This is a genomic window from Bradyrhizobium sp. GW821-FHT12B03 (assembly GCF_058807535.1).
On the sequence record NZ_JBXAQU010000006.1, the window covers coordinates 110,151 to 166,233 of the forward strand.

The 56,083-nt window shown below is 65.0% G+C and carries 55 protein-coding genes (2 of these 55 only partly in view); 9 read left to right on the forward strand and 46 right to left on the reverse strand.

Annotated features, from left to right (window positions below; translation table 11 throughout):
• The 4 genes from AC1RUR_RS13940 to AC1RUR_RS13955 form a co-directional block, all read right to left on the reverse strand.
• Positions 1-985, reverse strand: the 5' portion of a protein-coding gene (locus tag AC1RUR_RS13940; RefSeq protein ID WP_492844814.1) for a methyl-accepting chemotaxis protein. 674 nt of this gene lie to the left of the window's left edge; the window shows 985 of its 1,659 coding nt (coding positions 1-985); it begins with the start codon at positions 983-985; its stop codon lies beyond the left edge, outside the window.
• 15 nt (positions 986-1,000) lie between these two features.
• Complete coding sequence (locus tag AC1RUR_RS13945; protein ID WP_492844816.1) at positions 1,001-1,324, reverse strand: plastocyanin/azurin family copper-binding protein; 324 nt, start codon at positions 1,322-1,324, stop codon at positions 1,001-1,003.
• Between the two features lie 28 nt (positions 1,325-1,352).
• On the reverse strand, positions 1,353-2,312 hold the full coding sequence (locus AC1RUR_RS13950) for a cytochrome-c peroxidase (protein WP_492844818.1): 960 nt from the start codon (positions 2,310-2,312) through the stop codon (positions 1,353-1,355).
• A 427-nt stretch (positions 2,313-2,739) separates the two neighbouring features.
• Positions 2,740-3,420: a TetR/AcrR family transcriptional regulator gene (locus tag AC1RUR_RS13955; RefSeq protein WP_492844820.1), complete on the reverse strand. Its 681-nt coding sequence runs from the start codon at positions 3,418-3,420 to the stop codon at positions 2,740-2,742.
• 106 nt (positions 3,421-3,526) lie between these two features.
• Here AC1RUR_RS13955 and AC1RUR_RS13960 point away from each other — a divergent pair, with 106 nt between their 5' ends.
• Complete coding sequence (locus AC1RUR_RS13960; RefSeq protein WP_492844822.1) at positions 3,527-4,171, forward strand: glutathione binding-like protein; 645 nt, start codon at positions 3,527-3,529, stop codon at positions 4,169-4,171.
• 57 nt (positions 4,172-4,228) lie between these two features.
• Here AC1RUR_RS13960 and AC1RUR_RS13965 read toward each other — a convergent pair whose 3' ends face one another.
• The 13 genes from AC1RUR_RS13965 to AC1RUR_RS14025 form a co-directional block, all read right to left on the reverse strand.
• Positions 4,229-4,996, reverse strand: a complete 768-nt coding sequence (locus AC1RUR_RS13965; RefSeq protein ID WP_492844824.1) for a substrate-binding periplasmic protein — start codon at positions 4,994-4,996, stop codon at positions 4,229-4,231.
• Between the two features lie 38 nt (positions 4,997-5,034).
• A complete protein-coding gene (locus AC1RUR_RS13970) occupies positions 5,035-5,376 on the reverse strand; it encodes a c-type cytochrome (RefSeq protein ID WP_492844826.1) in 342 nt (113 codons plus the stop codon).
• 89 nt (positions 5,377-5,465) lie between these two features.
• Entirely contained in the window at positions 5,466-7,184 is a 1,719-nt protein-coding gene (locus AC1RUR_RS13975; RefSeq protein ID WP_492844828.1) for a pyrroloquinoline quinone-dependent dehydrogenase, read from the reverse strand.
• A 432-nt stretch (positions 7,185-7,616) separates the two neighbouring features.
• The gene (locus tag AC1RUR_RS13980) at positions 7,617-9,767 is read right to left on the reverse strand and encodes a methyl-accepting chemotaxis protein (RefSeq protein ID WP_492844830.1); all 2,151 of its coding nucleotides are present in this window, start codon (positions 9,765-9,767) and stop codon (positions 7,617-7,619) included.
• 326 nt (positions 9,768-10,093) lie between these two features.
• Positions 10,094-11,398, reverse strand: coding sequence for a TRAP transporter large permease (locus AC1RUR_RS13985; protein WP_492844832.1), 1,305 nt, complete (start codon positions 11,396-11,398; stop codon positions 10,094-10,096).
• A 31-nt stretch (positions 11,399-11,429) separates the two neighbouring features.
• On the reverse strand, positions 11,430-12,023 hold the full coding sequence (locus AC1RUR_RS13990) for a TRAP transporter small permease subunit (protein WP_492845280.1): 594 nt from the start codon (positions 12,021-12,023) through the stop codon (positions 11,430-11,432).
• 10 nt (positions 12,024-12,033) lie between these two features.
• Positions 12,034-13,035: a TRAP transporter substrate-binding protein gene (locus AC1RUR_RS13995; RefSeq protein ID WP_492844834.1), complete on the reverse strand. Its 1,002-nt coding sequence runs from the start codon at positions 13,033-13,035 to the stop codon at positions 12,034-12,036.
• 39 nt (positions 13,036-13,074) lie between these two features.
• Positions 13,075-14,733 (reverse strand): hydantoinase B/oxoprolinase family protein, encoded by a 1,659-nt coding sequence (locus AC1RUR_RS14000; RefSeq protein WP_492844836.1) that lies wholly within the window; start codon positions 14,731-14,733, stop codon positions 13,075-13,077.
• 2 nt (positions 14,734-14,735) lie between these two features.
• Complete coding sequence (locus AC1RUR_RS14005; RefSeq protein WP_492844838.1) at positions 14,736-16,820, reverse strand: hydantoinase/oxoprolinase family protein; 2,085 nt, start codon at positions 16,818-16,820, stop codon at positions 14,736-14,738.
• A 141-nt stretch (positions 16,821-16,961) separates the two neighbouring features.
• On the reverse strand, positions 16,962-17,783 hold the full coding sequence (locus AC1RUR_RS14010) for an NAD-dependent protein deacetylase (protein WP_492844840.1): 822 nt from the start codon (positions 17,781-17,783) through the stop codon (positions 16,962-16,964).
• A gap of 146 nt (positions 17,784-17,929) precedes the next feature.
• On the reverse strand, positions 17,930-18,334 hold the full coding sequence (locus AC1RUR_RS14015) for a hypothetical protein (protein ID WP_492844842.1): 405 nt from the start codon (positions 18,332-18,334) through the stop codon (positions 17,930-17,932).
• Between the two features lie 51 nt (positions 18,335-18,385).
• The gene (locus AC1RUR_RS14020; RefSeq protein WP_492844844.1) at positions 18,386-19,180 is read right to left on the reverse strand and encodes a sensor histidine kinase; all 795 of its coding nucleotides are present in this window, start codon (positions 19,178-19,180) and stop codon (positions 18,386-18,388) included.
• Positions 19,181-19,252: 72 nt separating this feature from the next.
• A complete protein-coding gene (locus tag AC1RUR_RS14025) occupies positions 19,253-19,552 on the reverse strand; it encodes a hypothetical protein (RefSeq protein WP_492844846.1) in 300 nt (99 codons plus the stop codon).
• Between the two features lie 365 nt (positions 19,553-19,917).
• Between AC1RUR_RS14025 and AC1RUR_RS14030 the strand changes: the two genes are divergently transcribed.
• On the forward strand, positions 19,918-20,178 hold the full coding sequence (locus AC1RUR_RS14030; protein WP_492844848.1) for a DUF1488 family protein: 261 nt from the start codon (positions 19,918-19,920) through the stop codon (positions 20,176-20,178).
• Positions 20,179-20,213: 35 nt separating this feature from the next.
• On the opposite strand, the gene AC1RUR_RS14035 is transcribed toward AC1RUR_RS14030, so the two are convergent.
• Positions 20,214-21,044: an SDR family oxidoreductase gene (locus AC1RUR_RS14035; RefSeq protein ID WP_492844850.1), complete on the reverse strand. Its 831-nt coding sequence runs from the start codon at positions 21,042-21,044 to the stop codon at positions 20,214-20,216.
• A 105-nt stretch (positions 21,045-21,149) separates the two neighbouring features.
• Positions 21,150-21,515 carry a solute carrier family 23 protein gene (locus AC1RUR_RS14040; RefSeq protein WP_492844852.1) on the reverse strand — a complete coding sequence of 122 codons (366 nt, stop codon included), beginning with the start codon at positions 21,513-21,515 and terminating at the stop codon, positions 21,150-21,152.
• 17 nt (positions 21,516-21,532) lie between these two features.
• Here AC1RUR_RS14040 and AC1RUR_RS14045 point away from each other — a divergent pair, with 17 nt between their 5' ends.
• Complete coding sequence (locus tag AC1RUR_RS14045) at positions 21,533-22,861, forward strand: dicarboxylate/amino acid:cation symporter (protein WP_492844854.1); 1,329 nt, start codon at positions 21,533-21,535, stop codon at positions 22,859-22,861.
• A 151-nt stretch (positions 22,862-23,012) separates the two neighbouring features.
• On the opposite strand, the gene AC1RUR_RS14050 is transcribed toward AC1RUR_RS14045, so the two are convergent.
• The 10 genes from AC1RUR_RS14050 to AC1RUR_RS14095 all read right to left on the reverse strand — a co-directional run bounded on the left by AC1RUR_RS14050 (position 23,013) and on the right by AC1RUR_RS14095 (position 33,068).
• Positions 23,013-24,626 (reverse strand): ABC-F family ATP-binding cassette domain-containing protein, encoded by a 1,614-nt coding sequence (locus AC1RUR_RS14050; RefSeq protein ID WP_492844856.1) that lies wholly within the window; start codon positions 24,624-24,626, stop codon positions 23,013-23,015.
• Between the two features lie 166 nt (positions 24,627-24,792).
• On the reverse strand, positions 24,793-25,140 hold the full coding sequence (locus tag AC1RUR_RS14055) for a RidA family protein (RefSeq protein ID WP_492844858.1): 348 nt from the start codon (positions 25,138-25,140) through the stop codon (positions 24,793-24,795).
• Between the two features lie 15 nt (positions 25,141-25,155).
• Positions 25,156-26,277, reverse strand: a complete 1,122-nt coding sequence (locus tag AC1RUR_RS14060) for an NAD(P)/FAD-dependent oxidoreductase (RefSeq protein WP_492844860.1) — start codon at positions 26,275-26,277, stop codon at positions 25,156-25,158.
• The gene (locus AC1RUR_RS14065) at positions 26,274-27,692 is read right to left on the reverse strand and encodes an FAD/NAD(P)-dependent oxidoreductase (RefSeq protein WP_492844862.1); all 1,419 of its coding nucleotides are present in this window, start codon (positions 27,690-27,692) and stop codon (positions 26,274-26,276) included. Before AC1RUR_RS14065 ends, AC1RUR_RS14060 begins: the two co-directional genes overlap by 4 nt.
• Positions 27,689-27,985, reverse strand: coding sequence for a (2Fe-2S)-binding protein (locus tag AC1RUR_RS14070; RefSeq protein ID WP_456620666.1), 297 nt, complete (start codon positions 27,983-27,985; stop codon positions 27,689-27,691). Before AC1RUR_RS14070 ends, AC1RUR_RS14065 begins: the two co-directional genes overlap by 4 nt.
• Positions 27,986-28,125: 140 nt before the next feature.
• Positions 28,126-29,262 (reverse strand): NAD(P)/FAD-dependent oxidoreductase, encoded by a 1,137-nt coding sequence (locus tag AC1RUR_RS14075; protein ID WP_492844864.1) that lies wholly within the window; start codon positions 29,260-29,262, stop codon positions 28,126-28,128.
• Positions 29,263-29,270: 8 nt separating this feature from the next.
• Positions 29,271-30,077: an ABC transporter permease gene (locus tag AC1RUR_RS14080; protein ID WP_492844866.1), complete on the reverse strand. Its 807-nt coding sequence runs from the start codon at positions 30,075-30,077 to the stop codon at positions 29,271-29,273.
• Positions 30,074-30,973, reverse strand: coding sequence for an ABC transporter permease (locus AC1RUR_RS14085; RefSeq protein ID WP_492844868.1), 900 nt, complete (start codon positions 30,971-30,973; stop codon positions 30,074-30,076). The genes AC1RUR_RS14080 and AC1RUR_RS14085 overlap by 4 nt, the downstream gene beginning before the upstream one ends.
• On the reverse strand, positions 30,970-32,010 hold the full coding sequence (locus AC1RUR_RS14090; protein ID WP_492844870.1) for an ABC transporter ATP-binding protein: 1,041 nt from the start codon (positions 32,008-32,010) through the stop codon (positions 30,970-30,972). The genes AC1RUR_RS14085 and AC1RUR_RS14090 overlap by 4 nt, the downstream gene beginning before the upstream one ends.
• Positions 32,011-32,033: 23 nt before the next feature.
• Positions 32,034-33,068 (reverse strand): ABC transporter substrate-binding protein, encoded by a 1,035-nt coding sequence (locus AC1RUR_RS14095; RefSeq protein ID WP_492844872.1) that lies wholly within the window; start codon positions 33,066-33,068, stop codon positions 32,034-32,036.
• Between the two features lie 274 nt (positions 33,069-33,342).
• Here AC1RUR_RS14095 and AC1RUR_RS14100 point away from each other — a divergent pair, with 274 nt between their 5' ends.
• The gene (locus AC1RUR_RS14100; RefSeq protein ID WP_492844874.1) at positions 33,343-34,263 is read left to right on the forward strand and encodes a LysR substrate-binding domain-containing protein; all 921 of its coding nucleotides are present in this window, start codon (positions 33,343-33,345) and stop codon (positions 34,261-34,263) included.
• Between the two features lie 199 nt (positions 34,264-34,462).
• Here the strand turns inward: AC1RUR_RS14100 and AC1RUR_RS14105 are convergent, their stop codons facing one another.
• The 9 genes from AC1RUR_RS14105 to AC1RUR_RS14145 all read right to left on the reverse strand — a co-directional run bounded on the left by AC1RUR_RS14105 (position 34,463) and on the right by AC1RUR_RS14145 (position 43,309).
• A complete protein-coding gene (locus AC1RUR_RS14105) occupies positions 34,463-35,836 on the reverse strand; it encodes an amidohydrolase family protein (protein ID WP_492844876.1) in 1,374 nt (457 codons plus the stop codon).
• Positions 35,833-37,416: an ABC transporter substrate-binding protein gene (locus AC1RUR_RS14110; protein ID WP_492844878.1), complete on the reverse strand. Its 1,584-nt coding sequence runs from the start codon at positions 37,414-37,416 to the stop codon at positions 35,833-35,835. Before AC1RUR_RS14110 ends, AC1RUR_RS14105 begins: the two co-directional genes overlap by 4 nt.
• A 41-nt stretch (positions 37,417-37,457) precedes the next feature.
• Positions 37,458-38,114, reverse strand: coding sequence for an aspartate/glutamate racemase family protein (locus AC1RUR_RS14115; protein ID WP_492844880.1), 657 nt, complete (start codon positions 38,112-38,114; stop codon positions 37,458-37,460).
• Positions 38,115-38,121: 7 nt separating this feature from the next.
• Positions 38,122-39,006 (reverse strand): polysaccharide deacetylase family protein, encoded by an 885-nt coding sequence (locus tag AC1RUR_RS14120; protein WP_492844882.1) that lies wholly within the window; start codon positions 39,004-39,006, stop codon positions 38,122-38,124.
• Positions 38,993-39,823 (reverse strand): ABC transporter substrate-binding protein, encoded by an 831-nt coding sequence (locus tag AC1RUR_RS14125; RefSeq protein ID WP_492844884.1) that lies wholly within the window; start codon positions 39,821-39,823, stop codon positions 38,993-38,995. The genes AC1RUR_RS14120 and AC1RUR_RS14125 overlap by 14 nt, the downstream gene beginning before the upstream one ends.
• Positions 39,824-39,839: 16 nt before the next feature.
• Complete coding sequence (locus AC1RUR_RS14130) at positions 39,840-40,604, reverse strand: amino acid ABC transporter ATP-binding protein (protein ID WP_492844886.1); 765 nt, start codon at positions 40,602-40,604, stop codon at positions 39,840-39,842.
• Positions 40,601-41,458, reverse strand: a complete 858-nt coding sequence (locus tag AC1RUR_RS14135; RefSeq protein ID WP_492844888.1) for an amino acid ABC transporter permease — start codon at positions 41,456-41,458, stop codon at positions 40,601-40,603. Before AC1RUR_RS14135 ends, AC1RUR_RS14130 begins: the two co-directional genes overlap by 4 nt.
• Positions 41,455-42,282, reverse strand: coding sequence for an ABC transporter substrate-binding protein (locus AC1RUR_RS14140; protein WP_492844890.1), 828 nt, complete (start codon positions 42,280-42,282; stop codon positions 41,455-41,457). The genes AC1RUR_RS14135 and AC1RUR_RS14140 overlap by 4 nt, the downstream gene beginning before the upstream one ends.
• A gap of 70 nt (positions 42,283-42,352) precedes the next feature.
• Positions 42,353-43,309: an N-carbamoyl-D-amino-acid hydrolase gene (locus tag AC1RUR_RS14145; protein WP_492844892.1), complete on the reverse strand. Its 957-nt coding sequence runs from the start codon at positions 43,307-43,309 to the stop codon at positions 42,353-42,355.
• Between the two features lie 151 nt (positions 43,310-43,460).
• Between AC1RUR_RS14145 and AC1RUR_RS14150 the strand changes: the two genes are divergently transcribed.
• Positions 43,461-44,387: a LysR family transcriptional regulator gene (locus tag AC1RUR_RS14150; RefSeq protein WP_492844894.1), complete on the forward strand. Its 927-nt coding sequence runs from the start codon at positions 43,461-43,463 to the stop codon at positions 44,385-44,387.
• A gap of 27 nt (positions 44,388-44,414) precedes the next feature.
• On the forward strand, positions 44,415-45,128 hold the full coding sequence (locus AC1RUR_RS14155) for a type 1 glutamine amidotransferase (protein WP_492844896.1): 714 nt from the start codon (positions 44,415-44,417) through the stop codon (positions 45,126-45,128).
• Between the two features lie 211 nt (positions 45,129-45,339).
• Here the strand turns inward: AC1RUR_RS14155 and AC1RUR_RS14160 are convergent, their stop codons facing one another.
• From AC1RUR_RS14160 to AC1RUR_RS14195, 8 genes are all read right to left on the reverse strand, one after another.
• Positions 45,340-45,807 (reverse strand): nuclear transport factor 2 family protein, encoded by a 468-nt coding sequence (locus tag AC1RUR_RS14160; protein ID WP_492844898.1) that lies wholly within the window; start codon positions 45,805-45,807, stop codon positions 45,340-45,342.
• Positions 45,808-45,886: 79 nt separating this feature from the next.
• A complete protein-coding gene (ybgC, locus tag AC1RUR_RS14165) occupies positions 45,887-46,336 on the reverse strand; it encodes a tol-pal system-associated acyl-CoA thioesterase (RefSeq protein ID WP_082813630.1) in 450 nt (149 codons plus the stop codon).
• Positions 46,337-46,538: 202 nt separating this feature from the next.
• On the reverse strand, positions 46,539-47,459 hold the full coding sequence (locus AC1RUR_RS14170; RefSeq protein WP_492844900.1) for a metallophosphoesterase: 921 nt from the start codon (positions 47,457-47,459) through the stop codon (positions 46,539-46,541).
• An 85-nt stretch (positions 47,460-47,544) separates the two neighbouring features.
• The gene (locus tag AC1RUR_RS14175; protein WP_492844902.1) at positions 47,545-48,414 is read right to left on the reverse strand and encodes a DUF6869 domain-containing protein; all 870 of its coding nucleotides are present in this window, start codon (positions 48,412-48,414) and stop codon (positions 47,545-47,547) included.
• Between the two features lie 93 nt (positions 48,415-48,507).
• The gene (ruvB, locus tag AC1RUR_RS14180) at positions 48,508-49,539 is read right to left on the reverse strand and encodes a Holliday junction branch migration DNA helicase RuvB (RefSeq protein WP_492845282.1); all 1,032 of its coding nucleotides are present in this window, start codon (positions 49,537-49,539) and stop codon (positions 48,508-48,510) included.
• Between the two features lie 188 nt (positions 49,540-49,727).
• Positions 49,728-50,345: a Holliday junction branch migration protein RuvA gene (gene ruvA / locus AC1RUR_RS14185; RefSeq protein ID WP_492844904.1), complete on the reverse strand. Its 618-nt coding sequence runs from the start codon at positions 50,343-50,345 to the stop codon at positions 49,728-49,730.
• Positions 50,346-50,487: 142 nt separating this feature from the next.
• Positions 50,488-51,015, reverse strand: a complete 528-nt coding sequence (gene ruvC / locus AC1RUR_RS14190; protein WP_492844906.1) for a crossover junction endodeoxyribonuclease RuvC — start codon at positions 51,013-51,015, stop codon at positions 50,488-50,490.
• Between the two features lie 205 nt (positions 51,016-51,220).
• Entirely contained in the window at positions 51,221-51,967 is a 747-nt protein-coding gene (locus tag AC1RUR_RS14195) for a YebC/PmpR family DNA-binding transcriptional regulator (protein WP_492844907.1), read from the reverse strand.
• Positions 51,968-52,186: 219 nt separating this feature from the next.
• Between AC1RUR_RS14195 and AC1RUR_RS14200 the strand changes: the two genes are divergently transcribed.
• The 3 genes from AC1RUR_RS14200 to AC1RUR_RS14210 all read left to right on the forward strand — a co-directional run.
• Positions 52,187-53,935 carry a methyl-accepting chemotaxis protein gene (locus AC1RUR_RS14200; RefSeq protein WP_492844909.1) on the forward strand — a complete coding sequence of 583 codons (1,749 nt, stop codon included), beginning with the start codon at positions 52,187-52,189 and terminating at the stop codon, positions 53,933-53,935.
• A 107-nt stretch (positions 53,936-54,042) separates the two neighbouring features.
• Positions 54,043-55,467 carry a methyl-accepting chemotaxis protein gene (locus tag AC1RUR_RS14205; RefSeq protein ID WP_492844911.1) on the forward strand — a complete coding sequence of 475 codons (1,425 nt, stop codon included), beginning with the start codon at positions 54,043-54,045 and terminating at the stop codon, positions 55,465-55,467.
• A 419-nt stretch (positions 55,468-55,886) separates the two neighbouring features.
• A protein-coding gene (locus AC1RUR_RS14210; protein WP_492844913.1) for a DSD1 family PLP-dependent enzyme crosses the window boundary here: on the forward strand, positions 55,887-56,083 show its beginning. The gene runs 940 nt beyond the window's last position; the window shows 197 of its 1,137 coding nt (coding positions 1-197); the start codon lies at positions 55,887-55,889; the stop codon falls past the right edge of the window.

A 56,083-nucleotide genomic window follows, 5' to 3' on the forward strand; every position in this document is an offset into this window, starting at 1 on the left:
AAGCTTCGTCCGACGCCCCGGCCACCACCTCGGCAAGCTCGCGGCCGCGCTCGGCGTTTCCGGTCAGGACGCTGGCCGATGATTCCAGTTCGTCCGACGTCGCAGAGACCGTCCTGACGACGTCGCCGACCACCGTCTCGAACGTGTCCGCGATACGCTGCATGTCGGCGCGCCGCTGCTTCGCGATCTCTTGATCCTGTTGCCGCTTCGACTCGGCTTCGCGCTGGGCACGCTCCTGCGCCAGAACCTTGAACCGCTCGACAGCCCGCGCGACGCGGCCAATCTCGTCCCGGCGCCTGACCCCAGGCAGAACCACTTCGAAATTGCCGTCCGCCAGATCGTTCATCGACCTTTCGAGCGCGATGATCGGCCGACTCAACGAATATGCCGATCCGATCGCCAGAACGAATCCGAGCAGAAGCCCCGCACAGGTCGCCACGATCAGGATCGTGCGCGCGCCCGTCACTTGCGCTTCGGCGTCGTTTCTGTACTCGTATCCGTAGGCAGCGACCACCTCCACCAGGTCATCGATGGCGGCAAGCGTTTCGCGGCCGAGCTTCTCCAGCTGGAACGTGGTCGGCAATTCGGCAAGTCCACCCGGCGTCGGCTTCAGCACCTTGAGGGCTGCGTCCGACCAATCGCGCAATTTCCTGGTCGCCTGCTCGCGCGCCGCGACGACGTTTGCGGCCTGCACACGTTCGCGGACCACCTCGAGATCCTCGGAGATCGACTTGATCTGCCTCTCGAACTTCGCCACGGCCTCCTTTGATGCCCCGCCGCTGAGGCCCTGCTGAAGTATGAGACGCGCCTCGTTCAGCTCCGCATGGGCGGAGCGCGCATGGTTGATCCCCATGAGCGGCCCATCGAACAGACGAACAACCCGATCGCCCGCCGTGCTGACCCCCCAGATGCCGTAGACGGCGAGGCCGCAGGCCAGCGCGAGCATGAGGCTCAGGACGGCAAAGATTCTCAGGCGGATCGACATGTCGGATATCCCGGTCTACTCGACGACTTTGACCGCCATCTTCATGCGAGGATGGATCGCACAGATGACTGCCACATCGCCCGCTTCCTTGAAGGTCACGTCGGTCGAACTTCCCGGCGCCTGGGAGCCGAGATTGAACTCGTTGCCCTTGCTCGCGGACATGATGTTGTGAGGCACCGTGTCGTCGTTCAGGAAGGTGACGGCCTCACCCTTCTTCACGGTGATGCTCTCAGCAGAGAACAGCCGACCCTGCTGATGGATCACCTGGGTCGCAGCGAATGCGCCGGTCGACAGGCCCGCGATCATCGCGAGGGAAAGCACGATCTTTGGCTGCGTCACGTTTGGTGTCCTTTTCGGCATGGAGGAATTAGCGCGGCAGCACGGGCGCTGCCGTAGGGGTGAGGTCGCTGCTCAGGGTCTTCAGGAAGGCAACGAGATCAGTCTTGTCCTGCGCGGTGAGACCGAGAGGGCGCATCAGGTCCGATCGGCTCGGCCGGTCCATGCCGCCGGAGTCGTAATGATCGACGACCTGCTCGAGAGTCGCCAGAGAACCGTCATGCATGAAGGGGGAGCGGCGGGCGATTTCGCGCAATCCCGGCGTCTTGAAGGCGTGCTGCATCTTGATCACGTTCGGCAAGAACTGACCTCGGCCGACATCCTTGCCGGGCAGGCCGATGTCCTGGAAACCGTCATTGGTGAAATTCCAGCCTTCGTGACAGGCCATGCATTGCGCCTTGCCGTTGAACAGCGCAAAGCCACGCTTGGCCTCCTCGGAGATGGCCTTCTCGTTGCCTTCGATCCAGTCGTCGAACGGCGCGCGTTCGGATACGATCGTGCGTTCGTAGGTCGCGAGCGCATCCGCCAGCGTCTTCGACGTCATGCCCTCCCGCGGAAAGACATTGTCGAAAATCGGCTTGTACTCCGCGATCGACGCAAGGCGGTTCATCAGTTCGCCGAGCGGCAGGTTCATCTCGCCGGCCGCCTGGATCGGCCCCAGTGCCTGCTCTTCGAGGCTGCCGAGCCGCCCGTCCCACATGAAGATGCCGCCCCACGCCGCATTCACGACGGTCGGAGAACGTCGATCCAGCGTCTTCATGCCGTGGCCGACACCCAGGGGCAGACCGTCGCCCCAACCGAAGCTGGGGCTGTGGCAGCTCGCGCAGGATTGCGCATTGGACACCGACAGCCGGGTGTCGAAATACAGCTTCTTTCCAAGCGCCGCCTTCTCCGGCGTGTAGAGATTGTCCTTCGGAAACGGAATGGACACGGGTCGCCGATAGAGCGCCTTGAGCGCATCCGTGCCCGGCGCGGCCCGTTGCGTCAGCACGACCTGTTTCGTCTCACTGACCTGCGCCGCACCGAAAACCGGACGCACGCAATCGTATGCAACGAGAGCAGTGACAGTAGCGGTGACGAGTGCAAGCTGGGCAACAGGAGAAATGCTGCACGAGCGCATGGCCGATCCTTCAATGACAAAGTCAACGCAATGAAAATGAAAGAGATGATTCGAATGGAATTGCGCCTCAGTAGACGCGTTCGCACTTAAGGAATGCTTGTCGCGGGCAGACGTAAATCTACGGATATACCAATGCTATACGTTCCGCACCGTTTCGCGCGTGCGACCGCTCTCGTCGGACCAACCAGGTGTTGTGCTCGCGGGTCGACGATCCGCTCGAGCGCGCAAGGTTCGGACTTGCGTCCGTTGCTGCCGTATCTGCATCGCAGCAAGCCGCCGCTCGTCCATGGCGCGCAACTCAGCGCCGATCGGCACACATCACGTCAATAGCCCCCTTGACGATCGCCTCCAGCTCCTTCCGCGAGACGCGCGCGCGAGAGCGGATGGCGATCGAGTGCACCGTCGCTGATGCGAGCTGGGCCAGCGCGGCCGTATCCGCGCTCTCCGGCAGTTCGCCCTTCTCCTTCGCGCGGCGGAAGCAATTCGCGAAGGCCTTGTCGAGCTCGGTGAGGCCGTCGAGCACCATGGCGCGGATGTCGGGATCACCAACCGCCTCGGACGCAGCGGTCACCACGGTGAAGCAGCCGCGCGGACCCGTCTCGCCGGAGAGATAGATGTTCAGCGCGCAGGCGTAGATGCGCTCCAGCCGCTGGCGCAGCGGCATCTCCTGGCGGAATATCTCCACCATCGATGCGCGCGCGTCCTCGCGATAACGCTGGTAGCTCTTGATGTAGAGCTCGCGCTTGTCGCCGAAGGCGCCGTAGAGGCTCGGCCGGTTCATGCCGGTGGCTTCGCTGAGATCGTCGAGCGAGGTCGCCGCAAAGCCCTGCCGGCGGAACAGGTCCAGCGCCTTGCCGAGCGCAACGTCAGGCTCATAGGCGCGCGGACGGCCGCGGCGCTTGGGTTCGGCGCGGCGCTCGGGTTCGCTGCGGCGCTCCGGTTCATTGGCAGCAGCTGGCGGCTTCGATTTTTGTACCATTTCGCAATTTAATCCTTGACCGTCCCCATATTATGCAAGATGGTACAAAAATCAATCTGGCCAGGTTGAGCGACTGCCAAAGAGGAATTGCCCAAGGAGGCCCAAGATGGATCTTTATTTCTCACCACTCGCCTGCTCGATGGCGACGCGCGTTGCGCTCTATGAAGCCGGCGCCGAGGCGAATTATCTCGAAGTCGATCCGCCGACCAAGAAGGTGCTGAACGACGGCACCGATTTCCGCACCGTGAACCCGATCGGCCTCGTGCCGACGCTGCGCACCGACGAAGGCGTGGTGCTGACCGAGAACGCGGCGATCCTGCAATATGTCGCGGACCGGTTTCCGCAATCCGGCCTCGGCGCCTCGGCGGGCATCGAGCGTACGCGACTGCACCAATGGCTGTGCTTCATCGGCACCGAGCTCCACAAGGGGCTGTTCATCCCCGTGCTCGACCGCAAGGCCCCGCAGGAGATGAAGGCCTACGCGCTGGAAAAGAACCTGTCGCGGCTCGACTATCTCGAAAATTACCTGAAGGGTCGCGACTTCCTGCTCGATCATTTCAGCGTCGCGGATGCCTATCTCGTCACGGTCATCAACTGGACCATGGCGACGCCGCCGATCGAGCTCGCCAAATGGCCGAACGTGAAGGCCTATTACGAGCGTCTGCGCCAGCGGCCCTCGGTCGCCAAGGCGATCGCCGAGGAGTTCGAGCTGTACAAGGCCGAACTCGCCAGGAAGAAGGCGGCGGCCTGAGGCAAGGCTGCGGCGTCGTCCCGGCGGGGACGACGCCGTTCTTTCGTTGCAATTCGACTATCTCGGCGCCTGCAGCACGATCCCGTAGCGACCGTATATCCGGTCGATCGTGCCGTCGCTTCGCAGCCGTTCCACCGCCCCGTCGATGGCTTCGCGCAACGCATCATCGGGGCGGATCATGCCGACGGCGACATTCCAGTTGAGATCGGCCACGCTCTCGTCGCGATCCAGGATCCGGAGCGCCTTGTCCGGATGCGTCAGGTTGAAATAGCTCGCCGCAGTGGGGGTGACCGCGGCGGCATCGATCTCATGATTCGACACCGCGTCGAGGCTGTCACTCTCGAAGCCGAAGGTCGATGTAGGGACGCGCCGCTGACCGATGATCATGGCCGCGACCGATCCGACCTGCACGCCCACTTTGGTGGCCTCGTTGAGGCTTTTGAACGAGGTGAGCGAGCTGGATGACGACACCGCGAGCGCGACGCCCGTGCGATAGTACGGTTTCGATATCCTCAGACGGGTTTCACCCTGCGCTTCGCGATCAGCGATGACGTCCAGAAGAATGTCGCAGCCGGCACTGCGCATCTGGTACTGCGTGATGATCCAGTCGACCCGCAGCGAGACACCGAGCTCGCGCGCCAGCGCCTGACCGAGCTCGACCTGAAAGCCGGGCGGATCACCCGCCTTGCGCGCAAAGGGAAGCGAGTTGGGATGCGCGCACAGCCCGATCGCCCCGCTCGAGCGGATCGCGTCCAGGGTTCGCGCCTGCGCGGGTCCCGACAGAACGATGACGGCAGCGACGATGAGCGGGACAAATGCCTTCATTCGGCGTTCCCATCCGGACGGATCGCGCCTTGCACGATTCAACCCTCGCGCGGCTTCAGGGCGCGGATGTATTTGACGATCTGGTCGATCTGCGCGTCGGTGAAAGCGCCGTCGAAGGCCGGCATCGCCCCCTGCTTGCCGTGCTTGATGCGACTGCGAATGAAGTCGTCATCGCGCGGCGAGTTCATCAGCTGCGGTCCCTTGCCCGGCGCCCGACCGCCGTCGGAGTGACAGAAGCCGCACGTCCCCGCGAACACCTGTTCGACCTCGAGCGTTCCGTTCTCGGGCGCGGACGTGGCGGACTGTGCTCGAGCCGCTACGGCACACAGCAACACGGCGCCCAGCCCCGCCGCAATCGCCCTCAGATGCAATCTCGACACGTCCGCTCCATTCCCGAATCACACGCGGCCGCTTCGATCGATCGGGGCGCGGGCCTGCGCTCGCGCCCCGATCGAAGGTTTGCGGCAGACTATTTCAGGCTGAAGACGATGAGCGCGCCGTCGTCACGCGGCATGCTCTTGTAGACGCCGCCGAAGTTTGGCGCATATTCATCCGCCAGCATCCCGCCAAAGCCTGCGGCCACCGCGATATATTGCTTGCCCCCGACGGAGTAGCTGACGATGCCGCCTTGATGGCCGGTGCCATTGTTGTGTTTCCACAGCTCGGCGCCGGTTTCGGCATCGTAGGCGTGAAGGACGCCGCGGGAGTCGGGCACGAACACGAGATTGCCCGCGGTCGACAGGACGCTGCCGAGCGGCGGCTCGGGATAGCGGACCTCCCATTTCTTCGCTCCCGTTATGGGATCGCGTGCATCGAGATGTCCGTAGATCTCGCCGCCCGGAGGAGGCGCCATCTTGAAGTCGGCGCCGATGTTGAGCTGGACCTGCGGCGTGGTGACCGGCGTCGTCTTCTGGACATCCAGCGTCATGCACCATTCCTGGCCGATCTTGTAGTAGAGACCGGTCTTCGGGCTGTACGAGCCGGCATTCCAGCTGATGCCGCCGCCGATGAACGGACACAGCGGCGGTTCAGTGACTTTCCCGGCCTGGAAATCGCGTCGACCGATCAGCGCGCCGGTCTTGGGATCGATATCCTTGACGAAGTTGATGTTCTCGACCAGCCGCCAGACGTTCTTCACGCCGAGATTGCGGTCGTAGACGAAGACGAAGCCGCCCTTGTTCGGATGAACCACGTATTTCTGGCCGTCGCGTTCGAGCATCACGAACTCGCCGACGGCGCTGTCGAAGTCCCAGGCGTCGTGCGGCAGTTCCTGATGGTAGAATTTCAGCTTGCCGGTATCGATGTCGAGACCGATCACCGAACTCGTATAGAGATTGTCGCCGGGACGCGCGCCTTGCGTCTTGTAGTCGGCGCCCGACCAATCATAGAGCGGCGCCGGGTTCGCGGTGCCCCACAGGATGGTGTTGGTCTCCGAATCGTAGGTGCCCGGCATCCAGCCGCCACCGCCGCCGGTGCGCCAGGAATCGTTGCCCCAGGTCTTCATGGCATCGTCGGTGCCCGCAACCGTCAGGAACTCCCACTTCTTCTTTCCGGTGGTGGCATCGAGCGCGAAGATCGGGCCGCGGCCCGGCCATTCGCCGCCTTGCGAGCCGATGATCACGCTGCCCTTGGCGTAAAGCGGGGCGCCGGTGAAGCCGACCGTCAGCTTCTGTGAGTCGATCAGCCTGGTCTCCCAGAGGACCTTCCCCGTCTTCGCATCCAGGCCGAAGACACGACCGTCCATCGTGCCGACGAAGACCTTGCCTTCGCCCAGAGCTACGCCACGATTGTAAGGAGAGTGGGTCTGTCGGCTGATGAGCGCCTCATCCAGCTCCGGAAAGAACGACCAGTTGACTTCGCCCGTCGCGCCGTTCAGCGCAAAGACCCGGCTGTAAGAACCCGAGTAATAGAGCACGCCATCGGCTGCGAGCGGCATCGACTGGAGGCCGCGCGTCGATCGTCCGGGAATGTGCATCCAGGCTACGCCCAGATTGCCGATATTGTTCGCATTGATCTGCGCGAGCGGGCTGTAGTGATGCGACTTGTAGGAGCCGTGATAGGTGAGCCAATCGTTCTGACCCGCGGCCTCGATCCGCGCCGTATCGACGGCTTGAGCCAACGCCGCCGACGCTGCAAGCGTCGCAACGACAAGGACAGGCAAGCCGGAGCTGAGCCACTGCTTCCTCATATGCACTTCCTCCCGCTTTTGTATTTGTTGATTGCGTCTCGTAAGCGCTGCTGCGAGGGAGATTTCAGTTCAGTGTCGGCTGTCCTCCATCGGACCTGAGCTGCCAACAGATCTCCTCTCTCGGCGCGTATTGCCAAAGGAGCTGGTTCACCGGAATGATTGCTGTTGCACTTCCGCTCGCCGTCGCAGCGTACGACGGATCACGGGGAGCGCAAGATCGGAATGCGCGCGGAGGGCGAATTTGACGCGGGAGACGAATGGAAACGGCAGCGGCGCTGACCGTTTCCACCTTTCGCGACACCGGGAAGAAGACGGCCTCAAGGCCGCAAAGCCATGTCGATCAAGTCGCGTCCCGGAGCAGTCCGGGACAGCGACGTGTTGCAGGTCGTCGTCTTCCGCAACCGAATTCCGAAGACATATTCTCCGGATTCGTCAGGCAGCCCTGACGCTGTCAAGAAAGCGACCGACCTCCGTTCTCAGCCGATCGCTGTCGCTTGAAAGCGCTTGTGCTGCATTGAGGACCTGTGTGGAGGCCGAGCCGGTTTCAGTCGCACCGCGCTGGACGTCGGTGATGTTCGACGAGACCTGGTGCGTGCCTTGGGCAGCCTGCTGGACGTTGCGCGCAATCTCCTGGGTCGCTGCGCCCTGCTCCTCGACCGCCGCGGCGATGGTCGACGAAATCTCCGACAGGGACTTGATCGTGCTGCCGATCGTCTTGATGGCGTTGACTGAATCCTGGGTGGCGTCCTGAATGCCGGCGATCTGCTGGGAAATCTCGCCGGTGGCCTTGGCTGTCTGCTCGGCAAGAGCCTTCACTTCCGAGGCGACGACGGCAAAGCCGCGGCCGGCTTCTCCCGCGCGCGCCGCCTCGATCGTCGCATTCAATGCCAGCAGATTGGTCTGGCCCGCGATCGTGTTGATGAGCTCCACGACGTCGCCGATCCGCGCCGCCGCCCTGGACAGCTCACCGATCTTCTGATCGGTGAGGCGGGCCTGCTCGACCGCTTCATTGGCCATCCGCGCCGACTGCTGGACCTGTCGGCCGATTTCGTTGACGGAAGACGACAGCTCTTCCGTGGCGCTCGCGACGGATTGCACGTTGGCGGATGCCTCTTCGGAAGCCGCAGCAACCATCGTCGCAAGCTCCTCGCCTCGCTCGGCGGTCGAGGTCAGGGTGTTGGCGGACGCCTCCAGTTCGGTCGAGGCCGAAGAAACCGTTTCGATGATCGCGCCGACCGCACTCTCGAAACCTCCCGCGAGATTGATCATCTCCCTTTTGCGCTGCGCGGCGGACCGTTTCTCCGTCGCCTTGAGCTCATCGCGATCGAACCGCACGATGGCCTGCAACGTCTGCAGGTTTCTGAGAACGACGCCGAGCTCATCGTCGCGTTCGACGACGATACGGTTGTCGAGCTTGCCGCCGTTGACGCTGAGCATGGTGTCGTTCAGGCGCTGGAGCGGGCGAACGATGGCACGGATGGTCTGCCGGCTGAGGAGTCCCGCGAGAGCCACACTCAGCGCCAGGAGGACGAGGGCAGTTCCGACCAGCCAGCCGTATTGGCGTTCGGCCGCGTCATACTCAGCCTTGGCCTCCCTGACCTGAATCGCCACCAGCCTGTCGAGATCGGCCTTGGCCGCATCGTATAGTTCGCGTGCCGGCCCCGCGAGCAAGACGGCCAGCTCCCCGTATTTCTGCTCGGCAAGAAGCGACAGCGCCGGCTTCAATCCTTTCTCGACATAGCTCACGCGCTTGGGCGTGAAGATTTCGGCGACGCCTTTTTCTTCCGGCGTGAGGTAGGTCGCCAGGTACTCGGTCCAGATCTTGCCGACCGTTTCGAGATTGGCGTTGACTTTGCTCGTGACCTCTCCGACAGGCTTGCCGCCCCGTCCATTGGAAGCGGCTTCGAACAGCAATGCCGTGTTGTCCCTCATCCGGTCATTGATCTCGAAAAGTTGCGCGAGCGGCACCGCCCGGTCCTCGTAGATCGACTTCATCCGGACGTTGCTCTCGCGCGTGCCCAGCAGGCCCACGCCTCCGACCGTTAGGAGAAACAGCGACAGTGCTGCGACCAGCGTGACCAGGCGCGCATTCAGCGTCCGGGTGAAGATGGCAAACCGTTCAAGGACCGCGTGTCGCCGGATCAGTCCGGCGTCCAGCCTGTAGGCATGCGGCTTGTTCTCGCGCATCAACGCGTACACATGCTCCGCTTCCGCGCGCTGATCGGCAGGCAGCAAGGTGCGGATCGAGCTGTATCCGACGATCTGTCCGTTCTCGCGAACGGGAGAGACGGTTGCCAGCACCCAGTAGAAGTCGCCGTTCTTGCACCGGTTCTTCACGGCGCCCGACCAGGGCTTGCCCTGCTCGAGGGTCTCCCAGAGATTTTTGAAAGCCTCCGACGGCATGTCCGGGTGACGGACGATGTTGTGCGGCTGTCCCATTAGCTCTGCCTCGGAGAATCCCGAGGCCGCGACGAACTGGTCGTTGAAGTAGATCAGCCGTCCCTTCGTATCGGTGCGCGAGACGATCAGCGTCTCACCGGTAATCGGATATTCGACGGTGGTGACCGGAAGATTAGTCCGCATGGGGGCGCTTCCCGAATTTATGTTCATTGGCAATGGCATTCGCAAAAATCGAATGCGTAAACATCAAGTAACCGGCGAAAGATTTAATTAGCCTGAATTTTGAGCATCCGATCCGCTCAGTGAAACTACCCAAGCGATAGCGCTTTTCGGCAAGAACCGCAGCCAGCGCGCGAGCATACGGCAGCCGGTCAACTGCCGGACGTTAAACGCACTCGTCGGAGACACGCAGCGTGCAACCGGCTCGTCTGGGAGAGCGCGCGAAGTTTTGAGCGCGCCTGTCCTTTCAGAGCGCACTGCCGAGTTCGCAACGCGCAAGGCGCGGGCAGCTAGCCGTACAGCACCCGCGGTAAGATGGTGACGATGCCGGGCCAGAGCGTCAGCAGCAGCACGAAGCCGACCATGATCATCAGATACGGCATCGTGACGCGCGCGATGTAGCCGAGGCCGTCTTCGGTCAGGCCCTGGATCACGAACAGGTTGAAGCCGACCGGCGGGGTGATCTGCGCCATCTCGACGGCGAGCACGAGGAAGATGCCGAACCAGATCTCGTCGAAGCCCGCGCCCTTCACGATCGGCAGCACGATCGGCAGCGTCATCACGATCATCGAGAAGCCGTCGAGGAAGCAGCCGAGGATCAGGTAGAAGGCGATCAGCACGACGATCAGCATGAAGGGCGACAGGCCAAGCCCCTTGACGAAGGCGGCCACGGCCTGCGGAATGCCGAGGAAGGCGGCCGCGTTGCCGAGGATCGAGGCGCCGAGCACGATCAGCGCGATCATCGAGCAGGTCACGACCGAGCCGATCAGCACGTCGCGCATCACCTGCTGCGACATCGAGCCTTGCGCCCAGGCCACCAGCCCTGCCCCGAGCACGCCGACGGCTGCGGCTTCCGACGGCGTTGCGAGCCCGCCATACATCGAGCCGAGCACGCAGGCGATCAGGAACAGCGCCGGTGCGAGGTCCTTCAAGGCGGCAAAACGCTCGCCCCACGGCACCTGCGAGAGCTTGGCTTCCGTCTCCGGCACCATCGCGGGCTTGAGCGTCGTGTGCAGCATCACCCAGCCCATGAAGGTCGCCGCCAGCAGCAAGCCGGGCAGCACGCCGGCCGTGAAGAGCTTGAGAATGGAGACGTCGCCGAGCACGCCATAGATGATCATGATGTTGGACGGCGGAATCAGAAAGCCGAGCGTGCCGGCGCCGGCGAGCGAGCCGATCGCGATGTCGCGCGAATAGCCGCGGCGCAACAGCTCGTTGAGCGACATGCGGCCGATCACCTGCGTGGTCGCGGCCGAGGAACCCGAGATCGCCGCGAAGATGGTACAGCCGATCACGTTCACATGCAGCAGCCGGCCCGGCAGCAGCCCGGCCCAGGGCGCGAGTCCCTGGAACAGCGAGCGCGACAGGCGGGTGCGGAACAGCAGCTCGCCCATCAGGATGAACAACGGCAGCGCCAGCAGCTCCTGCGTCGTGAGGATGTTCCAGGCATATTGCGGCAGCAGCTTGTCGAGCGGGATCGAGCGGAACATCGCCAGCAGCAGCGTGGCGGTGAGCGCGAGCGTGAGGCCGATCCACACGCCGCATGCCAGCAGCGCAAACAGGATCGCGAACAGGGCGAAGACTTCGACGGTCATGCGATCTTGAATCCGATGGCGGGCAAGGCGGTCATTCGACGGGAGAGGCCTTCATGCGGTGATCCTCCAGCGGCAGACCAAGCGTGGCCTGGATCGCGCGCGCCAGGAACTGGAGCGTGAGCAGCAGCATGCCGAAGGTGACGACGGCTTCCGGAAACCACAGCGGCGTGTCGCTCGACGTCGAGACCTGGCCGCGCACATAGGCACCGAAGGCGAACTTCGCCATCGCCGAGGTCAGGAACGCCATGAAGGCGAAACCGGCCGCTGCCGAGAGGATCTCGAGCGCGCGCTGCAGCGGTGCCGGCACGTTCTTCAGCAGCAGCACGACGCGGATGTGACCGCCGACGCGCAGGGTCATGGCGGCACCAAAGGTGAAGGACGCCGCCATCAGGTAGGAGGAATATTCCCACGCGATCGAGATGGTCGGCGGGAAGAACGGCAGGAAGTTCGAGAGGAAGCGGGTTGCGACCTCGCACAGCATCAACAGCGTCAGCATGAGCAGGCAACCGCCGCCGATCCAGCCGTCGAGCCGGCCGAGACGGTCGATGCCGTCGAGCAGGATGCGCAGCGGCGCGGGCGCCGCTGCGTTGAGGCTCTGCGGCGCTTCGGGCGAGATGCTCACCACGGATTCACCCTCAGCCACGCTTCATTTCGGCGAGATAGGCCCGCACCGGCTTGTCGGCCGCCGGCACGCGCTTGAGGAAGGCGTCGAGCTGCGGCGCGGTCTTGCCGCGGATGTCCGTCATCATCGCCTCCGAGACCGGGATCACCTCCATGCCGCCTTCCTTGAGACGGTTGAGGCTGTCGACGTCGGCCTTGAGCGAGTTCGCCCAGAATCCAGGCTCCATCTTGGCCGCGATATCCGCGACGAGCTTCTGCTGATCGGCGGAGAGCGCCTTCCAGGAGTCGAGATTGACCGTGAGCATCTGCGACGACCAGACGTGGTTGGTCGGGTAGATGTACTTCAAGAACTCCCAGAACTTGCCGTCGACGCCCGACACCGCCGAGGTGGAGACACCCGAGACAGCCCCCGACGCCAGCGCCGGGATCGTCTCGCCCCAGGGAATCATCACCGGCGCCATGCCGACCACGGCCAGCATGTCGACGGCGTTCTTGTCGGGCACGCGGATCTTGATGTTCTTGAGGCCCTCGACGTCGGCGACCTTCACCTTGAGATGCAGGTACTGCGTCGGCCATGGCACGATGTAGAGGATCTTCTGGTTGTTGCGCGCGGCGACCTTCTCGTATTCGGGCCGCACATATTTGTGCAGCACCTTGAGCTCGTCCATCGAACTGCACAGGAACGGGATGCTCTCGACGCCCATGAAGGGCTCGTCGCCGACCTGCTGGATGTTGAGAACGTCGGCGAGTGGCACGAGGCCGTCGCGTACGGCGCGCAAGTGCTCCGGGCCCTTGAAGCCGAGCTGGCCGCCGGCCTTCACGGTGATCGCGACCGAGCCGCCGGTCTGCTTCTTCACCTCTTCGGCGAACGCCATCGCGTTCTGGGTGTGAAAATTGCCGTCGGGCCAGACCGTCGACATGTCCCAGCTTGTCGTCGCGGCCCGCGCGCGGGTCGAGATGTGGCCGGCGGCGAGCAGCGTCGCTGCGCCCGCGGTGAAATTCCTTCGTGTGATCATTGAGCCCCTCCGTTCACTCCGCGCGCGACGCCTGACGCGTCACCGCGTGTACCCATAAACTGCAACAGCGTTGTCCGCAGACACGAGACCGCTTTCGATGTCGTCGTTGACGGCCGTGCGTGCTCGCTCGGCCGGATGGCCGATGCCGGCGCCACCGGGCGTCATCACCACCAGCCGGTCGTCCGGCGGCACCTGCTGAAAGCCTTTTCCGCGCAGCTTCTTGCCGGATTTGAGGCCGACATAGCCGGCCTCGCCGTCCCGGCCGCCGTCACGCCCGCGCGGCGGATGATCGATGCGGTCGAATGCGGCCAGAATGTCGAACGGCGCATCGACGCCGCTGCCGACCTCGATGATCTGGCCGAGGCCGCCGCGGGTGCGCCCGGCTCCGCCGGAGTCCGGCCGCAGCTCCTTGCGCCAGAAGATCAAAGGCGTCTGCGTCTCCGCGATCTCGACCGGCGTGCCGCGCACGCCGCTGGGATAGGCGGTGGCCGACAGGCCGTCCTTGCCGAAACGGGCGCCGGTGCCGCCATTGCTGGTGACCGCCATCGAGAATCCGTAATTGCCGCCGACGCCGCTTCGCGTCTGCCCGCGCACGTTGAGATTCCACAAGCAGGAGGTGCCCTCCGCCGGCACCCGCTCGGGGATGATCTGGCGCAGGCAGCCGAACACCACGTCGGGCAGCATCTGACCGATGATGTGGCGCGAGGCGACCGGCGCCGGCTTCGGCGCATTGAGGATCGCGCCCGCAGGCGCCGACACCGTCAGCGGCGAGAGCGAGCCGGCATTGTTGGGGATCTGCGAGGCGACGACGCAGCCGAGGCCGAACACGGTGTAGGCCGTGGTGTAGGACAAGGGTACGTTGATGCCAAACTTCGAGGCGGCCGAGGTGCCGTCGAAATCGACGTGAATGCCCGCCTCCGAGATCGTCAGCGTCGCGGCCAGCGTCACCGGCGCGTCGTAGCCGTCGACGACCATGCTGTTGCGCCAACTGCCCTTCGGCAGCTTGGCGATTTCGGCCAGCACCGCCTCGCGCGAGCGGTCGCAGATGTAGTCGCCGAGCTCATCGAGCGTATCGATGCCGAACTCGGTCATCATCTCGACCAGGCGCTCGCAGCCGACGTCGTTGCAGCCGGCGAGCGAATAGGTGTCGCCTTCGGTGTCGATCGGCAGCCGCGTGTTGGTGCGGATCATCGCCATCAGCGTCTCGTTGACGACGCCCTGGTCGATCAGCTTCAGCATGGGGATGTAGAGCCCCTCCATGAACACGTCGGTGGCGTCGGGTCCGAAGCCGATGCCGCCGATGTCCATGAGATGGCTGGTGCAGGAGAACAGCGCCACCGGCTTGCCGTCCTTGAAGCACGGCGTGGTGACGACGAAGTCGTTGAGATGGCCGGTGCCCATCCAGGGATCGTTGGTGATGTAGGCATCGCCCTCCTTCATCGTCTCGATCGGGAAGCGAGCGATGAAGTGCTTGACCGATTCCGCCATCGAGTTGACGTGACCTGGCGTGCCGGTCACCGCCTGCGCCAGCATTCGTCCCTTGAGGTCGAACACGCCGGCCGAAAGATCGCCGCATTCACGCACGATCGGGCTGAAGGCGGTACGCAAAAGCACCTGCGCCTGCTCCTCGACCACGGCGATCAGCCGGTGCCACATGATCTGGAGGTCGATCAGGCTCGCGCCGCTTGCCTTGCTCATGATCAGGCCGCCTTCCGTTCCATGACGATGCTGCCGGCACCGTCGATATGAGCGTCAAAACTGGTGGAGACGAAAGTCGAGGTCTCGTCCTCGGCGATCACCGCGGGACCCGCGATGGTCGCACCAGGCGCCATGTCCTCGCGGCGATAGAGCGGGATCTCGATCACTTCCCCCGCCCGTCCGTCGAAGAACTTGCGGCTGCCGGAGGCCTTGCCTGCGGGTGTGCGCGCGACCGACGCGACGATGGCGGGATTGCGCGCATCGGTGGTCGCGAGCACCGACCAGCTCAAGACCTCGATCGCGGCGCCCGGAATCGACCGCTCGAACATCGCCGAATAATCCGCCTCGAACTTCTGGCGCAGACCGGCGAGATCGGCCGATGTCAACGGCCGGTTCGGCAGCTCGACGCTGATCTCGTGGCCCTGGCCGACGTAACGCATGAAGGCCGCGCGGCGTTCGCGCACCGGCGCGCCGGCGGCACCGGGCTCGACCAGCGCGCGCGCCTCGGTCGCCATCTCCTGCAAGAGGTCGGAGACCGCCTTGGTGTCGAAATCGTCGAGCCGGACGTGACGGCTGCGCACCAGCTCATAGGCGATGGGAGCGGCAAGAAATCCGACCGCCGAGCCGACGCCGGCATTCGACGGCACGATCACCCGGGAGACGCCGATCTTCTCGGCGACGCGCGCCGCATGCAGGGGCGCAGCACCACCGAATGCGATCAGCGTATGCTGGCCGACCACCGCACCGCGTTCGACCGCATGCACGCGTGCCGCACTCGCCATGTTCTCGCAGACGACCTCGTGCACGGCATAGGCCGCGGTTTCCGCCGACAGGCCCAGCGGCTCGCCGACGCTGCGCAGCAGCGCCTGCTTCGAGAGTTCGGGATCGAGCTTGATCGTGCCCCCCGCGAAGGCGTCGGGATCGATCATGCCGAGCGCTACGTCCGCATCGGTCACGGCCGGACGCTGGCCGCCGCGGCCGTAGCAGGCCGGCCCGGGCTCCGACGACGCACTCTCGGGCCCGACGGTGACGCGCTTCATGGCGTCGACATGCGCGATCGAGCCGCCACCGGCGCCAATCTCGACCATCTCGATCACGGGAATGCGCACCGGCAGGCCGGAGCCCTTGAGGAAGCGCGCGGCGCGATCGACCTCGAACACGCGCGACGTCTCGGGCTGGTATCTTTCGATCAGGCAGATCTTTGCCGTGGTGCCACCCATGTCGAACGAGAGCACCTTGCTCTCGCCGAGACGCGCCGCGATCTGCGCCGCGAAGATCGCGCCGCCGGCAGGACCGGATTCGACCAGACGCACCGGAAAGCGCCGCGCCGTCTCGATCGAGGTGACGCCGCCGCCCGAGGTCACGAGATAGATCGCGCCGCGGTACTGCTCGACCTGCAAGGCATCGGCCATGCGGGCGAGATAGCCGTCGATCAGGGGTTGCACATAGGCGTTCGCAACCGCGGTGGACGTGCGCTCATATTCGCGGATTTCCGGACACACGGCCGATGATACCGTCACGGAAATACCGGGCATCTCTTCACTGATGATCGCTGCCGCGCGCCGCTCGTGCTCGGGATTGGCATAGGAGTGCAGGAAGGCGATCGCGATGCTCTCGACGTTCAGCTCGCGCAATTTCGGCGCGAGTGCGCGCACCGACGCCTCGTCCAGCGGGAGGCGAACGGCACCGTGCGCGTCGATGCGCTCGGGCACGGTGAAGCGCAGGCTGCGCGGCGCCAGCGGCTTCGGCTTGTCGATGGCGAGGTCGTACTGGTCGTAGCGGCTCTCGGTGCCGATATCGAGCACGTCGCGAAAGCCGTCTGTCGCGATCAGCGCAGTCTTGGCGCCGCGGCGCTCGATGATCGCATTGGTCGCGAGCGTCGTGCCGTGAATGAAGACGTCGATGTCGCTGATATGAGCGCGCGCATCGGCAAGAATGAGACGCATCCCGTCCAGCACAGCCTGTTCGGGTCGCTGCGGCGTCGTCAGCACCTTGCGCGTTTTGCGGTCCTGCCCCACGTCCAGCACGATGTCGGTGAACGTACCACCGATATCGACGGCAAGCCGTACCTCGGCTCCCTCAAGCATTCCAAATTCTCCGTGCTGATCGTCAAGACTGCGGACAAAAACGCAGCAATTTCCGTGCCATCGGGCCTGTCGGCGACGCTGCGCCCGGCCATTCTGCTTGGCACCCATGCAATAGGCAAGGCATGTTCGTCGCGCGCGCGCTCAGAGCAGGAATGCAAGCGCCGCTTCGCAGCGCTCCTCGACCTTGAGCGTCAGGAGATCGTCAGCGCGGGTGCGCCCGAGATTGACCGCGGCGATCGGAATCTGCCGCTGCGCGGCAGCCTGCACGAAGCGAAAACCGGAATAGACCATCAATGACGAACCGACGATCAGCATCGCGTCAGCCTGCGACAGATGGTCCTGTGCGGTGACGACGATTTCGCGCGGCACGTTCTCGCCGAAGAACACGACGTCGGGCTTGAGGATGCCGCCGCAGGCTTCGCAAGGAGGCACCTTGAACGAGGAAAAATCCGCGCGCTCCAGATCGGCGTCGCCGTCCGGCGCATCCGCGGCATCGAGCGCGAGCCATTCTGCATTCGCGCGGCCGAGCGTATCCTGGAATTCGCTCCGCGGCGTCTTCGCCCCGCAGCCCATGCAGCGGACCAGATCCAGCCGGCCATGCAGGTCGATCACCTGCCGGTGGCCGGCGGACTGATGCAGCCGGTCGACATTCTGGGTCAGCAGCATCCCGCACCGCCCGTTCGCCTCGAGCCGGGCCAGCGCATGATGCGCATCGTTCGGCCTGGCCTGGCCGAACCGCCGCCAGCCGACCAGGCTGCGCGCCCAATAGCGCTGCCGCGTGTGCGCCTCCGACATGAAGGCCTGGAAATTGACCGGCTGGGTCCGCTTCCAGTTGCCGTGGCTGTCGCGGTAATCGGGAATGCCCGAATTGGTGCTGCAGCCGGCACCGGTCAGCACGAACAGGCGTTCGTGCCGGGCAACGAAATCCTGGAGCGGTGGGTTTGCCAGCGGAGCATTTGACATGGCGCAGATGTAGTTCGCGCCGTGGCATTTTGCCAGATCACTCCCGGACCGGCGACCCGAGGCGGGCGACGGGTTAGTCCGCGCCGGAAAAATGCCGTCGGCAAATGCTCGCGCACGAGTTGGTCTTCCCCCGAACGCATCACCCGTCAGATCTTGCCGGGATCGGTGTCATGCCTGTGCTTGTGAAGAAACCGGGCGATCTGCCCACGGAGCGCCGCCGTGTCCAACAATGTTCCGACCGATCCGGCGGTGTCGAAGATCTCCCGCTGAAGCGTCGTCGGCAGGGAATTCCATTGCATGATGACGGCCGCGCCGAGACATCGCAGGACACGCTCTTCCTCCGCCGCGAGGGCTGCGCCGCGTAATCGCTCCGTCTCCCCGGCGTTGACCGCATCCACGTATTGGCCCTCGAGGACCCGCTCGTTATCCGCGCGTGATGCAAGGCTGTCCTGCAGTTTCTCGAATTTGCGGGTCTCATCCTTGCCGGACGAATTCCTGGCCAGTTCGCCATACGCGGCCGCTTTTGCACGATACTGCAGAAATTTGAACATGCCGCCTCCTTTCGTTGAAAGTGTCCGCGCATTTCAGCCTACAACTGCCGGTCAGGCCGGCATCGGGACACCCAGAGAAACCAGTGGAGCGTCGAACGTGTAAGCGAAGCCCTTCTCCGCATAGGTCAATTGCACTTCGCCATGGAGTTGGCGGCCCAGCGTCTCGATCAATCGCGTTCCGAAGCTGCGCTTTGCGGGTGACTGGATCAACGGACCATTCTTCTCGATCCAGGTCAGGCGCAAACGTTGCGTCTGCGGATCAATCGTCCAGTGAAGATCGACGCACCCCTTCGGAGCCGAAAAGGCACCATACTTCGTGGCGTTCGTGCAGAGCTCATTGAGCGTCATCGCGACGGCGATCACGGCACCCGAATTGATCCGGATATCCGGTCCCGAAATCGAGAACCTCGATTCGGCGGGATCGTCGAAAGCTTCGATGGCACTGCGGACCACTGCCCCGAGGTCGGCGCTCGACCAGCTCGCCCGCACAAGCAGATCGTGCGCCCGGCCAAGTGCCAATAGCCGGCCCTCGATGGCCTGCTGTGCGTGCTCCGTACCCTGCGGGTTGCGCAGGCTCTGGGAGACGATGGCAGAGACGGTCGCGAGCGTGTTCTTGATGCGGTGGTGCAGCTCTTCGAGGATCAGCTTTTGCAGGGTGTCGGATGTCTCTCGCTCTCTGGCGTCGATGCCCGCTCTGGCAAGCAGGCCCCTCGTGTTGATCTCGGCCTGGGCAAGGAGAAGCCGCAGGCTGACATTCTCCGCCGCCAGAGCATCCTCATGCGATTCTCCGCCGCCGGGGGGCTGGCCCGTGCGGAGATCGATCTCGAACGTTGGCGACTGTACCACGGGGGTTGCTGCCGGACCTGATTTCAGTGGAACGTTCCGTCACGAAGGCGAGATTTCAGCGGCATCGTTATCCTACTTGGGCGCCTGCGGCGGCGAGAAATACGCGAGGATCTCAGCGGCATTTCCAAGGATTGCTGCCTTGCGCGTTGCCGCCGTGCGCTTGTCTCCCGACGGCATCTCGCGAGCCAGACGGAGGGCGTCGATCGCCCTGGCGTTCAGCTCGCCAGCCAACGACGGCTGGACTGGATCCAATGAGCTGCTGACCTGATCCGATGGCGACGGCGCGCTGAAACCGACTACCATTGAATCAGCATCGATGCGGCGACCAGCAACACGAAGAAGACCGGCAGCAAAACCGGAGGTACGAGCCACTCGCGAAGGATGAATCCAGGGGAATCCGACATATTGACCGCCTCTTGGTCGCGGCGGGAGCGCAATGCTCTCAGTCACCGATAACGGCCGAGGGGCGAGCGGTGATCAGCTTCATGTAGTGATCCCTCGCCGAATAGCGAGGCTTGCCGAGAACTATTTGTCGCGATCGTCATTAAACCTGGTTGTAACCACGTTGCCAGATCATCATTTGAAAGAGGCGCAACCGGCTCACGCCTCGACGAAGCGTCCGCATCCCTGACACATAGGCAAGCCGAGTGTCGGCCGCTCCAGTGTATCTCGGCTCAAGCTCGGCTCAAACAGCGTAAAGGCGGCGCGCAGCACCTGCAACCTGATCGGCCTCAACCATGATCGACTTTCCAAATCACAGCCGTTCCTATGACCGGACGCGGCATGCCGTGCGGTTCTGGGGACACGACAGCGCCATCGAGGCCTCATTCTTCATCGATGAAGGCGCGTTGAAGCAGCTTCAACCGGGCGCCCATTCCAGCGAATCGGGCTTCCTGAGCGCGTTCGACTCCAATCGCGACTTGATATGCGCCGCCGCGGCCAGGAAGTATGTCCGCGGCAGCAGAGGCTCCTACGACCTGCTTGCAGGAGATTTTTGAAGCGATCGGCATCGGCGTGCGGAAGATCGTGGATTCTAGCTCGCCCAGTTCTCGCGGAACTCCGGAAACAGCGTCAGGCCTCCGCAGGCGTAGATGGTCTGTCCCGTGATGTAGCTCGCTTCATCCGAAGCGAGAAAAGCAAAGACGGCGGCGATCTCCTCCGGCGTTCCGACGCGCCCCATGGGAATATGGCTGGTGACGACGCCGCGCTTTGCCGGGTCTCCGGTCCAGGCGGCGTTGATCGGCGTGTCGATCGCGCCTGGGCCTACCGCATTGACGCGAATGCCGCGACCGGCGAACTCCAGCGCCAGCGTGCGCGTCAGACTGGCCATGGCGCCCTTGCTGATCGAATAAGCGAGATAGCCGGGCTTCGGAATGATCTGGTGGACACTGGAGCAATTGATGATGCTGCCGCCTCCGCCGCGGGCGACGAAATGCGCCAGCGCCTTCTGCGCGCAGAGCACGGCGCCGTTGAGATTGACGTCGATGATGCGGCGATAGGTTTCGACATCGAGCGCATCGCTCGGCGATTCCCGCTGGAAGCCGGCATTGTTGACGAGACAGTCGAGACGCTTCCAGCGCGCCAGGATGGTCTCGAACATCGCCGCGATGTCCTGCTCGTTGCCGATGTCGGCCTTGACGACGACATGATCGAGCCTGCCGTGACCGCGATCGCCCGATGCCGTCCGCGCGAGCGCGAGCGTCTCTTCGGCCTTCCCCGGATGATCGAAATAGTTGATGGCGACGGTCGCGCCTTCCTGGGCGAGCCGGATGGCGACGGCACGGCCGATGCCTTGCGAGGCGCCGGTCACCAGCGCGTATTGGCCAACGAGGCGCGAGGGAAACGAAATCGAGGTCTGTGGCATGAGCTTTTTTCTCCGGAGTGCCTCATCATCGACGGAACCGACGTTTTGTTCCATCGCACCAGCGCAGGCCTGGGATTCGTTCCGCGCGTTGCGCGCGGCGTGAGATCAATATCTGATACAGGGTGACGACGTCGAAGAGATCTTCGTCGCCGCCGTGACGCCGACGTTCTCGGCGCAGGTCGTGACGCCAGTGCCGCCACTGGCCGACGCGATGGTCGCTACGCTGTCGCCGAACAGCGCGCGACCGAGGTCGCCATCGAGCTTCCGCCCCGGAATCACGCAGGTGGCCTTCAACGTCCAGCGCGGAAAGTCGCCTTGGACCTTTCCATCGACCTGTCTGTCGGAGCCTGTTGCAGTCGACATTTTACCCCCCGTTGCGGTGCAGCGATCGATCGTCGTGCGATCCGACAAAAATGTGATTGTTGCTTCCACAGCGGCCATCACATGATGAAAATCATGCGAGATCGACACGTTCCGGGGCCTACATTATGACACAGATCGCGATCCAGCCAGCCATCCGTCGCCGGCACCAGCCCTGGTACAAGATCCTCTACATCCAGGTGCTGATCGCGATCGCGCTCGGGGTGCTCATCGGCTATGTCTATCCCGATCTCGGCAAGGAGCTGAAGCCGCTCGGCGACGGCTTCATCGCGCTGATCAAGATGATGATCGCGCCGGTGATCTTCTGCACCGTCGTGCACGGCATCTCCTCGATGGGGGATCTCAAGCGCGTCGGCCGGGTCGGGCTGAAGTCGCTGATCTATTTCGAGACGGTCTCGACCGTCGCGCTCGCGGTCGGCCTCCTGGTCGGCGAGGTGCTCCAGCCCGGACACGGCTTCAACATCGATCCCGCCACGATCGATCCGAAATCGGTCGCGACCTACGTCACCAAGGCGAAGGAGGAAGGCATCGTCGCCCATCTGATGGCGATCATCCCGGACAGCTATCTGGGGGCGATCGCGCGCGGCGACCTCTTGCAGGTGCTCCTGATCTCGATCCTCTCGGGCTTCGCCATCGCCTTCCTCGGCAAGGCCGGCGAGCCGATCGCGGAGGCGATCGACAAGGCCGCGAAGATGTTCTTCGGCATCATCCGCATCATCGTGCGCGTCGCGCCGATCGGCGCGTTCGGCGCGATGGCCTTCACCGTCGGCGCCTATGGCCTCGGCTCGCTGCTCAATCTCGCCGCACTGATCGGCACGTTCTACCTCACCAGCATCCTGTTCGTGCTGGTCGTGCTGGGGGCGATCGCAAGGCTCGCCGGCTTCTCGATCCTGCGTTTCATCGCCTACATCAAGGACGAGCTGCTGATCGTGCTCGGCACGTCGTCGTCGGAGACCGTGCTGCCGCAGATGATCCAGAAGATGGAGCATCTCGGCGCCTCCCGCTCGGTGGTTGGCCTCGTCATCCCGACCGGCTACAGCTTCAACCTCGACGGCACCAACATCTACATGACGCTGGCGACACTGTTTCTGGCACAGGCGACCAACACGCATCTGACGATCTGGCAGGAACTCGGCATCCTCGGCATCGCCATGATCACCTCGAAGGGCGCCTCGGGCGTGACCGGTGCCGGCTTCATCACGCTGGCCGCGACGCTCTCGATCGTCCCTGATATCCCGATCCAGTCGATCGCGATCCTGGTCGGCATCGACAAGTTCATGAGCGAGTGCCGCGCGCTGACCAATCTGATCGGCAACGGCGTCGCCTGCGTCGTCATCAGCATCTCCGAGGGTGAGCTCGACCGCGACGCGCTGCACGAGACCATGGCCCATCCGCTGGAGATCGGCGAGTCGCTGGAACCGGGCGGCAGCGCGTAAGGCCACACGGCTCGGCGGCCTCCGGTTCCGACGCGGTAGTTTCCCGGAGTGGCCATTTGGTGCGGCACGCGTCACAACAGCGGCGTTGGGATCACCGATTGATAGTCAATCTTTCTGCCCGACGCGCTGGGGGCAGGGCGTCGGGCTTTTGTTACTCGAACGATGGGCCCTTGGAATCGCGGTCGCCGGCAAGATCAAGCCGACGCGTGACCCCTATCGCCTGCAGGAACGCGTCGTCATGACTGACGACGAGCAGCGCGCCGTCATAGGCCCGCAGGCCCGCCTCGACGGCCTCGATGGATGCGATGTCCAGATGGTTGGTCGGCTCGTCCAGCATCAGCAGTGAGGGCGGCCTCGCCCCGCCGAACACGCAGGCAAGGCCGGCACGAAGCAGCTGTCCGCCGCTCAAACTCCCGACGATCTGCAAGGCAGCGTCGGCGCGAAACATGAAGCGCGCAAGGGCCGCATGACACTCATTCGTGCCCGCCGTTGGATTGAGATGCCTGAAATTGTCCAGGATCGAGATTTCGGGATCCAGCAGGCTGACCTTCTGGTCGAACAGCGCGAAGTCGGGCCTGACCCTCACGGTACCCTCAAGAGGGCATATCTCGCCGGCAATGAGCTTCAGCAGCGTCGTCTTGCCTGAACCATTTGGCCCGACCACCGCAACCCGCTCCGGCCCGACGATCGTGAACGACAGATCCCTCAGGATCGCGCGCTCCGGATCGTAGCCGGCGCTGACCTGATCGAGCCAAACCACCTCCCTGCCCGCCGGCAGGTTTGTCGACGGCAATTTCACGGACAGCTGCTGGAGAATCTCGATGCGCTGGCGCGCCGTGTCGACGGCTTCGAACGCCTCCGCGCGCCGTCGCTCAGCGACCTGCGCCGTCCTTCCGCCGGTGTCCTCGCTGCGATCCTTGCGTGCGCCGGCCAGGATGCGCGGCATATCGCCCTTGGCGCGCTTCTTCCTGCCGCCGCTGTCCCTGCGCGCCTTCCTCTCCACCGCGTCCTGCGCCTTGCCGTCGATCTCGGACAGCCGCTTCTCGGCATGCGCAAGGTCATGCCTCACGGCCGCGAGCTCGACGGCCTTCTGCGCGCGAAAACTGCTCCAATTGCCGCCGTATCGCGTTGCGCCGAGCGACGTCAACTCGACGATCGCGTCCATGGTCTCGAGCAGGCCCCGGTCGTGGCTGACGACGATCGCCCCGCCGCGCCAGGCGGCGAGGAGATCGATCACGGCCTTGCGCCCGTCCTGGTCGAGATTGTTGGTGGGCTCGTCCAAAAGCAGGAAGTCGGGCTCGGCGAACACCAGCGCGGCAAGGCGAACCCGTGTCGTCTGCCCGCCGGACAGGCAGGACAGCTCCGTATCAGGGGCAAGATCGAACCCGACGCGCGCCAGCGCCGACGCAAGCCGCGCTTCGAGGATCCAGTCGATCGCAGCGATGTCGTCGGCGGAGGCATCGCCCCGCTCCGCGCGGCGAAGCAGCTCCAGCGCTTCCCGCACGCCGAACAGATCGGCCACGGTCGCACCCTTGCGCAGTTGAACGTCCTGGCGCAGCAGACCCATGGTTCCGTTGGTCAGAATGCGCCCGGACTGGGGAACATGTTCCCGGCAAATCGACGCCAGCAGCGTGGTTTTCCCGACGCCGTTGCGGCCGACGAGACCGGTCCGCTCGGCCGCGAATGTCAGATCGATATTGGAAAAAAGAGAACGGCCGTCAGGCGTGGACAGCGACAGGTTCGACAGGACGATGGTAGCAGGCATGGAATTCCCCGTGAGCAAGGCGGATCGGCATTGCGGTCGGGGTAAAATCCATGGCTGCGAAGTTCCTGATTGAGACGCCTCTAATTAGTCTCGCAGACGCGCAAGATCAAGCCAAGGCAAGGGGACGACAGTGCGTCGCGTGCTGCCGTCCCCGTCGACGGATGCATCAGCCCTTGAGCGCCGTGACCACGATTTCAATCAACGCGCTGCCGCCGAGATCGGCGACGCCGACGGTGGCGCGGGTCGGCAGATTGTCGCCGAAGAACTCGGTCCAGGCCGCATCCATCTCCTTTTTCTTGGAGAGGTCGGTGACGAAGATCGACGCGCTGACGACGCGGCTCTTGTCGGTGCCGGCCTCCTTCAGATAGCCGGCGATCTTGCCGAGGATGTTGCGGGTCTGGTCGCCCATCGAGACCGAGGTGTCGTCGGCGATGGTGCCGCCGAGGAAGACGAAGCCGTTGGCCTCGACGGCGCGGTGCATGATGGGCGTGCGGATGCTGCGGGTGATGCTCATGATGTCCTCTTGTTGCTAGAGCGTGGAAGGGTGGAAACGGTCGATGCCGAGATCACCGATGCGGGTCTGGGTGCCGCCATTGACGATCAGCTCCGCCATCACGGCGCCGGCGCCAGGACCGAGCTGAAAACCGTGCAGCGAGAAGCCGAACTGGTGGTAGAGGCCCTTGTGCCGCGAACTCGGCCCGAACACGGGGATGTCGTCCTTCATCTTGGCCTCGATACCGGCCCAGGCGCGCACGATGGTCGCGCTGCGCATGATCGGAAACAGCTCGAACACGGTGCGCGCGCTGGTCGCGAGGCTCTTCCAGTCCAGCACCGTCTCGTTACGATCCTGGTAGGGCGTCGCCAGATGGCCGCCACCGATCAGCACGGTGCCGTTCTTGAACTGCTTGAACGAGAGCTTGCGGCCGCGCAGGATCACGACGGGGTCGATGAAGTGCGGCACGCGCGAGGTGATCATCAGCATCGGCGCCACGGTCTCGACCGGCACCGGCTCGCCGAGCGCGGCCGCGAGCTTGCCGGCCCAGGCACCGGCGGCGTTGACCAGCACCGGCGCGGCGTAGGTGTCGGAGCCGACGTCGACATGCCAGAGGCCGTCGCTGTAGCGGATGTTGCTGGCCGCTACGCCCTCGCGCACGGTTGCACCGAGCTGTTCGGCCTTTCGCCGGAACGCGGTCGTCGTCTGCGCCGGATTGGCCGCGCCGTCACGACGCGATACCACGCCGCCGGGACAGGTCTCGGCAACCGCGGGCACCAGCCGCCGCAACTCGGTGGCGTCGATCAGCTCTTCATGGGTGAAGCCGAGCGCGTTGAGCTCGGCGACGCGCGCGCGGCAGGCCGCGAGCTCGTCCTGGTTCTCAGCGACCAGGACCTGGCCGTAGCTCTCGAAGCTGCAATCGTCATCGAGAAGATCGGTGATCTTCTCCCAGATTCCCATCGAGCGGATCGAGAGCGGGATTTCGGGGACGTGCCGCGCAAGCTGGCGGACGCCGCCGGCGTTGACGCCGGAGGCGTGGCGGCCGGCATAGTCCTTCTCGATCAGCACCGGCTTCAGACCGGCAAGGCACAGATGCAGCGTGGTCGAGCATCCGTGGATGCCGCCGCCGACGACGATCGCATCCACGTTTTTCGTCATCCGCGCACCACGGCCTTGACGTCGGCCTCGGTCTTTGGAACGGCAGCAAGCTCGGCGAGCGTGATCGGCTTCACCGGCGCGCGCAGCCGGTAGTAGCCGATCTCCTGCGGGGTCTTGCCCCGCGCCTGCGCCATCAGCTCGGTGACGGTGAGGCCACAGAGCCGGCCCTGGCACGGGCCCATGCCGGTGCGGCGATAGGCCTTGAGCTGGTTCGGACCGGTCGCGCCGATCGCGACGGAGTCGAGCACGTCCTTGGCGGTGACCTCCTCGCAGCGGCAGACGATGGTGTCGCCGGAGGGAATGCGGAACTGCGGCGCTGGGCGGAACAGCGTATCGAGGAAGAGCCGGCCGCGCTCGGCCTTGGCGAGATCGGCACGGAGCGTGGCCATCGGCGCAAGCTTTGCGGCAGCGGCGGGCGCCAACGCTTCCACCGCCGCGCGCGCCGCGATGCGGCCACGCACCACGGCGGCATTGGCGCCGCCGATGCCCGCGCCGTCGCCCGCGATCGCGATGCCCGCGACCGACGATGAGCCGCTCGCATCGAGCACCGGCGACCAGCACAGTTGCAGCTCGTCCCAGCGATGCTCGACACCGGCCGCCATCGCCAGATTGACGTTGGGCACGACGCCCTGATGCAGCAGTAGCAGATCGGCGGGAAGCGTCTCGCGCTTGCCGCCGGCGACATAGCTGACGTTCGCAAGCTGGCCGTCGCCCGACGCGGAAAGCTCGGTGACACCGGTGACGACCTGCACCTTCGCCTTCACCTCGCGCATCATCGACAGGCCCTTGGTGAAATAGGGCGAAGTCAGGAAGGCGAAGGCGTGTGGCAGCGCGGCGAAGTAATTGCCGCGCTCGGTGGTGTCGAGGATGCGGTCGATGCGGCCGCCGAGACGAAGGATCTGCGCAGCGAGCAGCCAGAGCAGCGGCCCCTGCCCCGCAATCACGGTGCGGCCATCGGGCACCAGTGCCGACGACTTCAACATGGTCTGCGCGGCGCCCGCGGTCATCACGCCCGGCAAGGTCCAGCCGGGAACCGGAAACGGCCGTTCCAGCGCGCCGGTCGCAAGGATCACGCGCTTCGCCTTGACGAAGGCCGAGGCGCCACCGACGGAGACGGCGATGTCGAGGTTGCGGTCGAGACTCCAGACCGTGGCACGGTGAATGACCTCGGCATCGCTCGCACGCAGCGACTGCACGAGATCGGCACCGACCCAGTAGTCGGCGCCGAGCTGGTCGCGTTCCGTGACAGGCGTCGAGGCGATCGCACGAAACACCTGGCCGCCCGGACCGATATTCTCGTCGAGCAGCAGCGTGGACAGGCCGGCTTCAGCGGATGTCGCGGCAGCGGCGAGTCCGGCAGGGCCGGCGCCAATCACGACCACATCGTAGTCTTCGCGCTTGGGAGCCACAGTCATTTTCCGATCTCCCGCTTGCCCTTCTGGATTTCGATCTGCATGCCCTCGGCGACGGGCACGAGGCAGCCCTGGCGGTTGCCGACGCCGTCGATGGTGACGAGGCAGTCGAAGCATACGCCCATCATGCAATAGGGCAGCCGCGGCGCGCCGCTCACCGCGGTGGAACGTCGGGCATCGCAGCTCGAGGCCAGCAGCGCAGCGGAAACGGTGTCGCCCTGGCGCGCCGCGACGGCAACGCCGTCGACGAAGATCTGCACTTGCGGGCGTTTATCCTGTTCGGATCGTCTAAACATGGGATGCCTCTTGGCTCCTTCTCTGAACTCGGTGGAGCGTCGTAAAATCAGGTGCGGCCGCGAAGGCTTCACCTCTCCCCAACGGGGAGAGGTGATCTGAGTTCTTGGCTGCCATCGATCCAATCCAGACGCTTCGCACCTCAGTACCCGCTGTTGTTCGCGGCGCCCGCGCCGCCAAAACGGCTGGCCGAGAACGCACCGACCAGCTCGGGCTCGAGCGCGCCCTGCGCCACCATGCGCGCGATCTCGAAGGCGTGGTTGGACGCGAGCGTCACGCCGGAATGGCAGCAGGCGACGAAGGCGCCGGGATGCGTCTGCGACTGGTCGTAGATCGGAAAGCCGTCCTGCGGCATGACGCGGATGCCGGCCCAGCTCCTGACCACGTTAAGCCGCGACAGATGCGGGAACATGCGCTGGGCCCGATCGGTCATCACCGCGCTGATCGAATGCTTCAGCGTGCGATCATCCAGCTCGTCCTCCTTGCTGTCGCCGATCATCACCGTGCCCTCGTCGGTCTGGCGCATCGTGGTGAGGGGATGCGGCAGGAACGGCATGGTGCGCTCGGTCACCACGATCTGGCCGCGGGTCGGGCCCATCGGCGCGTGGAGGCCGACCATCGGCGCCAGCGTCTGGTTGGCATTGCCGGCGGCGAGCACGATCTTGGCGGCGCGCAGCTCGCCCCTCGGCGTGGTCAGGCGGAATTCACCGCCGGTCTTGCTGATCGCCGAGACCGGGCGCTCCGGAAGATAATCGATGCCGAACGCGCTAAAGCCGGTATGGAAGGCGCGGAACGTGCGCAGCGAATTGACGTGGCCGTCGAGCGGACAATAGCTGCCGCCGGAGACTTCCGGCCCGATCAGCGGCAGCGACTTCTTCACCTCGGATGCGGAGAGCATCTCCATCTTGTAGTCGGCAGCACCAATCTGGTTGTGCATGCGCTTGACCAGTTCGGTGCGCTGACCGAACTCGTCCTCGCCGAGCGTGAGGTGGAAGCCGCCGTTTTGCTGAAGCGAGACATCGAGGCCGGTCTGCTGCTTCAGCTCGGAGGCAAGTCGGCCCCATGCCTGCGACGCCTGCACGGTCCACACCGTATAGGCGGGCATGCCGAGGCCCTTGCTCTGCACCCAGACCAGCGCAAAGTTCGCACGCGAGGCGCGCTTGGTGATGTCGCCTTCGTCGAGCACGGCAATCTTCTTGCCGAGCCGGCCGAGGCCCCAGGCAATGGCGGAGCCAAGCAGTCCGCCGCCGACGACGGCGACGTCATATTCTCCTGACATGAGTTCTCCTATCGTCCCGTATCGCCCTTGCCGGCGAGCACACGGTCGAGCCCGTAGAAGCGGTCGAGCAGAATGAGGGCGGTCATGGTGATTGCGATCACGCAGGCCGAGACCGACGTCACCAGCGGATCGATGTTGTCCTGGATATAAAGGAACATGCGCACCGGCAACGTCTCGGTGCCGGGTGCCGCAAGGAAGACGGTCATGGTGAGATCGTCGAAGGACTGGATGAAGGCGAGCGCCCAGCCGCTGATGACGCCGGGCAGGATGAGCGGCAGGGTGACGCGGCGGAACAGCGTCCAGCCGCCGGCGCCGAGCGAGACTGCCGCCATCTCGACCGAAAGATCCATGCCGGTCGCGGCCGCAAGCGTCAGCCGCAGCGCGAACGGAAACACGATGATGACATGCGCGATGATCAGCGCCGCAAAGCTGCCGCCGAGGCCGGCCGAGGTGAAGAAGCGCAGGAAGGCAATGCCGAGCACGACATGCGGGATCATCAGCGGCGACAGGAACAGCGCCGCCAGCGCATCGCGGCCGCGGAAGCGATAGCGCGCGATCGCAAGTGCTGCGGGCACGGCGAACAGCAGCGCCACGAACGAGGACAGCGCGCCGAGGCCAAGGCTGACCCAGAAGGCATGGATGAATTCGGGGTAGTTCGCGATGGTCCTGAACCAGCGCAGCGAGAAGCCATTGGTCGGCAGCGACAGATAACCTTCCGGCGTGAAGGCGACCAGGCACACCACCAGGATCGGCGCCACCATGACGATGACGAAGATAGTGTGGAAGATCAGCGCGAGCGGTCCGTTCCCTCTCATCGGAACACCTCCGCATAACGCCGCTCGATCAGCGCGTTGCTGCCGACGACGATCAGGACCAGCGCCACCAGCAAGAGCGTGGCGACCGCGGCCCCCAGCGGCCAGTCGAGCGTATTGAGAAACTCGTCATAGGCGAGCGTCGCCGCGACCTTGAGCCGGCGGCCGCCGATGATCGCGGGCGTCGCAAAGGCGCTGGCCGAAAGCGAAAACACGATAATCGCGCCCGACAGCACGCCCGGCATGATCTGCGGCATGATGATGCGGCGAATGGTGGTGATCGGGCCTGCGCCGAGCGACATCGCGGCGTTCTCGATCTGCGGATCGAGCCGTTGCAGCGCCGCCCATACCGACAGCACCATGAACGGCATCATCACATGCGCCAGCGCGATCACCATGCCTGTTTCGGTGAACATGAAGGGAATGGGGAAGCGGATCACTCCGGCCGACATCAGGAGCTTGTTGACGAGCCCGTTGTTGCCGCCGAACAGCAGCGCCCAGCCGAGCGTGCGCGCGACCACGGAGATCAGCAGCGGCCCGAGAATGACCAGCAGGAAGAAGCTCTTCCAGCGTCCACTCATGCGATTGAGGATGTAGGCTTCGGGCGCACCAAGCACTGCGGTGAGCAGCGTCGTCAGGATCGCAATGCGAAACGTCCGCCAGAACATTTCGGCGTAATAGGGATCGGTCGCAATCTCTCGCCAGTTCTTGAGGATGAAGACCGGCTCGATGCCCTTGTATTGCCCCCAGTCGTGGAACGACAGCATCACGGTCATCGCGAGCGGAATCAGCAGCACGCCGACGAACAGCATCAAGGCGGGCGCCGAGAGCACCCATGGCGCGCGTGCAATCCGCGCATCGACGGCCCCCTGCGGAGCCGTGTCCGCGACCGCGCTCATGCGGCAACTCCGCCGCGCACGCTCATGTCCTCCGGACGCCAGGCGAGCCGAACGGCCTCGCCTTCGGCCGGCTGTGACTGGCCGTCATTTTGGCGGATCACGATGGCCGGACCGCATTCGCTGTCGCACTGGAACAGCCAGTGATTGCCCTGGAAGATGCGCGTGACGATCCTGGCACTGAGGCCCGCGTCACCAAAGCCGATCCTTTCAGGGCGAATGCTGACGGTCACCGCCCCGTTGGAGCCGGCCGGCGCCGGCATGCTCCAGGAGCCCGTGACGAGCCGCGCGGGCGTCGCGGTCCGATCGATCGTCGCGGCAAAGTCGTTGGTCTTGCCGAGAAATTGCGAGACGAAGGCCGAGGCCGGCCGCTCATAGGTCTCCTGCGGCGTGCCGATCTGCTCGATCTTGCCCTGGCTCATCACCACGATGCGGTCGGACAGCGACATCGCCTCGTTCTGGTCGTGGGTGACCAGGATCGTGGTGGTGCCGATGGTGCGCTGGATCTGGCGCAGCTCGATCTGCATCTCCTCGCGCAGCTTGGCGTCGAGGTTCGACAGCGGCTCGTCGAGCAGCAGCACGCTCGGCTTGATCACCAGCGCACGCGCCAACGCGACGCGCTGCTGCTGTCCACCGGACATGCGGCGCGGATGGCGATCCTCGTAGCCGGCAAGGCCGACCATCGCGAGCGCGGCACGGACACGCTCCGCCCGCTCGCTGCGCGGCACCTTCCGCATCTCCAGGCCGAAGGCGACGTTCTCCGCCGCGGTCATGTGCGGAAACAGCGCGTAGCTCTGGAACACGATGCCGAGCCCGCGCTTGGCCGGATGGATCGCGGTCAGGTCCTTGCCCTCCAGCCGGATCGCGCCGCGCGTGGGATCGAGGAAGCCCGCGATCATCTGCAGGGTCGTGGTCTTGCCGCAGCCGGACGGGCCGAGGAAGGAGATGAACTCCCCCTTCCCCACCGACAGACTGAAGTCGTCGACGACAGTCTGCGTCCCGAACTGCTTGGCAACCCGATCGAGCGCGAGATAGGCCATGACGCTGTCTCCGCCGCGAACGATCAGCGTTCGACTTCGCGGTTCCAGCGCTTGGTCCACTCCTCGCGCTTCTCGTTGATGACAGTCCAGTCCGGATTATAGAGCTTTGCCGCGCGCTCGCCGATCGGCGCCATCTTGCCGAGCTCCGGCGGGATCACCAGCGATTTCAGCACCGGGCCATAGCCGTAATCCTTGAGCATCACGAGCTGGATCTTGGGTTCGAGCAGCATCTTGACGAAGCTGGACGCCAGCGGCGAAGCGTTCGGCTTGGTGACCGGGCAGGCGGTCGTCAGCAGCGTCGCCGCGCCCTCTTTCGGATAGACGAAGTCGACGGGAAAACCGGTATTGGCAAAGCTCTGCACGCGGCCGGTGCCCCACACCGCGATCACGGCCTGGCCGGACTGGAACAGCTCGGTCATCTTGCCGGGCGACGGCTCATAGGCGAGCACGTTCGGATTGATCTGCTCCTTGAAGATCTTGAAGCCGGAATCGACATTGGACTCGCCGCCGCCGTTCATCTTCGACAGCATCACCAGTGCTTCAAGACCATAGGTGTTGTTGATCGGCGGGATGACGAGCTGCTTGGCGTATTTCGTGTCCTTCAGGTCGTTCCATGAGGTCGGCGGCGCCCAGCCCTTCTCCGCAAACACCTTGGTGTTGTACATCAGGCCGGTGGCGACGATGCCGATCGCGACGGCGCGATCGTCCTTGAAGCGGGCGGTGTCGTAGAGATCGGCGGGCAGGCCCTCGAGCTTGCCGCAGAAGCCGAGCTGGATCGCCTGGTACATCGGACCGTCGTCGACGATGGCAACGTCGATCTGCTGGTTGCCCTTCTGGGCCTGAAGCTTGGCCAGCGTGTCGGTCGAGTTGCCGGCGACGTATTCGACCTTGACGCCGTTTTCCTTCTCGAAGGCCGGGATCACCTCGTCGCGAATGGTCTTCTCGAACGAGCCGCCGTAGCCGGCGACGTAGAGCGTTTTCTGCTGGGCCGAGGCGACCGACGGGATGGCGACGAGCGCCGCGATGCTGACCGCTGTCAGAAGGCGAAAAGTCTTCATATGGACCGATCTCCAATACCGGAATGAGGTGACGTGCCGACGTATCTCGCTGACTGAAGCGCTTCCGCATCTCCTTCCGCGCAAACCCTCCCCGATCAGGGCTCCGGCCCCTGTTCAGCGGGTTTTGGCGCGATCTGGAGGTTTGAACCCCTCCAATCTGCCGAAAAAGCGGGCTGTCTCCAGCTCTGATGAAAAAGATCGCAGACCTATACTTCCAACGTCCAATGAATAATGGCACCCTCTGCATGCCTAAATGTTATGATTGGAAATTGGGATGGCGCGGATCAATTCGCGGCAGGTGGAAGCCTTCCGCGCGACAATGCTGACCGGCAGCGTTACCGAGGCGGCGGCCCTGATGACCGTGACGCAGCCGGCGGTCAGCCGGTTGCTGCGCGATCTCCAGGCGCTGTTGAAAATGGAGCTGTTCGAGCGGCGCGGCACCGGCCTCGTACCGACCGCCGCAGCGATGGCGCTCTACACCGAGGTCGAACGCTCCTTCGTCGGCCTCGAACGCATCACTGCCGCGGCCGAGGAAATCCGTGGCCGCCGCACCGGCTCCTTGCGGATCGCCGCGCTGCCGGCGCTGTCGAACGGTTATTTGCCGCGGCTCGCCGGGCATTTCCTCAAGGAGCGCCCCAACCTCAACCTCGCCTTCTTCGGCGTGATCTCGCCGATCGTGGTCGACTGGGTGCTGAACAACCAATGCGACATCGGCTTTGCCGAGGTGCCGATCGCCCATTCCGGCCTGCCGAGCCTGCGGCTGCCGGCGCTGGCGCGCGTCGCGGTGCTGCCGACCGGTCATCGTCTTGCAGAGAAGGAAGTGCTGGAGCCGCGCGATTTCGAGGGCGAGACCTTCATCTCGCTGTCGTCGGGATCGTCGAGCCGGCATCTCGTCGACCAGGTGTTCCATCGCCACGACGTCCGCCGCGTGCTCAGGGTGGAGACCACGCTGTCGGAGATCATGTGCGGCATGGTGTCGTCAGGACTTGGCGTCGCGATCTGCGATCCCTTCACCGCGCAGGAATTTGCAACGCGCGGCGTCGTCGTGCGCCGGTTCCTGCCGCGCATCGACTTCGAATTCTCCGCGGTGTTTCCGGCGCAGCGCAGCCCCTCGCCGGTGGCGCTGGATCTGGTCGAGACCATGCGCAAGGCGCTGGCGGAGTTTGAGGATCAAAGCGGAATGGCTTTGGGTTGAAACGAGGCAGCCACGGGCTCGCTGCAACCTCTCCCGCTTGCGGGGGAGGTCGGCGCGAAGCGCCGGGTGGGGCTCTCTCGACACGGGGACATTCTCCGCAGACTTCAGACAATCCCATTGCGGAGATACCCCCACCCCCAGCCCTCCCCCGCAAGCGGGAGAGGGAGCGCACCTTCTTCGTGGCTCCGGAAACGACGGATCAGCCGTTGAAAGCGGCCTGCGCTTCCGGCAGGTCCCAGATCTTGCCGATCGCGGCGGTGCCCGCCGCCGTGATCGCCGCCTCGTCAGCGCCGAGATAACGCCCGGCATCGACCAGCACGCGGCCGTCGACCATGACCTGGTCGATATTGGCGCGGTTGGCGAGCGCGATCAGCGCGCGGCGCGGGTCGAACAGCGGCTGGAGATGCGGATGGGTGAGATCGACGACCGTGAGATCGGCGGTCGCGCCCGGCTCGATCCGGCCGAGATCGGGCCGCTTGATGACGTCGGCCGCCACCGCCGTATTCGCTTCGATCAACTCCGGCGAGTTGGCGACATCGGCGCGCGCCGAGGTGACCTTGGAGATCAGCGAGGCGGCATTGAGTTCGCCGAGCAGGTCCATGTTGTAGCCATCGGTGCCGACCACGGTGCGCACGCCGTGCTCGGCGAACCGGCTGAACGCAGCGGTAATGCCGGCGCGTGCAAACACGCGCGGGCAATTCAGCACGGTCATGCCGCGCGCGGCCATCAGCTTGAGATCGTCGTCGCTGCTGAACATGCAATGCGCCGCCATCAGATCAGGCGCCAGCAGACCAAGCCAGTCCAGATACTCCGCCGGCGTGCGGCCGCCATAGCGCTTGCCGATGGTCTCGACCTCGCCGCGGCTCTGCGCCATATGCGTCGTGATGGGCACGCCGAGCTCGCGCGCCCGCGTGGCGCAGGCCTTCAGCAGATCGGGGCCACAGGTGTCGGTGGCGTGCGGGCTCATGGCAAGACCGATGCGGCCGTCGCCACGATTATTCCAGCGCTGGTAAAGCGCGTCCCAGGTCGCCATGTCGGCGGCGCCGTCATCGCCGGAATACCGGACCACGCCGTCGGCGCCGGCCTTGGCGTCGGAGGTGGAGAAGAGGTATGGCGCGCCGTAGAAGCGGATGCCCATCTCTTCCGCCGCGTCGAACATTTCCGGGATCGAGTTGCGGAACGGCTCCATCACCGTGGTGGCACCGCCCTTCAGGAGCTGGAGGATGCCGAGCCGGGCGACTGCGAGCCGCTCCTCCGCCGACAGGATTTCGGCGCCGCGCTTGGTCAGCGGCAGCAGCACCGTATAGACGATGCTCTGGTTGTTCTTGCGGCCGTTGCCGTCCTCGCTGTGGCTGCGCGCCACGGCTTCCGAGAAGCAGTGATTGTGCAGGTTCAGCAGGCCCGGCAGAACGAAGCGGCCGGGACGGTCGTAAACCCGGTCCGCACTTGGCTTGTCGCGCGTGACCGCCGCAATCTTCTTGCCTTCGACCAGAACCCAATGGTCGCGCAGCACATCCTGCGCGCCGTCTTTCCGTGACAGCACATAGCTGCCGAAGATTGCCGTGGTGCTCATGCGGGGCGTACGTTCCAGAAGACGGCGGTGCCGTCGAGAATGCCGGTGATGGCTTTGCGATAGGCGGTCGGCTGCTTGTACAGGCCAATCGGAATATAGGGGATTTCCTCGAACGCGACCGCCTGGATCTCGCGGCAGATGCGCTGCTGCTCGGCGAGCTCGGAGGCCGCCAGCCACTGGCTGCGCAACTCGCCCATCTTCGTGCTCGCATACCAGCCGGCGACCTTGCCTTCGCCGCGGATGTTGGTGTTGCCCGCCGGATTGAGCCAGTCGATGCCCTGCCAGTTGCCGACCGCGGCGCTCCAGCCGCCTTGTCCGATCGGGTCCTTCTTGAGCTGGCGCTGCAACACGACGGCGAAATCGAGCCCGGCATATTCGACGTTCATGCCGGCCTTGCGCAGGCTGTCGACCGCGATCTCGCCGAGCGGTTTCTGCGCGAGCGAATTGGTCGGAACCAGCAGCACGATCTTCTCTCCATTATAGCCGGCCGCCTTCAGGTCGGCCTTGACCTTGTCGTAGTTGCGCGGGCCGCGGAACACGTCGAGGCCGACGTCGCTCGCCATCGGGGTATCAGGTGCGAAGTAGCCGATCGGCGACATCTGGAAGGCCGGATCAGTGCCGGCAACCGCAGTCATGAAGGCGGACTGGTCGATCGCGCCCAGCAGCGCGCGCCGGACGGCGGGATTGTCGAACGGCGGCTGGAGATGATTGAGGCGCAGCATGCAGGCGTAGCCGCGGGGATCGAGGATGCGCGTCTCGATATCGCCGGCAGCCTTGATCACGGGAAGCAGATCGTGCGGCGTGGTTTCCTGCCAATCCTGCTCGCCGGTCTGCAGCGCGGCAACGCCGGTGCCGGCATCGGGCGTGGTGGTCCAGACCACGCGATCGTAATGCACGATCTTCGGTCCCGCGGTCCAATCCGGCTTGCCATCGGTGCGGGGCTGATAGCGCTCGAACTTGGCATAGGCGTTGCGGGCGCCCTGCACGCGTTCGTCGGCAAGATAGCGGAACGGGCCGCTGCCGATCACTTCGGTCAGCGGCTTGAACGGGTCCTGGCTCGCCAGCCGCTCCGGCATCATGAAGCAGGCATTGATGGCGGCCTTGCCAAGCGCCTGCGGCAGCAGCGGGAACGGGCGCTTGAGGCGGAAGCGGATGGTACGGTCGTCAGCGGCCGACAGCTCGGCGGTCGCCTCCATCAATTCGCCGCCGAAGCCGTCGCGCGCCGCCCAGCGGCGGATGCTCGCGACGCAGTCGCGGGCGAGCACGCGCTCGCCGTCGTGCCAGAACAGGCCGTCGCGCAAGCTGAGGTCCCATTGCAGCTGGTCGCCGGAGATGGCGTGGCCCGACAGCATCTGGGGCGAGACCTGGAGCGAGGAGCTCATGCCATAGAGCGTGTCGTAGACCATGAAGCCATGGTTTCGCGACACCTGCGCGGTCGAATAGATGGGATCGACGAAGGCGAGGTCGATGACGGGAATGAAGCGTAAGGTGCTCTGCGCTTCAGCACGTACGATGCCCGGCAGCGAAAGCGCCGGCACTGCGGCGGCGGCCTTGAGGAGCGAACGGCGGGAGATAGGCATTACAGGGGGCTCCTGACGGAATCGAACTGCATCGTTTCTTCTTAGGTGTTCAACAGAACCGCGCCGATCGCAGCGGCCACCGCCTGCTGCGCCGGTTCGATGACCGGCACGCCGATCGCTTCCGCAATCGCCGACCGGTGCGAGGCCATGCCGGCACAGCCCATCACCACGACGTCGGCGCGGCATTGGGTGACCAGCGCGCGGCCGGCTTCGATCAGCCGCCCGCGGATATCGGCGCCTGCCGTCTCCGCCGCGCTCGCCCCGACCGACCAGCTTCCGGCATAGCGGCTGTCGACGCCCATCACCCGCACCATGCGCTGCTGACGGCGGATGCTCGACGGCGACAGCGCGATGACGCCGAAATGCTCGCCCAGCATCAGTGCGCGAAAGATGCCGCATTCGGCGATGCCCAGCACCGGGCGGCCACTCGCCGCCTCGCGCACGGCATGCAGGCCGGGATCACTGAAGCAGGCCAGCACGAAGGCATCCGCATTGTCGCGCGTGACGCGGTTGACCAGCGGCATGACCACGCTGTCGGCGTCGCGCTGCGAGCTGATGCCGGGCGGGCCCTCGGCAAGGCCGACCACCTCGATATCAGGACCGCCGGCAATGCGCAGCGGCGCGACCGCGTCATCGATGGCCGCCGTCACCGACGCCGAGGAGTTAGGGTTGATGACGAGGATGCGGCGGCGGGTCATGGTACGCTCAGCGGTTACCGGCTTCGTGGCGCAGGAAGTTTTCCGCAATCTTCTCGCCGGTGGTGATCCAGACGTCCGGGCAGGACTTTGCGTAGGTCAGGAACTCACGCAGCAGGCGCAGCCGCATCGGACGGCCGCTGCACTGGGGATGCAGCACGGTCGTCACCATTGCGCCCCAGTCGCGCACTTCGTCGAGCTCGTCCTTCCAGATCGAGAGCACATGCTCCTTGGGGAAGATCGAGCGCGGGCTGAAGCGGGCGGAGAGGCCGTGCATCCAATCGTCATAGCTCGCGGTCACCGGCAACTCGATGGTGCCCGGCTTGCCATCGGCGAGCCGATGACGATAGGGCCTGACGTCGTCGCGGAACGAGGAGGTGTAGACGATGCCGTGCCGCACCAGCGCCACACGCAGCTCCTCGGTGAATTCGCCGTAGGGCGCGCGATAGCCGGTCGGCTTGACGCCGAGCTGGCGCTTCAGCGCCTCGAAGCCACGCTCCAGCTCCTCCTCGATCCAGGGATCGCCCGGATCGGGCAGCAGATGGTGATAGCCGTGATGGCCGATCTCGTGACCTGCCTTGAGGATGGATTCGGCCATCGCGGGATGCGCATCGACCGACCACCCTGTCACGAAGAAGGTCGCCTTGAGATCGAGCTGGTCGAGCAGCTCCAGCAGCTTCGGCGTGCCGACGCGCGCCTCATAGCCGCCATAGCTCATGGTGATCAGCCGCTGCGCGTGCACGGCGTCCTTGCTGGTCCACGCGCTCTCCGCGTCCACGTCGAAGGAGAGGAACATCGCCGAATTGTACGGCTTCGGCCAGGGATATTCGGGTGCGGGATCCGCGGTGTTGGCCGGAACGAGCGGGATGCTCTTGAGGGCCTTACTGTCCAGCATTGATGGTCGCCTTTTCTATTGCGTTGTCGCTCAATTTCCACTTCGCCAGCAGCGAACGATAAGTGCCGTCGGCGATCAGCGCGTCGACGGCCTCCAGCATGGCCTGCTGAAGTGCCTTTTCCTTGACCGGCAGGGCAATGCCGGTGAATTGCTGCGAGATGGGGCCGCCGACCGGCGCATAGGTGCCGGGCTCGAGATCCATGATGTAAGGCAGCGTCTCGTTGCCCTGCACGGCGGCGTCGATGCGGCCCTGCTTGAGCTGGGTGCGGGCATCGGCCGAGCCGTCGGTGCCGACGAAGACGATCGGAGTGCTGCCGCAGTTCTTCTCGCTCCAGGCCGCGATCTCGACCGGAAACTTGGTGCGGCGGCTGGCGCCGACCTTCTTGCCGCAGAGCGAGGCCATGTCCTTGAATTCGGCCGCGCGCGACTGCTGCACGAAGAAGTTCGGACCGCTCTTGAGATAGTCGACGAAGCTCGCCGTCTCATGCCGGCTCGCGTAATCCGTAAAGCCCGACAGGATGGCGTCGACACGGCCGGTCGAGATGGACGGCATGAACTGGTCGAAACTGGTCTCCTGCCATTCGATCTTGACGCCGAGCTTGCGGCCGATCGCCTCGCCGAGATCGACGTCGAAGCCGGACAGCGCGTTGGTGGCAGGATCGCGGAACTCCATCGGCGGATAGTTCGGCACCAGCGCCACCTTGATGCTGCCGCGCTTGGCGATCTCCGCCGGCAGCTCGATGGCCCAAGCCTGAACACTTAAAGCCGAAACGGTCATGGCGCCGAACAGCGCCGCCGCAACAAAACGTCTCTTCATCATCACGCCCCCAATGTCAGATCACAGCCGAAAGAAATGCTTTTGTGCGCTCCTCGCGCGGCGCGCCCAACACGTCGGAGGCGCGCCCCTGCTCGACGATCGCGCCCTGGTCCATGTAGACGACGCGGTCGGCGACCTCGCGCGCGAAGCCGAGCTCGTGCGTCACCACCATCATGGTCATGCCGCTCTTCGCGAGCTCCTTCATGACCGCGAGCACCTCGCCGACGAGCTCGGGATCGAGCGCGCTGGTCGGCTCGTCGAACAGCATCAGCATCGGTTTCATGGCGAGCGCCCGCGCAATCGCCACGCGCTGCTGCTGGCCGCCGGAAAGCTGCGCCGGATACGAGTCCGCCTTGGCCGCGAGCCCGACGCGACGCAGCAGCTCGAGCGCCTCGGCACGCACCTCGTCGGATTTGCGTCCCTGAACCTGGGTCGGACCTTCGGTGATGTTCTCCAGCGCCGTCTTGTGCGGAAACAGATTGAAGCGCTGGAACACCATGCCGGTCTTCAGCCGCTGCCGCCCGATCTCCCGTTCGCTGAGACGATGAAGCCGTCCGCCCTGCTCGCGCAGACCGAGCAGTTCGCCGTCGAGCCAGATGCCACCACTGTCGATCGCGGCGAGCTGGTTGATGCAACGAAGCAGCGTGGTCTTGCCCGAACCGGAGGCGCCGATCAGACACATCACCTCGCCAGGCCAGACGTCGAGCGAGACGCTCTTGAGAGCCTGGAACTCTCCAAAGTTCTTACTGACGGAGCGGATCGCGACGAGGGGTTTTGTCATCGCGCGAGCCGCAATGTGCCGCGTGCAAAACGGCGTTCGAGCAGCATCTGAAGCGGAGTCAGAATCGAGACGACGAGCAGGTACCAGAGCCCGGCGACGATCAAGAGCTCGATGACGCGGGAATTGGCGTAGTAGATGTTCTCGGCGTTGTGCAGCAATTCCGGATATTGGATGACGCTCGCCAGCGAGGTCGCTTTCACCATGCCGATGAACTCGTTGCCGAGCGGCGGAATCACCACGCGCATCGCCTGCGGCAGCACGATCCGCCGCAGCGCACGCAGCCGTCCCATGCCGATCGCCTGCGCCGCCTCATACTGCCCGATGTCGACCGAGAGCATGCCGGCGCGCATCACTTCGGAGGTATAGGCGCCCTGGTTGATGCCGAGCCCGAGCAACGCGGCGAGGAACGGCGTCATGACGTCGACGGCGCGGCCACTCCACAGACCGGGAATGCCGATGGTCGGAAACACCAGCGCGAGATTGAACCACAGCAACAGTTGCAGGATCAGCGGCGTGCCGCGGAACAACCAGGTGTAGCCGGCCGCGACCGTCTTCAACACCGGATTTGGAGACAGCCGCATGACCGCAACGACGATGCCGAGGAAGATGCCGAGCGCCATCGCCAGCACCGCCATCACCATGGTGTTAACGATGCCTTCGAGGATGACCTTTACCGTCAGGAAGCGGCTGACATAGGACCATTCGATCTGGCCGTTCGCAAACGCGCGGACGATCGCCGCCAGCACGAGGACGATCAAGGCCGCGCTGAACCAGCGGAACCAGTGCGGCTCGCGCGCGATCCGCATCCCCGACAAATCGGGAAAACCCTCCGCGAGTGCCGGCGCCGGCTTCATTGCGGCGCCGCGTTCAGCATGGGTTTTGCGACCGCGTTTGCGCCGAGGCCCCATTTGTCGAGAATGGCCTTATAGGCGCCGTCGGCGATCATCGCGGCGAGCTTCTCGGTCACCACTTCGCGCAAGGCCGCGTCGTCCTTGCGGAACATGATGCCTTGGTAGCCCGTGGACAATTGCTCGCCAATGACGCGGTATTTTCCCGGCTCCTGCGACTGCGCGTAGGGCAAGGTCTCGCTGCCCTGCACGGCCGCGTCGATGCGGCCTTGCTTGAGCTGGTTGCGGACGTCGATCGAGTTCTCGCCGGGCACGTACTGGATCGCGGGCTTGCCGGCCGCCTCGCAATTCTGCTTGCTCCACTTCTCGATCTCGACCGGGAAACTGGTGCTGCGGGTCGTGCCGACCTTCTTTCCGCAGAGATCGGTCGCAGCCTTCGCCTCGCTCTCCGCCATCACGAAGAACTGCGGACCGGTCGCAAGGTAATCGACGAAATCGGCGGTTTCGCGCCGCGAGGCGCGGTCCGAGATGCCGCTAATGATGAAATCGGCGCGCCTGGTCTGGAGCGAAGGGATCAGCTCGGCAAACGGCGTCTCGCTCCAGACGATCTTGAGACCGCCGAGCCGCTTGGCGAGCCCGCCCGCGAGATCGATATCGAGCCCGACCAGTTCGTTGGTCGCGGGATCGCGATATTCCATCGGCGCGTAGGTCGAGTTGACCGTGAGCTTCAGCGTGCCCGCCTGCTTGATCTCCGCCGGCAGTTCGGCGGCTTGCGCGGAGGCGATTGCGGCCAGCGCGGCAAGGCCGAGAGAAAGCGAGAGGCGTGTCATGTCAGCTCCAACCTTTTTCCTTTGCCGATCTTTTCCCTTTGACGACGCTTGCCAGCGCCGTGCCACCTAGCTAGTCGGCGTCGAGAACCGCCGGCTCGATGATGCCGGCGCGCTCGGTGATCACCCTGTATTGCTCGGGACGCCGGTGGGCGGCGAAGTTGAACATCTTGTCCTTGCCCTGCCGGCAGAGGTCGAGATCGATGTCCGCGACGATCACCTCGTCGGCAAGCGTTTGCGCCTGCGCGACGATGCGGCCATTGGGATCGACGATGCAGGAGCCGCCGATCAGACCGGAGCCGTCCTCCTCGCCCGCCTTCGCCACCGAGATCGCCCAGGTCGCGTTCATGTAGGCATTGGCCTGCGTCACCAGCGTCGAGTGGAAAGTGCGCAAGGCGCCGTCTTCCGTCGTGCCGCCATTGGGATCGTAGGCCGCCGAATTGTAGCCGATGCAGACGAGCTCGACGCCTTGCAGGCCGAGCACACGCCAGGATTCCGGCCAGCGGCGATCGTTGCAGATCATCATGCCCATGATAGCGTGGGCCCAGGACGAGCCGGCGCGGAAAGCGGGGAAGCCGAGATCGCCATATTCGAAATAGCGCTTCTCGAGCTGCTGATAGCGCGCGCCCGGACGCGGCTCGACCGAGCCCGGCAGGTGCACCTTGCGATAGCGACCGAGAATCTCGCCGTCGCGATCGACCAGGATGGCGCAATTGTAGCGGCGGCCGTCGGGCGTCAGCTCGGCGTAGCCGACATAAAAGCCGACGCGCAGCGCGCGTGCACGGTCGAACAACTTCGCCACAGCCGGGTTCGGCATGCCGCGCTCGAAATAATGGTCGAGCGCCTCGCCTTCGAGCAACCAGCGCGGAAAGAAGGTGGTGAAGGCCAGCTCCGGAAACACCACGAGGCTGGCGCCGCGGCCAGCGGCCTCCTCCAGCAGCGCGAGCATCCGCGCCAGCGTATGCTCACGCGTATCGGCTTTTTGCGTCGGGCCCATCTGGGCGGCGGCGGCGCGAAGGACACGAACCAAGATTGCCTCCAATCTGTGCGCAGTGCTGCCTCAATGGGCGAATGAACCCCTTGATGCGACGTGCAAATCCGCTGCCATTACGCGGAAGCGGGGCTGTAAAATCAATTCGTTCTGCTATGATGTTTTGGCCCTGAGTATAATCGGCAGTGATATGAACCTGCGTCAGCTCGAGATCCTGCGCGCCGTCATCCGCCACCGCACCACGGTCGCGGCAGCGGACGAACTGGCACTGTCGCAGCCCGCGGTCAGCAATGCGCTGAAGACGATGGAGGCGCAGGCGGGCTTTGCGCTGTTCGAGCGGGTCAACAACCGGCTGTTTCCGACCGCCGAAGCGATGGCGCTCTACAAGGAAAGCGAGGCGATCTTCGCGCTGCACGCCAAGCTCGAGAACCGCGTGCGCGATCTGCGCGAGAACCGCTCCGGACATCTTGCGATCGTGGCGACCCCGCCGCTCGCCTACAGCATCATTCCCTCCGCGCTGTCGGGCTTCCTGCGCCGTCGCCCGGAGACGCGCGTGTTCTTCGACGTGCGACGTTACGAGGGCATCATCGAGGGCGTGCTCAGCCGTGTCGCCGAGCTCGGCTTCGCACTCGGGCTGACGCATCATCCCGGCATCGCACATGAGGTGGTGCACACCGGCGAGATGGTGTGCGTGCTGCCACCGCAGCATCCGCTCGCCGACCGGCCCGTGATCTCGGCGGCCGACCTGTCCGGCCTGCCCTTCATCGGGCTCGAGCGCGGCACGCGGCTGGGCGAAGCCGTGCGCGACAGTTTTGCGCGCGCTGGCGCGCCATTCCGGCCGACCGTCGAGGTGCGCTACTGCAACACGGCCTGCGTGCTCGCCGCCGCCGGCGTCGGCGCCGCGGTGGTCGATCCGTTCTCGCCGCGGCAGAACGGCGGCAATGGGCTCGTGGTGCGGCCGTTCGCGCCGACGACGCACGCGGTGGCCTATATGCTATGGTCGGAAGCCGAGCCGCTGTCGCGCCTGGCAAAAGCCTTTCTCAACGAGGTCCGCAAGGAGAGCGGGCTCCTGGAGCGTACAGCGCCGCACCAGCAACATGGGGCAGAAAGCAACTGAGCGTCGCAACCTTTTGACCTTGGGCACATGGCACGCATCACCATCATCGAGACCGGACAGGTCCCGCAAAAATATCGCGAGCAGCACGGATCGTTTCCGGACATGTTCGAGCGCATGGTCCGCGCCGAGGATCCGACCGCGACGGTGGACGTGGTCAGCATCCCCAACGGCGATACGTTGCCCGATCCGAGCAAGCTCGAAGCCGTCCTGATCACCGGTGCCGCCGCCGGCGTCTATGACGGGCTCGACTGGATCGCGCCGCTGGAGGATTTCGTCCGCACCGCCTATGCGAACAGGACGCCGATGGTCGGCGTCTGCTTCGGCCATCAGCTGATCGCGCAGGCGCTCGGCGGCACCGTGCGCAAATCGGAAAAGGGCTGGGGCATCGGCCGGCATGTCTATCAAGTGCTGCCCGAGAACGGCGTCGTCGACGGCGAAGCGGTCGCGATCGCCGCCTCACATCAGGACCAGGTGATCGAGCCGCCGACCGACGCGCTGACGATCCTCTCGTCCGAGTTCACCCCGCACGCCGGCCTGCTCTACGCCAATGGCGCGACGCTGACCGTGCAGCCGCATCCGGAGTTCGACGTGGAGTTTGCACAAGTATGCTGCGCGCTGCGCGACGGCAAAGCGCCGGAGGATGTCGTGGCAACGGCACGGGAGTCTCTCGCGCAGCCGCTGGACAGCGCGAAGCTCGGTGGGGCGATTACGCGGTTTCTGGCGAAGCGTACTGCAACTTAGTCCGCAGCTCTCGCCACGCAGACTCTTCCCTTCTCCCCTTGTGGGAGAAGGTGGCGCGAAGCGCCGGATGAGGGGTATGCGTCCGCGCATTCAATTAAGAGTTAGGCTCGCGGATAGAAACACCCCTCACCCGTCTCGCCGCTGCGCGGCGAGCCACCCTCTCCCACAAGGGGAGAGGGGGCAGTGTGCTCGCTGCGCTGTCTTGCAAGCTTCAGAACGGATCGCTTCCCAACCCCGGCACATCGGCCGGCCGCGGCCCCGGCGCGGCCCAGTGAAACCGGCGGTCCTTCTCCGCGATCGCGATGTCGTTGATCGACGCCTCGCGCCGCTTCATCAAGCCGTGCTCGTCGAACTCCCACTGCTCGTTGCCGTAGGAGCGATACCACTGGCCGCTGGCATCGTGCCATTCGTACTGGAAGCGCACGGCGATGCGATTGCCGTCGAAGGCCCAGAGGTCCTTGATCAGGCGGTAATCGTGCTCCTTCTCCCATTTGCGGGTGAGGAAGGCGACGATCGCCTCGCGGCCCTGAAAGACCTCCGAGCGATTGCGCCAGCGGCTGTCCTCGGTATAGGCGAGCGAGACGCGCACCGGGTCGCGCGAATTCCAGGCGTCCTCGGCCATGCGGGCCTTTTGCGCGGCGGTCTCTTTCGTGAAGGGCGGAAGCGGCGGGCGCGACATGATGGCCTCATCGGTTGGTCGGGGCCGCAAATCTATCGCCGCAGCCGACGGAGTCGAGTGGTCATCACCTATCGGGTGATCACGAAATCAGATCGGCCTTCATCAGCGTGCGGATCGATTTCGGGATTGGCTGGGCGCGGCCGCCGCTGATGAAGGCGACCCGCACCTCGGCCTTCACCAGCACGTCCTCGCCGCGCCGCACCTCCTGCGCCAGCATGATGGAGGCGCCCTTCACCGCGACCGGCCAAGTCACGACATCGAGCACGTCGTCCATCCGCGCCGGTTTCAAGAAATCCAGATGCATCGAGCGCACCACGAAAGCAAAGCCCGCGCCCTCCGTTTCGACCTGGTCGAACAGCGCCTGCTGCTCGGCGCCCATCAGCCGCAGATGATTGGTGCGCCCGCGCTCCATGTAGCGCAGATAATTGGCGTGATAGACGATGCCGGAGAAATCCGTGTCCTCATAGTAGACGCGCACCTGCATGTGGTGGCGGCCGTCGCGGATCTCGCCGTCGAGATGGGCTGTCATTTTGGCCTAGAGATTCTCTGTCTGCGAGCTTCATCGAGAAACTCTTCCAAATTCCAGGGCACAACGCGACCCGCCGTTATGTCCGCCATTCCTTCATCTATGGCAGATCGAAGCGCGCGCAGCTTGTGAAGATTCTCGGTAATTTGCTCCATTGCGCGATGCTAGCGCTTCACCCGCGGCCGCACAATCAGGCACGGGGATACTACACGATCCCCTGTGTCGCCCGCCCCAGCGTCACCTCGACGATCTCCGGCGGCACGCCGACGCGGACCGGCATGATGCTGCATCCAAGGCCGCCGGAAACGATGAGGTCGCATTTCAGGCGGAAGTGGCCGTAGGCGAGCCGCAGGCCGTTCTTGGGCGAAACCGCCGGCGACCAGCCGAGCAGGCGGACCTGGCCGCCATGGGTATGGCCGGACAGTTGCAGCGCGACGCGCGCCGGCACGAGCGGGGCGATGTTGGGCTCGTGCGCGAGCAGGATGACCGGCGCATCGTCGGTGACCTTCGCCAGCGTGCCCGCGAGATCGTCGGCGCCAAGCCGGTGCGCGCGGCCGAAGCGCTTTGAAGGATAGTAGGCCAGCTGATCGCCCAGCCCGGCAAGCCAGAACGGACGACCGTCCTTGGTGAGGCGCACGACGTCGTTCTCGTAGACGGGAATGCCGGCCGCCTCCAGCGCGCGATGTGCGATGGTCGTCCCGTGCCCAGCCTGCTGCACGGTCCTGTCATCCCAATAGTCGTGATTGCCCATGACGGCATGGACGCCGAGCGGCGCCTTGAGGCCGGCCAGCACCCTCGCCCATTCACGCGACGGAATGAGGCGCGTGACGTGGTGAAGGCCGGCGACATAGTCGCCGAGCAACACGATGAGATCGGCGTTCAGCGCATTGGTGCGCTCGACGATGCCCTCGATCCGCTCCAGCGACATCCAGGGATCGCAGGCATGGATGTCGGCGATGGCGGCGATCTTCAGCGAAAAATCCGCCGGCCATTGCCGCGGCGCCGGATGATAGCGGGTGACGCGGAGCCGCAGCACCGGCTCGACGCCAACGCCATAGGCCGCGGTCGAGACGCCGAGAGCGGACAGACCGCCGATGGAACGGATGAGATGACGGCGCGTGATCATGGAAGTCCGCTTCTACTACCGCGTCTTGATGCGGTCCGATTGAAGCGGAATTGGGGTGCGCCCGTGCAGGCCGTCTGCACAAAGGCTACCATCGATTCTCGCCAACCAGCGCATCCAGCCGCGTCTTCAATTCGTCGGGCGCGCGATAGTACCAGACGCCGCCGAGCAGGTCGCGAAAACGCGCATCGGCACGCGCCTCGCGCTCGATGCGGTCGATCGTCACGACGCTGATCACGTCTTCGAGGGGACCGGCAGCCAGCAGCGACAGCAGCACCGGGTTGGACTCGATCTTGAGGATCTCCAGGATCAGGTCGATCATCCTGTCGGGATCGTCCTCGCGCAGGTCGCGCTCGAAATCCATGATCGCGAACAGATTATCGTCCTGGTCGCGCTCGGATCTGGAATATTGCTCGACCCAGGCGCGCGCGAGCTCGGCGACCGACATGTTGGCGCAATCGAGCGGCTCGCGCGGCGTGCGCTGCGCCAGATGGTCGGCATGCCAGGCAGCGCAATCGGCCAGGCCTGCAATCCGCGACATCAAGGGATCGTCGGGAGCGACATGCACGCCACCCAGCAGCCAGCGCAGCCGGTCATTGTGCGCGGCTTCCTGCTCGACGCGCGCCATCAGCTCCTTGCCGTGCGCATGGAATAGCGCCGGCAGGAACTTGTCGTTGAGCTGCATCACTGTCGGCTTGTCGGCCTCGGTCTTGAGAACATCAAGCACGAGATCGAGCGCGGCTTGCGGCCTGCGATGCGGCAGATGGTCGAAATAGACCTTGAGGGCCCAGATGCTGCCGATCTGGTCACGCCGGCTGACGCGCTGAAGCGCGCACCACATCGACGCCAGCTCGCCAAACGGCATCGGATCCAGCAACGCCTCGGTTTCGTCGGGTGTACGCAGCTGCGACGCAGCCGCGATGGCCTCGAGCAGCTTCGTGTCGTCCGTCGGGCCCATTCCTTCCCACTCCAGTCCGCGTGCGGCGATCCCGTTCGCCGCACGTTCGGATTAGTGGTGGAATGGAACCGGTGGGTTCATCGACTGCGGCGATCAGTCATCGCTCTCGTCGGTGCCGAACAGGCCGAACTGTGTCGCATCGCGATTGGGTTCGGCAAGACCGAGATGACGGAAGGCGTGCGAGGTCAGCAGACGGCCGCGCGGGGTGCGCTGGAGATAGCCGCACTGGATCAGGTAGGGCTCGATGATGTCCTCGATCGCGTCGCGCGGCTCGGAGAGCGCTGCGGCCATCGTCTCGACACCGACGGGGCCGCCGCCATAGTTGAGCGCAATGGTCGAGAGATAGCGGCGGTCCATGGCGTCGAGGCCCGCAGCATCGACCTCGAGCGCACTCAGTGCATGATCGGCGATCTTGCGGTCGATCGTGTCGGCATCCGCCGCCGAGGCGAAGTCGCGCACGCGCCTGAGCAGGCGCCCGGCGATGCGCGGCGTGCCGCGGGCGCGGCGCGCGATCTCGTTGGCGCCGTCCGCGCTCATGCCGACATTGAGCACGCGCGCGCCGCGGCTGACGATACTCTCCAGTTCCTCGATGGTGTAGAAGTTGAGCCGCACCGGAATGCCGAAACGGTCGCGCAAGGGATTGGTGAGCAGGCCCGCACGCGTGGTGGCGCCGACGAGGGTGAATTTCGACAGCTCGATCTTCACCGAGCGCGCCGCCGGGCCCTCGCCGATGATGAGGTCGAGCTGAAAATCCTCCATCGCCGGATAGAGCACCTCTTCAACCGCAGGGCTCAAGCGATGGATCTCGTCGATGAAGAGCACGTCACGCTCTTCGAGATTGGTGAGAAGGGCGGCGAGGTCGCCGGCCTTGGCGATCACGGGCCCCGACGTGGCGCGAAAGCCGACGCCGAGCTCCTTGGCCACGATCTGCGCCAGCGTGGTCTTGCCGAGGCCGGGGGGCCCGACGAACAGCACATGATCCAGCGCCTCGCCACGCTTGCGCGCGGCCTCAATGAAGATCGACAGATTCTTGCGCGCCTGCTGCTGGCCGACGAAATCGGACAGCGACTGCGGGCGCAGCGCGGTGTCGCCGACATCATCACTGCGGCGCTCGGGCGAGACCATGCGGTTGGCCTTGGGATCGCTCACTCAGCGAACTCCATGAGATCGTAGGGTGGGCAAAGGCGCTCTTCGCGCCGTGCCCACCATGTCGCTGATCGCTTGATAGATGGTGGGCACGCTTCCGCCTTCGCTCTTCGAGCAATGGCGGACAAGTCGCTTTGCCCACCCTACGAGATTGGCCATTGACGTACTCACTTCGCCAATTCCTTCAACCCCAGCCGAATGAGCTGCGCCGTCTCGGCATTCTCACCGGCACTGCGTGAGGCCGACGCGATCGCGGCCGCCGCCTGCGGCTGGCCGTAGCCGAGATTGACCAGCGCCGAGATCGCATCCGCCACCGGGCGCGGCGCGCGCTGGTCGTCGACGGCGCCGGCGAGATGCACGACCGCCGGATCGACATTGGCGAAGGCCGGCGCCTTGTCCTTCAACTCGGTGACGATGCGCTCGGCGACCTTGGGGCCGACGCCGGGCGTACGCGCCACCGCGGCCTTGTCGCGGAGCGCAATGGCATTGGCGAGATCGGAAGGCGCCAGCGTGCCGAGCACGGCGAGCGCGACCTTGGCGCCGACGCCCTGCACGGTCTGGAGCAGGCGAAACCATTCGCGCTCCTGGTCGGTGCGGAAGCCGAACAGTTTTATTTGATCTTCTCGAACATAAGTCTCAATGGAGAGCACGGTCGCCTCGCCGGGCGAGGGCAGATGCTGCAACGTGCGCGCCGAGCAATGCACCTGGTAGCCGACGCCGCCGACGTCGAGGACGACGTAATCCTCGCCGTAGGAATCGATCAGGCCCTTCAGCTTGCCGATCATATCGAGACCTCGGGCGCGGCAGACACTCCTGTTTCGTCATGGCCGGGCTTGTCCCGGCCATCCACGTGTTCGATACCAGCAAGAAAGAACGTGGATGCCCGGGACAAGCCCGGGCATGACGGCGGTGATACGCGACGATCAATCATATTCCCACCACCTTCAGCCTGAGCGCGGTGCTCTGGCGATGATGGGCGTGGGTGATGGCGATGGCGAGCGCGTCGGCAGCGTCCGCGGACGGCGGCTCGGCCTTCGGCAGCAATATCTTCAGCATCATCGCGATCTGCTGCTTGTCGGCGTGGCCGGCGCCGACCACCGTCTTCTTGACCTGGTTCGGCGCGTATTCGGCGACACTGATGCCGAACATCGCGGGCGCCAGCATGGCGACGCCGCGGGCCTGGCCGAGCTTGAGCGTCGCGACGCCGTCCTTGTTGACGAAGGTCTGCTCGACGGCGGCTTCCATCGGCTTGTGATCGGACAGGATGGCCGCGAGCCCTTCATGGATCGCGAGCAGGCGGCCGGACAGCGGCAGATCGTCCGGCGGTTCCACCGAACCGCAGGCGACGTAGATCAGGCGGTTGCCCTCGGCTTCGATCACGCCCCAGCCGGTACGGCGCAGGCCGGGATCAATGCCGATGATACGAACGGGGCCACGAATCGGAAGCGCAGTCATGGGCCAGTGATAGCGGCTGGCTGCCTGGAGCGAAACAGAAACAGAACGGAAGTAACAGGGGAAAGGCCGTCTCGGGCGCGACGCAGCGCAAAGCGGTGCGGCGCTGAACCGGGCCCATTTTGCCAGCGATGCCTGGAGAACGATGGGTTCCGGCTCTGCGCAGCAGCGTTTCACGCGGCAGCGCGTCCGGGACACGAGAACGGCGTCAGCCGCCCATCTTCGCCATCAGCGCATCCGACACCTCGAAATTGGCGTAGACCTGCTGGACGTCGTCGTGCTCGTTGAGCAGGTCCATCAGCTTGAGCAGCTTCTCGCCGGTCTCGTCGTCGACCGACACGGTGTTCTGCGGCTTCCAGATCAGCGCGGCCTTGCGCGGCTCGCCGAACTTGGCTTCCAGCGCCTTGGCGACGTCGCGATAGCTTTCGGTCGAGGCGTAGATCTCGTGACCGCCTTCGCCGGAGATCACGTCGTCGGCGCCGGCCTCGATCGCGGCATCCAGCACCGCGTCGTCGGAGGCGACGCTGCGGTCATATTCGATGATGCCGGTGCGGTCGAACATGAAGGAGACCGAGCCGGTTTCGCCGAGATTGCCGCCCGACTTGGTGAAGAAGGAACGGATGTCGGAGGCGGCGCGGTTGCGGTTGTCGGTCAGCGCCTCGACGATGACGGCGACGCCGCCCGGGCCATAGCCCTCGTAGCGGATCTCGTCATAGTTCTCGCCGTCGCTGCCGAGCGCCTTCTTGATGGCGCGCTCGATATTGTCCTTCGGCATGTTTTCCTGGCGCGCGGCGATCACGGCGGCGCGCAGGCGCGGGTTCATGGCGGGGTCGGGCGTGCCCAGCTTGGCGGCGACGGTGATTTCCCGCGCCAGCTTGCCGAACAGCTTCGACTTCTGGGCATCCTGCCGCCCCTTGCGGTGCATGATGTTCTTGAATTGGGAATGTCCGGCCATGCGTGGTCTCGTAAAGGAATCGTCCGACAGGGTGAGCGTGGGAAGCGCGGCCTTATAGGCCGCCAACCCACCGGAATCAAAGGGCTCCTGCTGCTCCAAGGTAGCACTGTAACGTTAGCCACCGTAATGGCCCGTGCCTAGATCTCGGGCATTGTTAACCCTGATTTCATTCCGGCCTGCGAAAATAGCGTCCGACCGTTCCCCGACAAGAGAGAGCTGATGGCGTTCGGACTATTTCGGAAGCGTCTGCCGGACATGGCTGCGCCTGCGACCGCCCCGGCGGCTCCGCAGCCCGCGGCCAATTCCGAGCCCGCGCCGACCGCCGAAAACGATTCGGCCAAGGAAATCCTGGAATTGCTGGAACTCGAGCTGGGCGCGATGATTCGCCAGCTCGAGCGCGCCGCCAATTCAGTGGCCGGCGGCGCCGAGGCGACCGCCACGACACTTGCGGCCATTCGCGACCGCACCGACGCCCTGACCGGCCGCACCAACGCCGCGCAGTCGACCGCATCCACCTTTGCCCATGCCGCCGACAAGTTCACCCAGTCCGCGCAAGGCATCGGCGCGCAGGTCCGCGCGGCCGGCAAGCTCGCCGACGAGGCCAGCGCCGCGGCGCAGGAAGCCCGCGCCAATGTCGACCGTCTGCGCGAATCCTCCGCCGCCATCGGCAACGTCGTCAATCTGATCGCGCAGATCGCGCGGCAGACGACGCTGCTCGCACTCAACTCGACCATCGAGGCCGCGCGCGCCGGCGCAGCCGGCAAGGGCTTTGCGGTCGTCGCGACCGAAGTGAAAGCACTCGCGGTCCAGACCCAGGGCGCCACGGAAGAGATCACCAAGAAGATCGACGCGCTCCAGCGCGACGCCGCCGGCTCGGCCGATGCCGTGCACCGCATTTCGCAGGCGATCGAGGCGATCCGCCCGGTGTTCGAGACCGTCAATGGCGCGGTCGCCGAGCAGAACGCCACCACGAGCGAAGTCTCCGGCAACGCCGCCAGCGCCTCCGAGTTCATCGTCTCGGTCGGCCAGAGCGCGGCCGAGATCGACGCCGCGACCAAGGCCGCCGAGAGCCACGGCGAGCACGTCGCCAGCGCCGGCAAGGCGGTCACCACCTTCGCACAGAAGCTGAAATCGCGCTGCGCGGTGCTGCTGCGCCAGAGCGAGCACGACGACCGCCGCAAGACCGAGCGGCTGCCCTGCCATCTCAAATTCGAAACCGCGCGCGGCGTGATGCCGGTCTACGAAATCTCGATGGATAGCCTGCTGATCGGCGGCGCTGACACAGGCCGGCTGGCGCCGCAGGCGATGATCGACGGCAGCCTCGAACAGGTCGGCGCCTGCCGCCTGCGCGTCGTCGAGCAGTCCAAGGCCGGAGCCCGCGCGCAATTCGTTGGTGCCAATGCCGAGCTCCGCGAAAAGATCGAAGACCGGCTGTGGGCGATCCATGAGGAGAACACGGAGTTCGTCACCCGCGCCATGGAAGCGGGCAGCGCGCTGACCGCCATCTTCGAGCAGGCGATTGCGCGCGGCGAGGTCAGGATCGACGACCTGTTCGACACCGACTATGTGGAGATCGCGGGCACCAATCCGCAGCAATTCCGCACCAGATATCTGGACTGGGCCGACCGCGCGCTGCCGCCATTCCAGGAAGCGTTTCTCGCCAGGGAGCCGCGCATGGCGTTCTGCGCCATGGTCGATCGCAACGGCTTCCTGCCGGTGCACAACAAGGTCTATTCGCATCCGCAGCGGCCGGGCGATACCGCCTGGAACACGGCCAACAGCCGCAACCGGCGGATGTTCAACGATCCGGCGGGGCTGGCGGCCGCGCGCAACCTGCGCTCGTACCTGGTCCAGAGCTATGCGCGCGACATGGGCAACGGGAACACGGTGATGATGCGCGAGATCGACGTCCCGATCCGCGTGCAGGGCCGGCACTGGGGTGGATTCCGCACGGCTTACAAGCTCTAGTGCACGCTCAGGCAAGACGCTCAAGCGCGAATCACCTTCAACTTTGAATTCGGAATGGGAATGCCGCGGTGAGCCGATGAACGGCTCCGCTTGGAGAAGGCCCGTACATGTCCCTCGCACAACTTGCAGTCCTGGATACCGGATCCAACCGAACGCTGGCCGAACGGCTGATCGACCAGCTCGCCGACCGCATCGGCGGCCTCGGCGTGGAGCTCGCCGACATCGCCGGCAACGTCCAGGAGGTTGCAAGCCGCGTCGCGAACCAGTCGGAACGCTTCCATCACCTCCAGAAGACGGCCGAGACGATGGTCTCGGCCAACCACGACATCGCCAACGCCTCGCAGGCGGTGCAAACGACCACGTCGGCTGCGGTCGGCGAGATCGCGCAGTCGCGCAGCGCGGTCGATACCGCCGTCAGCCACATCTCCGAGCTCGTCGCGGCCGTGGAGCGGATCGAGGCGCGCCTGAGCGCCGTCGGCTCCGCGCTGGCGCAGGTCGCCAAGGTGTCCGGCTCGATCGAGGCGATCGCGAAACAGACCAACCTGCTCGCCCTCAACGCCACCATCGAGGCCGCGCGGGCCGGCAATGCCGGCCGCGGCTTCGCGGTGGTCGCAAGCGAGGTGAAGAACCTCGCGGAAGCCACCCGCCAGGCCACGCACCAGATCTCCGACACCGTGCGCGATCTCGACGGCCAGATCGAAGGCCTGATCGGCGAGAGCAGCGACGCCTCGCAGCGCGCCAAGACCGCCGGCGAAGGCGCCCAGCAGATCTCCAGCATCATCTCGCGCGTCCAGCAGGGCTTCGCCTCGGTGGAAGCGGAGATCGACAGCGTCGCGCGCGCGGCGACCTCCAATCTCGGCCATTGCGACACCGTCATTGGCGAGCTCAGCGAGCTCGCCAAGGGCGTCGACCTCTCCTCGCGCGATCTCAAGAGCGCCGATCAGCGGGTGACGAAGCTGCTCGACACCTCCGAAGGCCTGATCGCGATGATCGCCGACAGCGGCGTGGAGACGTCGGACACGCCGCTGATCCGGACCGTGGTCGAGACCGCGAAGCGGATCTCGGCCGAGTTCGAGGCCGCGATCGATCGCGGCGAGATCACGCTCGACCAGCTCATGGACGAGACATATCGCGAAATTCCCGGCACCGATCCGAAGCAGTACCTCACCAACTACGTCGACTTCACCGACCGCGTGCTGCCCGCGATCCAGGACCCGCTCCAGAAGTCGGATCCGCGCATCGTCTACTGCGTCGCCTGGGCCAGGAGCGGGTACCTTCCGACCCACAACCCGAACTACCGCCTGCCGCAGGGCAAGGACCCGGTCTGGAACAACGCCAATTGCCGCAACCGGCGCCTGTTCACCGATCGTACGGTGAAGAAGGTGGCGGCGAGCACGAAGCCGTTCCTGCTCCAGACCTACCGCCGCGACATGGGCGGCGGGCAGTTCGTGCTGATGAAGGACTTGTCCTCGCCGGTCATGGTCCGCGGCAAGCACTGGGGCGCGTTCCGGATGGGTTTCCGGCACGGCTGACGGCCACTGCTGCGGCCCTCATATCAAAAATTAAAAAACAACCCCATGCACAGTAACCGGTGCATGGGGAATCAATGGCTTGGGCCTCATCGCACGCAAAGCGCCTGATGAACCCTTGACCCGTCGGGCAAAACAGGGATAGAATGCTAATATTCCGAAAACGTACTTGCGGGAGAGGGGCTGCTCGCCGCACGAGTCCTGCGTCTGCCCCGCACCACATCAGCGACGGGTCCTGGCCCGCCCCCCTCTCGCGTTGCTCGTCGACCTTTGCAGCACCATTCGAGGCAAATGATTTACGAGCCCGATCCCGCGCCTGCTGAGCGTCGAAGCCGCCAGCACTGGTGCGGCGGCTGCTATTGCCATAACAATGGCCGCCGCACATTCGGGGCGCGAGCCCGAACACAATCAGCTGGTTTTCGATGACCCTTCCACCCACCCAAATCGGCGCGCCGCTTTCCGAGATCGATACACCGGCGCTGATCATCGACCTCGACGCCTTCGAGCGCAATCTCGACACGATGGCGGCAGCGGTCGGCAAGCTCGGCGTTCGGTTGCGTCCGCATGCGAAGACCCATAAGTCGCCGATCATCGCGGCCAAGCAGATCGCGCGCGGCGC

Coding starts and splice junctions, on each gene's coding strand:
- AC1RUR_RS14160 (WP_492844898.1), bottom strand. CDS start 45,807: ATGTCGCGCCCGCCGCTTCCGCCCTTCACGAAAGAGACCGCCGCGCAA.
- AC1RUR_RS14140 (WP_492844890.1), bottom strand. CDS start 42,282: ATGACACGCCTCTCGCTTTCTCTCGGCCTTGCCGCGCTGGCCGCAATC.
- ruvA (WP_492844904.1), bottom strand. CDS start 50,345: ATGATCGGCAAGCTGAAGGGCCTGATCGATTCCTACGGCGAGGATTAC.
- AC1RUR_RS14205 (WP_492844911.1), top strand. CDS start 54,043: ATGTCCCTCGCACAACTTGCAGTCCTGGATACCGGATCCAACCGAACG.
- AC1RUR_RS14095 (WP_492844872.1), bottom strand. CDS start 33,068: ATGAAGACTTTTCGCCTTCTGACAGCGGTCAGCATCGCGGCGCTCGTC.
- AC1RUR_RS13960 (WP_492844822.1), top strand. CDS start 3,527: ATGGATCTTTATTTCTCACCACTCGCCTGCTCGATGGCGACGCGCGTT.
- AC1RUR_RS14030 (WP_492844848.1), top strand. CDS start 19,918: ATGATCGACTTTCCAAATCACAGCCGTTCCTATGACCGGACGCGGCAT.
- AC1RUR_RS14150 (WP_492844894.1), top strand. CDS start 43,461: ATGAACCTGCGTCAGCTCGAGATCCTGCGCGCCGTCATCCGCCACCGC.
- AC1RUR_RS14090 (WP_492844870.1), bottom strand. CDS start 32,010: ATGGCCTATCTCGCGCTCGATCGGGTTGCCAAGCAGTTCGGGACGCAG.
- AC1RUR_RS14100 (WP_492844874.1), top strand. CDS start 33,343: ATGGCGCGGATCAATTCGCGGCAGGTGGAAGCCTTCCGCGCGACAATG.
- AC1RUR_RS14010 (WP_492844840.1), bottom strand. CDS start 17,783: ATGTCAAATGCTCCGCTGGCAAACCCACCGCTCCAGGATTTCGTTGCC.
- AC1RUR_RS14045 (WP_492844854.1), top strand. CDS start 21,533: ATGACACAGATCGCGATCCAGCCAGCCATCCGTCGCCGGCACCAGCCC.
- ybgC (WP_082813630.1), bottom strand. CDS start 46,336: ATGACAGCCCATCTCGACGGCGAGATCCGCGACGGCCGCCACCACATG.
- AC1RUR_RS14075 (WP_492844864.1), bottom strand. CDS start 29,262: ATGTCAGGAGAATATGACGTCGCCGTCGTCGGCGGCGGACTGCTTGGC.
- ruvC (WP_492844906.1), bottom strand. CDS start 51,015: ATGACTGCGCTTCCGATTCGTGGCCCCGTTCGTATCATCGGCATTGAT.
- AC1RUR_RS14070 (WP_456620666.1), bottom strand. CDS start 27,985: ATGTTTAGACGATCCGAACAGGATAAACGCCCGCAAGTGCAGATCTTC.
- AC1RUR_RS14050 (WP_492844856.1), bottom strand. CDS start 24,626: ATGCCTGCTACCATCGTCCTGTCGAACCTGTCGCTGTCCACGCCTGAC.
- AC1RUR_RS13955 (WP_492844820.1), bottom strand. CDS start 3,420: ATGGTACAAAAATCGAAGCCGCCAGCTGCTGCCAATGAACCGGAGCGC.
- AC1RUR_RS13980 (WP_492844830.1), bottom strand. CDS start 9,767: ATGCGGACTAATCTTCCGGTCACCACCGTCGAATATCCGATTACCGGT.
- ruvB (WP_492845282.1), bottom strand. CDS start 49,539: ATGGTCTCGCCCGAGCGCCGCAGTGATGATGTCGGCGACACCGCGCTG.
- AC1RUR_RS14155 (WP_492844896.1), top strand. CDS start 44,415: ATGGCACGCATCACCATCATCGAGACCGGACAGGTCCCGCAAAAATAT.
- AC1RUR_RS14015 (WP_492844842.1), bottom strand. CDS start 18,334: ATGTTCAAATTTCTGCAGTATCGTGCAAAAGCGGCCGCGTATGGCGAA.
- AC1RUR_RS14000 (WP_492844836.1), bottom strand. CDS start 14,733: ATGAGCAAGGCAAGCGGCGCGAGCCTGATCGACCTCCAGATCATGTGG.
- AC1RUR_RS13985 (WP_492844832.1), bottom strand. CDS start 11,398: ATGACCGTCGAAGTCTTCGCCCTGTTCGCGATCCTGTTTGCGCTGCTG.
- AC1RUR_RS14065 (WP_492844862.1), bottom strand. CDS start 27,692: ATGACTGTGGCTCCCAAGCGCGAAGACTACGATGTGGTCGTGATTGGC.
- AC1RUR_RS14200 (WP_492844909.1), top strand. CDS start 52,187: ATGGCGTTCGGACTATTTCGGAAGCGTCTGCCGGACATGGCTGCGCCT.
- AC1RUR_RS13965 (WP_492844824.1), bottom strand. CDS start 4,996: ATGAAGGCATTTGTCCCGCTCATCGTCGCTGCCGTCATCGTTCTGTCG.
- AC1RUR_RS14035 (WP_492844850.1), bottom strand. CDS start 21,044: ATGCCACAGACCTCGATTTCGTTTCCCTCGCGCCTCGTTGGCCAATAC.
- AC1RUR_RS14135 (WP_492844888.1), bottom strand. CDS start 41,458: ATGAAGCCGGCGCCGGCACTCGCGGAGGGTTTTCCCGATTTGTCGGGG.
- AC1RUR_RS14005 (WP_492844838.1), bottom strand. CDS start 16,820: ATGCTTGAGGGAGCCGAGGTACGGCTTGCCGTCGATATCGGTGGTACG.
- AC1RUR_RS14125 (WP_492844884.1), bottom strand. CDS start 39,823: ATGAAGAGACGTTTTGTTGCGGCGGCGCTGTTCGGCGCCATGACCGTT.
- AC1RUR_RS14130 (WP_492844886.1), bottom strand. CDS start 40,604: ATGACAAAACCCCTCGTCGCGATCCGCTCCGTCAGTAAGAACTTTGGA.
- AC1RUR_RS14055 (WP_492844858.1), bottom strand. CDS start 25,140: ATGAGCATCACCCGCAGCATCCGCACGCCCATCATGCACCGCGCCGTC.
- AC1RUR_RS14195 (WP_492844907.1), bottom strand. CDS start 51,967: ATGGCCGGACATTCCCAATTCAAGAACATCATGCACCGCAAGGGGCGG.
- AC1RUR_RS14115 (WP_492844880.1), bottom strand. CDS start 38,114: ATGACCCGCCGCCGCATCCTCGTCATCAACCCTAACTCCTCGGCGTCG.
- AC1RUR_RS14060 (WP_492844860.1), bottom strand. CDS start 26,277: ATGACGAAAAACGTGGATGCGATCGTCGTCGGCGGCGGCATCCACGGA.
- AC1RUR_RS14085 (WP_492844868.1), bottom strand. CDS start 30,973: ATGAGCGCGGTCGCGGACACGGCTCCGCAGGGGGCCGTCGATGCGCGG.
- AC1RUR_RS14170 (WP_492844900.1), bottom strand. CDS start 47,459: ATGATCACGCGCCGTCATCTCATCCGTTCCATCGGCGGTCTGTCCGCT.
- AC1RUR_RS14120 (WP_492844882.1), bottom strand. CDS start 39,006: ATGCTGGACAGTAAGGCCCTCAAGAGCATCCCGCTCGTTCCGGCCAAC.
- AC1RUR_RS14080 (WP_492844866.1), bottom strand. CDS start 30,077: ATGAGAGGGAACGGACCGCTCGCGCTGATCTTCCACACTATCTTCGTC.
- AC1RUR_RS14110 (WP_492844878.1), bottom strand. CDS start 37,416: ATGCCTATCTCCCGCCGTTCGCTCCTCAAGGCCGCCGCCGCAGTGCCG.
- AC1RUR_RS13975 (WP_492844828.1), bottom strand. CDS start 7,184: ATGAGGAAGCAGTGGCTCAGCTCCGGCTTGCCTGTCCTTGTCGTTGCG.
- AC1RUR_RS14175 (WP_492844902.1), bottom strand. CDS start 48,414: ATGGGCCCGACGGACGACACGAAGCTGCTCGAGGCCATCGCGGCTGCG.
- AC1RUR_RS14105 (WP_492844876.1), bottom strand. CDS start 35,836: ATGAGCACCACGGCAATCTTCGGCAGCTATGTGCTGTCACGGAAAGAC.
- AC1RUR_RS13995 (WP_492844834.1), bottom strand. CDS start 13,035: ATGATCACACGAAGGAATTTCACCGCGGGCGCAGCGACGCTGCTCGCC.